The 55,919-nt window shown below is 59.8% G+C and carries 56 protein-coding genes and 1 tRNA gene (1 of these 57 running past the window's edge); 36 read left to right on the forward strand and 21 right to left on the reverse strand.

The genetic code is table 11. The annotated features are described in order from the left end of the window. Positions 1-87 precede the first annotated feature (87 nt). From D7241_RS02370 to D7241_RS02385, 4 genes are all read left to right on the forward strand, one after another. Entirely contained in the window at positions 88-1,302 is a 1,215-nt protein-coding gene (locus tag D7241_RS02370; protein WP_272887349.1) for an MFS transporter, read from the forward strand. Continuing rightward, positions 1,299-1,424: a hypothetical protein gene (locus tag D7241_RS02375; protein WP_408101217.1), complete on the forward strand. Its 126-nt coding sequence runs from the start codon at positions 1,299-1,301 to the stop codon at positions 1,422-1,424. Before D7241_RS02370 ends, D7241_RS02375 begins: the two co-directional genes overlap by 4 nt. 147 nt (positions 1,425-1,571) lie before the next feature. Continuing rightward, positions 1,572-1,763 (forward strand): hypothetical protein, encoded by a 192-nt coding sequence (locus tag D7241_RS02380; protein ID WP_045163170.1) that lies wholly within the window; start codon positions 1,572-1,574, stop codon positions 1,761-1,763. Positions 1,764-1,775: 12 nt separating this feature from the next. Beyond that, entirely contained in the window at positions 1,776-2,198 is a 423-nt protein-coding gene (locus D7241_RS02385) for a GNAT family N-acetyltransferase (protein ID WP_408100152.1), read from the forward strand. On the opposite strand, the gene rlmF is transcribed toward D7241_RS02385, so the two are convergent. The 8 genes from rlmF to D7241_RS02425 all read right to left on the reverse strand — a co-directional run bounded on the left by rlmF (position 2,199) and on the right by D7241_RS02425 (position 12,199). Further along, entirely contained in the window at positions 2,199-3,203 is a 1,005-nt protein-coding gene (rlmF, locus tag D7241_RS02390; protein WP_408100153.1) for a 23S rRNA (adenine(1618)-N(6))-methyltransferase RlmF, read from the reverse strand. Between the two features lie 45 nt (positions 3,204-3,248). Then, entirely contained in the window at positions 3,249-4,415 is a 1,167-nt protein-coding gene (locus tag D7241_RS02395) for a YbfB/YjiJ family MFS transporter (RefSeq protein WP_408100154.1), read from the reverse strand. Positions 4,416-4,636: 221 nt separating this feature from the next. Continuing rightward, positions 4,637-4,933, reverse strand: coding sequence for a helix-turn-helix domain-containing protein (locus D7241_RS02400; protein ID WP_408100155.1), 297 nt, complete (start codon positions 4,931-4,933; stop codon positions 4,637-4,639). Between the two features lie 80 nt (positions 4,934-5,013). Continuing rightward, entirely contained in the window at positions 5,014-6,393 is a 1,380-nt protein-coding gene (gene nhaD, locus D7241_RS02405) for a sodium:proton antiporter NhaD (RefSeq protein WP_408100156.1), read from the reverse strand. 352 nt (positions 6,394-6,745) lie between these two features. After that, positions 6,746-9,595, reverse strand: coding sequence for a valine--tRNA ligase (locus D7241_RS02410; RefSeq protein ID WP_408100157.1), 2,850 nt, complete (start codon positions 9,593-9,595; stop codon positions 6,746-6,748). A gap of 173 nt (positions 9,596-9,768) precedes the next feature. Further along, complete coding sequence (locus D7241_RS02415) at positions 9,769-10,137, reverse strand: DNA polymerase III subunit chi (protein ID WP_408100158.1); 369 nt, start codon at positions 10,135-10,137, stop codon at positions 9,769-9,771. Between the two features lie 126 nt (positions 10,138-10,263). Further along, positions 10,264-10,683, reverse strand: coding sequence for a DNA polymerase III subunit chi (locus tag D7241_RS02420; protein WP_408100159.1), 420 nt, complete (start codon positions 10,681-10,683; stop codon positions 10,264-10,266). A 22-nt stretch (positions 10,684-10,705) separates the two neighbouring features. Beyond that, a complete protein-coding gene (locus D7241_RS02425; RefSeq protein ID WP_408100160.1) occupies positions 10,706-12,199 on the reverse strand; it encodes a leucyl aminopeptidase in 1,494 nt (497 codons plus the stop codon). A 188-nt stretch (positions 12,200-12,387) separates the two neighbouring features. Here D7241_RS02425 and lptF point away from each other — a divergent pair, with 188 nt between their 5' ends. Together lptF and lptG are read left to right on the forward strand one after the other, a co-directional pair. Next, complete coding sequence (gene lptF, locus D7241_RS02430) at positions 12,388-13,509, forward strand: LPS export ABC transporter permease LptF (protein WP_408100161.1); 1,122 nt, start codon at positions 12,388-12,390, stop codon at positions 13,507-13,509. Beyond that, on the forward strand, positions 13,502-14,563 hold the full coding sequence (lptG, locus tag D7241_RS02435; protein ID WP_408100162.1) for an LPS export ABC transporter permease LptG: 1,062 nt from the start codon (positions 13,502-13,504) through the stop codon (positions 14,561-14,563). The genes lptF and lptG overlap by 8 nt, the downstream gene beginning before the upstream one ends. A gap of 105 nt (positions 14,564-14,668) precedes the next feature. Here the strand turns inward: lptG and D7241_RS02440 are convergent, their stop codons facing one another. The 3 genes from D7241_RS02440 to D7241_RS02450 all read right to left on the reverse strand — a co-directional run bounded on the left by D7241_RS02440 (position 14,669) and on the right by D7241_RS02450 (position 16,004). Beyond that, positions 14,669-15,166, reverse strand: coding sequence for an RDD family protein (locus D7241_RS02440; protein WP_408100163.1), 498 nt, complete (start codon positions 15,164-15,166; stop codon positions 14,669-14,671). Positions 15,167-15,261: 95 nt separating this feature from the next. Continuing rightward, the gene (locus D7241_RS02445) at positions 15,262-15,474 is read right to left on the reverse strand and encodes a cold-shock protein (RefSeq protein WP_255980942.1); all 213 of its coding nucleotides are present in this window, start codon (positions 15,472-15,474) and stop codon (positions 15,262-15,264) included. Positions 15,475-15,917: 443 nt separating this feature from the next. Beyond that, a tRNA-Leu gene (locus D7241_RS02450) sits at positions 15,918-16,004 on the reverse strand. 117 nt (positions 16,005-16,121) lie between these two features. On the opposite strand from D7241_RS02450, the gene queA reads away from it, so the two are divergent. The 6 genes from queA to D7241_RS02480 all read left to right on the forward strand — a co-directional run bounded on the left by queA (position 16,122) and on the right by D7241_RS02480 (position 22,143). Beyond that, positions 16,122-17,171, forward strand: coding sequence for a tRNA preQ1(34) S-adenosylmethionine ribosyltransferase-isomerase QueA (queA, locus tag D7241_RS02455; RefSeq protein WP_408100164.1), 1,050 nt, complete (start codon positions 16,122-16,124; stop codon positions 17,169-17,171). Between the two features lie 14 nt (positions 17,172-17,185). Next, complete coding sequence (gene tgt, locus D7241_RS02460; RefSeq protein ID WP_408101177.1) at positions 17,186-18,301, forward strand: tRNA guanosine(34) transglycosylase Tgt; 1,116 nt, start codon at positions 17,186-17,188, stop codon at positions 18,299-18,301. A gap of 40 nt (positions 18,302-18,341) precedes the next feature. Then, the gene (gene yajC, locus D7241_RS02465) at positions 18,342-18,671 is read left to right on the forward strand and encodes a preprotein translocase subunit YajC (protein ID WP_021209500.1); all 330 of its coding nucleotides are present in this window, start codon (positions 18,342-18,344) and stop codon (positions 18,669-18,671) included. 67 nt (positions 18,672-18,738) lie between these two features. Beyond that, the gene (gene secD / locus D7241_RS02470) at positions 18,739-20,607 is read left to right on the forward strand and encodes a protein translocase subunit SecD (RefSeq protein WP_408100165.1); all 1,869 of its coding nucleotides are present in this window, start codon (positions 18,739-18,741) and stop codon (positions 20,605-20,607) included. Between the two features lie 13 nt (positions 20,608-20,620). Further along, positions 20,621-21,529, forward strand: a complete 909-nt coding sequence (gene secF, locus D7241_RS02475) for a protein translocase subunit SecF (protein WP_255981067.1) — start codon at positions 20,621-20,623, stop codon at positions 21,527-21,529. Between the two features lie 80 nt (positions 21,530-21,609). Further along, positions 21,610-22,143, forward strand: a complete 534-nt coding sequence (locus tag D7241_RS02480; protein WP_408100166.1) for a glycine zipper 2TM domain-containing protein — start codon at positions 21,610-21,612, stop codon at positions 22,141-22,143. Positions 22,144-22,184: 41 nt separating this feature from the next. Here D7241_RS02480 and suhB read toward each other — a convergent pair whose 3' ends face one another. Then, positions 22,185-23,000 carry an inositol-phosphate phosphatase gene (suhB, locus tag D7241_RS02485; RefSeq protein WP_255980934.1) on the reverse strand — a complete coding sequence of 272 codons (816 nt, stop codon included), beginning with the start codon at positions 22,998-23,000 and terminating at the stop codon, positions 22,185-22,187. A gap of 145 nt (positions 23,001-23,145) precedes the next feature. Between suhB and trmJ the strand changes: the two genes are divergently transcribed. The 21 genes from trmJ (at position 23,146) to D7241_RS02590 (ending at position 41,815) form a co-directional block, all read left to right on the forward strand. Next, entirely contained in the window at positions 23,146-23,922 is a 777-nt protein-coding gene (trmJ, locus tag D7241_RS02490; protein WP_255981065.1) for a tRNA (cytosine(32)/uridine(32)-2'-O)-methyltransferase TrmJ, read from the forward strand. After that, the gene (gene cysE, locus D7241_RS02495) at positions 23,922-24,698 is read left to right on the forward strand and encodes a serine O-acetyltransferase (protein WP_408100167.1); all 777 of its coding nucleotides are present in this window, start codon (positions 23,922-23,924) and stop codon (positions 24,696-24,698) included. Before trmJ ends, cysE begins: the two co-directional genes overlap by 1 nt. Before the next feature lie 165 nt (positions 24,699-24,863). Then, the gene (gene iscR / locus D7241_RS02500; protein ID WP_255980930.1) at positions 24,864-25,355 is read left to right on the forward strand and encodes a Fe-S cluster assembly transcriptional regulator IscR; all 492 of its coding nucleotides are present in this window, start codon (positions 24,864-24,866) and stop codon (positions 25,353-25,355) included. A 30-nt stretch (positions 25,356-25,385) separates the two neighbouring features. Continuing rightward, the gene (locus D7241_RS02505; protein ID WP_255980928.1) at positions 25,386-26,600 is read left to right on the forward strand and encodes an IscS subfamily cysteine desulfurase; all 1,215 of its coding nucleotides are present in this window, start codon (positions 25,386-25,388) and stop codon (positions 26,598-26,600) included. Positions 26,601-26,642: 42 nt separating this feature from the next. After that, the gene (gene iscU, locus D7241_RS02510; RefSeq protein WP_408100168.1) at positions 26,643-27,035 is read left to right on the forward strand and encodes a Fe-S cluster assembly scaffold IscU; all 393 of its coding nucleotides are present in this window, start codon (positions 26,643-26,645) and stop codon (positions 27,033-27,035) included. Positions 27,036-27,046: 11 nt separating this feature from the next. Beyond that, complete coding sequence (iscA, locus tag D7241_RS02515) at positions 27,047-27,370, forward strand: iron-sulfur cluster assembly protein IscA (protein WP_408100169.1); 324 nt, start codon at positions 27,047-27,049, stop codon at positions 27,368-27,370. A 7-nt stretch (positions 27,371-27,377) separates the two neighbouring features. Further along, on the forward strand, positions 27,378-27,899 hold the full coding sequence (gene hscB, locus D7241_RS02520) for a co-chaperone HscB (RefSeq protein WP_408100170.1): 522 nt from the start codon (positions 27,378-27,380) through the stop codon (positions 27,897-27,899). 41 nt (positions 27,900-27,940) lie between these two features. After that, a complete protein-coding gene (gene hscA / locus D7241_RS02525; RefSeq protein WP_408100171.1) occupies positions 27,941-29,803 on the forward strand; it encodes a Fe-S protein assembly chaperone HscA in 1,863 nt (620 codons plus the stop codon). 5 nt (positions 29,804-29,808) lie between these two features. Further along, complete coding sequence (fdx, locus tag D7241_RS02530; RefSeq protein WP_255980918.1) at positions 29,809-30,147, forward strand: ISC system 2Fe-2S type ferredoxin; 339 nt, start codon at positions 29,809-29,811, stop codon at positions 30,145-30,147. Positions 30,148-30,161: 14 nt separating this feature from the next. Further along, positions 30,162-30,359, forward strand: coding sequence for a Fe-S cluster assembly protein IscX (iscX, locus tag D7241_RS02535; protein WP_255980916.1), 198 nt, complete (start codon positions 30,162-30,164; stop codon positions 30,357-30,359). A 236-nt stretch (positions 30,360-30,595) separates the two neighbouring features. After that, positions 30,596-31,027, forward strand: a complete 432-nt coding sequence (gene ndk / locus D7241_RS02540) for a nucleoside-diphosphate kinase (RefSeq protein WP_021209485.1) — start codon at positions 30,596-30,598, stop codon at positions 31,025-31,027. A gap of 19 nt (positions 31,028-31,046) precedes the next feature. Then, entirely contained in the window at positions 31,047-32,195 is a 1,149-nt protein-coding gene (gene rlmN / locus D7241_RS02545) for a 23S rRNA (adenine(2503)-C(2))-methyltransferase RlmN (protein WP_408100172.1), read from the forward strand. A gap of 14 nt (positions 32,196-32,209) precedes the next feature. Further along, a complete protein-coding gene (gene pilW, locus D7241_RS02550; RefSeq protein ID WP_408100173.1) occupies positions 32,210-32,968 on the forward strand; it encodes a type IV pilus biogenesis/stability protein PilW in 759 nt (252 codons plus the stop codon). Continuing rightward, complete coding sequence (locus tag D7241_RS02555; protein WP_408100174.1) at positions 32,965-33,957, forward strand: RodZ domain-containing protein; 993 nt, start codon at positions 32,965-32,967, stop codon at positions 33,955-33,957. Before pilW ends, D7241_RS02555 begins: the two co-directional genes overlap by 4 nt. Positions 33,958-33,959: 2 nt before the next feature. Beyond that, positions 33,960-35,072, forward strand: coding sequence for a flavodoxin-dependent (E)-4-hydroxy-3-methylbut-2-enyl-diphosphate synthase (ispG, locus tag D7241_RS02560; RefSeq protein WP_255980906.1), 1,113 nt, complete (start codon positions 33,960-33,962; stop codon positions 35,070-35,072). A 12-nt stretch (positions 35,073-35,084) separates the two neighbouring features. Then, positions 35,085-36,368 (forward strand): histidine--tRNA ligase, encoded by a 1,284-nt coding sequence (gene hisS / locus D7241_RS02565; RefSeq protein WP_408100175.1) that lies wholly within the window; start codon positions 35,085-35,087, stop codon positions 36,366-36,368. Positions 36,369-36,407: 39 nt separating this feature from the next. After that, the gene (locus D7241_RS02570; protein ID WP_408100176.1) at positions 36,408-37,049 is read left to right on the forward strand and encodes a YfgM family protein; all 642 of its coding nucleotides are present in this window, start codon (positions 36,408-36,410) and stop codon (positions 37,047-37,049) included. A gap of 4 nt (positions 37,050-37,053) precedes the next feature. Further along, a complete protein-coding gene (gene bamB / locus D7241_RS02575) occupies positions 37,054-38,202 on the forward strand; it encodes an outer membrane protein assembly factor BamB (RefSeq protein ID WP_408100177.1) in 1,149 nt (382 codons plus the stop codon). 111 nt (positions 38,203-38,313) lie between these two features. Next, positions 38,314-39,798: a ribosome biogenesis GTPase Der gene (gene der, locus D7241_RS02580; protein WP_408100178.1), complete on the forward strand. Its 1,485-nt coding sequence runs from the start codon at positions 38,314-38,316 to the stop codon at positions 39,796-39,798. A gap of 86 nt (positions 39,799-39,884) precedes the next feature. Further along, entirely contained in the window at positions 39,885-41,033 is a 1,149-nt protein-coding gene (locus tag D7241_RS02585; protein ID WP_408100179.1) for a pyridoxal phosphate-dependent aminotransferase, read from the forward strand. Beyond that, positions 41,021-41,815, forward strand: coding sequence for an amidohydrolase (locus D7241_RS02590; RefSeq protein ID WP_408100180.1), 795 nt, complete (start codon positions 41,021-41,023; stop codon positions 41,813-41,815). The genes D7241_RS02585 and D7241_RS02590 overlap by 13 nt, the downstream gene beginning before the upstream one ends. 12 nt (positions 41,816-41,827) lie before the next feature. On the opposite strand, the gene D7241_RS02595 is transcribed toward D7241_RS02590, so the two are convergent. From D7241_RS02595 to D7241_RS02630, 8 genes are all read right to left on the reverse strand, one after another. Next, complete coding sequence (locus D7241_RS02595; protein ID WP_408100181.1) at positions 41,828-42,208, reverse strand: DUF2784 domain-containing protein; 381 nt, start codon at positions 42,206-42,208, stop codon at positions 41,828-41,830. 5 nt (positions 42,209-42,213) lie between these two features. Then, on the reverse strand, positions 42,214-42,840 hold the full coding sequence (locus D7241_RS02600; RefSeq protein ID WP_408100182.1) for a DUF2238 domain-containing protein: 627 nt from the start codon (positions 42,838-42,840) through the stop codon (positions 42,214-42,216). A 100-nt stretch (positions 42,841-42,940) separates the two neighbouring features. Continuing rightward, on the reverse strand, positions 42,941-43,669 hold the full coding sequence (locus D7241_RS02605) for an endonuclease (protein ID WP_408100183.1): 729 nt from the start codon (positions 43,667-43,669) through the stop codon (positions 42,941-42,943). A gap of 373 nt (positions 43,670-44,042) precedes the next feature. Next, entirely contained in the window at positions 44,043-45,098 is a 1,056-nt protein-coding gene (locus D7241_RS02610) for an NAD(P)-dependent alcohol dehydrogenase (RefSeq protein ID WP_408100184.1), read from the reverse strand. 412 nt (positions 45,099-45,510) lie between these two features. Then, entirely contained in the window at positions 45,511-47,181 is a 1,671-nt protein-coding gene (gene leuA / locus D7241_RS02615) for a 2-isopropylmalate synthase (RefSeq protein WP_408100185.1), read from the reverse strand. Positions 47,182-47,570: 389 nt separating this feature from the next. Next, a complete protein-coding gene (locus tag D7241_RS02620; RefSeq protein WP_255980884.1) occupies positions 47,571-48,875 on the reverse strand; it encodes a mechanosensitive ion channel family protein in 1,305 nt (434 codons plus the stop codon). A 56-nt stretch (positions 48,876-48,931) separates the two neighbouring features. Next, positions 48,932-49,474 carry a hydrolase gene (locus D7241_RS02625; protein WP_408100186.1) on the reverse strand — a complete coding sequence of 181 codons (543 nt, stop codon included), beginning with the start codon at positions 49,472-49,474 and terminating at the stop codon, positions 48,932-48,934. A gap of 23 nt (positions 49,475-49,497) precedes the next feature. Then, a complete protein-coding gene (locus D7241_RS02630) occupies positions 49,498-50,322 on the reverse strand; it encodes a peptidoglycan DD-metalloendopeptidase family protein (RefSeq protein ID WP_408100187.1) in 825 nt (274 codons plus the stop codon). A gap of 335 nt (positions 50,323-50,657) precedes the next feature. Between D7241_RS02630 and D7241_RS02635 the strand changes: the two genes are divergently transcribed. After that, entirely contained in the window at positions 50,658-52,232 is a 1,575-nt protein-coding gene (locus tag D7241_RS02635) for a TerC family protein (protein ID WP_408100188.1), read from the forward strand. 50 nt (positions 52,233-52,282) lie between these two features. Here the strand turns inward: D7241_RS02635 and xseA are convergent, their stop codons facing one another. Further along, positions 52,283-53,659 (reverse strand): exodeoxyribonuclease VII large subunit, encoded by a 1,377-nt coding sequence (xseA, locus tag D7241_RS02640; RefSeq protein WP_408100189.1) that lies wholly within the window; start codon positions 53,657-53,659, stop codon positions 52,283-52,285. Positions 53,660-53,798: 139 nt separating this feature from the next. On the opposite strand from xseA, the gene D7241_RS02645 reads away from it, so the two are divergent. Continuing rightward, positions 53,799-54,344, forward strand: a complete 546-nt coding sequence (locus D7241_RS02645) for a sugar ABC transporter ATPase (RefSeq protein WP_255980874.1) — start codon at positions 53,799-53,801, stop codon at positions 54,342-54,344. Positions 54,345-54,476: 132 nt separating this feature from the next. Further along, on the forward strand, positions 54,477-55,919 hold the 5' portion of the coding sequence (guaB, locus tag D7241_RS02650) for an IMP dehydrogenase (RefSeq protein WP_408100190.1). 27 nt of this gene lie beyond the right edge of the window; the window shows 1,443 of its 1,470 coding nt (coding positions 1-1,443); it begins with the start codon at positions 54,477-54,479; its stop codon lies beyond the right edge, outside the window.

Genomic DNA, 55,919 nt, shown 5'->3' on the forward strand with positions numbered 1-55,919 from the left:
CCTGCCGCTGGGCAAAAAAAGTGGATGCGGTCGGGTGGCCTTATGCGAGTAAGATGGATCCTTCCGTTTTTGCTAAGTGTGTCGACGATGAACTCGATATGGCGCAACAGTACGTGGATCCTGCTGGGTGGTTCGTTGATCTTGGCCGTCTCGCTCGGCACGCGGCATGGTTTTGGTCTGTTTTTACCGCCAATGAGCGCGGAGTTCGGCTGGGGGCGTGAGGTCTTTGCCTTCGCCATTGCCTTGCAAAACCTGATCTGGGGGCTGGCGCAGCCGGTCACCGGCGCGCTGGCCGATCGCTTCGGCGTTGCCCGCGCGGTACTGCTCGGCGGAGTGCTCTACGCTGCGGGTCTGTTGCTGATGGCTGGTGCGGACTCGCCAGCGTCGCTCTCGCTGAGCGCCGGGCTGTTGATTGGCCTTGGCCTTTCCGGTACCTCGTTTTCGGTGATTCTCGGTGCGGTCGGCCGCGCGGTGCCTGCCGAGAAGCGCAGCATGGCGATGGGTATCGCCAGTGCTGCGGGATCCTTTGGTCAGTTTGCGATGCTTCCCGGCACGCTCGGCCTGATCGGCTGGCTGGGTTGGTCGTCGGCGTTGCTGGCGCTGGGGCTGCTGGTGGCGCTGATCATGCCGTTGGCGCTCATGCTGCGCAGCGGGCCGCCCGCACCGGTGACTGGTCCGCAGCAATCGCTGGGTGAGGCGTTGCGCGAGGCCGTCAGTCATCCCGGTTTCCGCCTGCTGGCGCTGGGTTTCTTCGTCTGCGGTTTTCAGGTGGTGTTCATCGGCATACATCTGCCAGCCTATCTGGTGGATCAGCGTTTGCCGGCGGCGGCGGGCACCACGGTGCTGGCGCTGGTCGGGCTGTTCAATGTGGTCGGCACGTACACGGCGGGCTGGTTGGGTGGCTGCTACTCGAAGCCCAAGTTGTTGACGGCGCTCTATCTGCTCCGGGCCGTGGTCATCAGCGCGTTCTTCTTCGCCCCGCTGACGCTCTGGACCGCCTATGCCTTCGGCATCGCGATGGGCCTGCTGTGGCTGTCCACGGTGCCGCTGACCAACGGTACGGTGGCGACGCTGTTCGGCGTGCGCAACCTGTCGATGCTTGGCGGACTCGTTTTCCTTTTCCATCAGATCGGCTCGTTCTTCGGCGGCTGGCTGGGTGGCTGGGTGTATGACCAGACCGGCAGCTACGATCTGGTCTGGCAAATTTCGATTGCGCTCAGTCTGATGGCCGCCGCGCTGAACTGGCCGATTCGCGAGCAGCCCGTCGAGCGCGTGCGTCTGGCGGCCGGAGCGCCGGCGTGATGCGTGCCGGATGGCTGTGGACAGGCGGTGCCGTGTTGGCGTCGCTGCTGCTGTTGGTAGCTTGGTGGGGCTGGCAGCAGGGTGGGCTGGCGTTGCTCCAGTTGGGCGTGGGAATCTGTTGATCGACCGATCTGGTAGTTTTTGCGGGCTTTATGGAATCAATTCGTCGCAGATGGCTCCAACAAGCGAGACGAATAAAAGCTGTCGCAGAATCGTAATCAAAGCCCTGTAAAAAGCTGCGGCATGCAGTTATCTGGAGCTACCGAACCATGTCCACTCTTACCGAACTCGCCCAACAGATCGCCCAGCTCTACCCGTTGCAGGACAAGCGTGTCGGCAAGCGCTACCGCGTGGTCGGAGAGCTCGCCGGCATGACCGAGCTGGAGGAGATCAACGGCGAACCGCGTTATATCCAGACCATGGCGCTGAAAAACAAGCAACTCTGGGACGTGGCTGTCTGAGCTATGCCCAGCGTGCGCGACGCGAACCATGGTGATGCTGCAGCGATAACCCGCTTGCTTGCCGACCTTGGCTATCCCGCAGCCGATGCCTTCATTGACCGTCGCATACTGCAGCAAATGAGTCACGACGATGCCTGCCTGTTGGTGGCCGAGGGCGATGGCGGCGACGTGCTCGGGTTCATCTCTCTGCATTTCATCTTGCAACTGGCACTTGCCGGCGACTTCTGCCGAATCAGTTACCTCTGTGTCGATTCGGCGGCACGTGGCCTGGGTATCGGTGCGCTGCTGGAGCGGGCGGCAGAAGATCGTGCCCGAGTCCGCGGCTGTGATCGTATGGAGCTCCATTGCGATACACGCCGCGAAGGTGCCCATCGTTTCTATGCGCGACTGGGTTACGAGGATGCGCCAAAGTACTTTCGTCGCTCGCTGAACTGATCAGCCCGGTTGGCGATTCCAGTGCGTTGTGCGCCATTCGCTTTGCTGTTCTTCGCTTAAAAAAGTCCAGGCGACAAAACGGCTGCGTTTCTGCCCTTGCGCCATCTCGATGACGCGAATCGCTGAGGCCCCCAGCTTCTTCAGCTTTGCCTGCAAAGGTGCGACGTTGCTCGCTTTCGAAACGAGCGTGCTGAACCAATAGACCTGCTGCGCCACGGCTCTGCTCTCATCCGCCAGCCGAGCAACAAATGCCGCCTCACCCCCTTCGCACCAGAGTTCTGCCGCCTGACCGCCGAAGTTGAGTGCTGGCAGCTTGCGCTTTGGGTCGAGCTTGCCGAGATTCCGCCATTTGCGCTGGCTGCCGCTGTTGGCCTCGGCCTGCGACGCATGGAACGGCGGGTTGCACAGGGTGATGTCGAAGCGATCGCCAGCCTGTAACAGACCCTCAAATATATGCCGTGGATCAGGCTGTTGGCGTAGCGCGATGCTTTTGTCGAGTTTGTTTGCGGTGACGATGGTGCGTGCTGAGGCCAGCGCTATGGGGTCGATGTCCGAGCCGGTAAAGCACCAGCCATATTCGTGCAAACCGATCAGCGGATAGATGCAGTTGGCGCCAGTACCGACATCTAAGGCATGGATAGCTGAACCGCGTGGAATCTTGTCGGCATTACCGTCGGCGAGCAGGTCAGCCAGTCCATGCAGATAGTCGGCCCGGCCAGGTATCGGTGGGCACAGATAACCCGGCGGGATATCCCAGTGAGCGATGCCGTAGAACCGCTTGAGCAGTGCACGGTTGAACACGCGCACCGCATTTGGGTTGGCGAAATCGATGCTCTGTTTGCCATAGGGATTGAGTATCACGAATTCCGACAGCTCCGGGCTGCCGGCAAGCAGTGCGGGAAAGTCGTAGCGCCCCGTATGGCGATTGCGAGGGTGCAGTATGGCCTTGTCGTTGGCGGGCTTGGCGGCGCGTGAGGCGGCGTTGGTTGATTTCGGGGCGGGCATGATCGGGCGCTGGTATCGATGAAGAACGGCATTGTCCCACAGCTTTCAGTCGCGGCGTGGCACCAGCAGCATCCAGATCAATCCCCAAAGCAGCGCGCCGGCACCGAGCCAGAAGGCGCTGTGCAGCGTGCCACCCATGTTCAGCCAGACCCCGGTGAGCCAAGGGCCGGCCAGCTGGGTCAGGCTGTAGAGCGCAATCAGCGCTGCGGAAAGTCGCGGCCCCTGGTGCGGGTGCAGCGCGCGGGCCAGACGCTGGGTTAGCAATACCGTGCCGAGAAAGGTGCCGCCGACCAACACGGCGCACAGCAGGATGCCCGGCGCACCCGGTAGCAATAGCGCCGCCAGGACGCCGGCCAACTGGGTGACATAGCTTAAACGCAGGGCCCGGATATCGCCGAGCAGGGCGCCGAGACGATTCCACAGCCAGGGTGAGGGGAGCGTCGCGACTGCGACCACCAGCCAGCTGCTTTCGATAAGCGAGCTGCCGGGTTCGACCTGGAGGCGCGCCACCATGGGTAGGAAGGTCATCGGCAGGATGTAACCCATCCCGGCGCCGGCATAGGACAAAAACAGCGGTGTGCTGGCGCGATCCAGCAGGCGGCCGCTGAGTTGTTCCGGTTTTTCGGCAGGTATTTCCTCGGGCATATCCAGTCGCGCCAGTTGCCGCCAACCCCACCATGCCAGAGGAATCGAAAGCAGCGCCGCGGGCCACCAGCGTTCGGCCCCCTCCAGTAAGCCATTGCTAACGCTTACCAACAGGCTGGAAAGAATCAGCCCCACGCAGACGCCCAGATAGACAAGCCCACTGGAAGAAACGCGACGATGGCGCGCCAGCCATTCGAGGATCAACGACGGCGCCTGGACGAAAACCAGCCCGTTGCTGATGCCGTTGAGCAGGCGTAGTGCAGAAAGAGCTTCCGCCGATTCGGCCTGAGTTTGCGCCAGCGTACTAAGCACATGCAGCGCCAGTGCCCAGGGTAGGCTCCTACGAATCTGCGTGACCCGGTGCCAGCGCAAGGCGAGCAACGCGCCGATGAGATAGCCCAGATAGTTCCAGCTGGCGATGTTCGCCCCTTGTTGCACCGTTAGTACGCCGTCTTCCACCAGCCAAGGCAGCAGCGGGGTATAGACGAAACGGCCTAACCCATGGACTACCAGTAGCAGCGTAGCTCCGGCCAGCAGAACCGGGAATAGAGCGGGGCGTTCGGACATCGAGGCGGACCATGCTCGCGAAAAGGACCACAGCTTAGCGGTCGCCGCGACAACCAGCCACCCTACCGATGGCTAGTGCTGGCGGCGTTGACTGTTCAGCAGGGCGGCGCCGCGGCTAGCATCAGCGGTACGGTGAATAGGCGCGCCGAATACCCGAACTCGGTGAAACGATGGGCTTAGCGGGCGCCAAATGTCGGCTTCTGTCCGCAAGCTGGCATCATTCAGGGATAGTCGAGAACGGATTTGAGCTGGGACAGATTGCGCTCAATCCAATGCCGGTCGATGGCGCCCCAGCTGTAAATACAGTAATGGCCGGCATTGTGTCGCTCGCCGTCTTCCTGGACGAAACGGCAATCGATATCGAGATCGGCCAGCGCAGCCAGGGTGTCTTGGGCCGTACGCCTGGGCATTCCGGTCGCCTCCACAAGCGCTGGCACGCTGATAGCTGCGCCACTGTCGATCAGCCAGGCGACGTAGAGTCGACGATAGAAACTGCTTTTTGTCTTGCTGACGGTCATCGCGATTCCATGATTATAAAAAGCCCACCCGTTGAGTCTGCTTTACGCGACATCAACGGGTCAGGGCCAGCGGCGTGTCGTTAACGCAGAGCAAGAATACCGACATAGGTGGCGGCGCCGGCAGTGTAGCCGAGGAAAGCCAGCAGGCTGACGCGCTTGATGTACCAGGTGAAGCTGATCCTCTCCATGCCCATTGCCGCAACACCTGCAGCCGAGCCGATGATCAGCGTGCTACCGCCTGTGCCGGCGCAGTAGGCGAGCATTTCCCAGAAGTTGCCATCGACTACGAACTGCGACAACCAGCCGGTCTCCTCAGGGGAGGCCGCGGCTAGCATGGCTGGGCTAACCAGCGGGTACATTTTCATCGAGCCGGCCACCAGCGGCACGTTATCCACCACTGCCGAAAGCAGGCCGATGGAATAGCTGATCGGATAGATATGGCCCAGCGATTCACGTAGCGCGGTGGCGACTTGGGTCAGGTGGCCAGCGGTGGCAAGTGCGGCGACCGCCAGCAGGATGCCGAGGAAGAACAATACGCTAGGGGTGTCGACCTTGCGCAAAACGCCGACCACGGAAAGCGGATGCTTGTCTTCGTCATTTTTGTGGCGATGGATGAACTCAGTAGTGATCCAAAGCACGCCGAGGCCGAAGAGGATGCCCATGTAGGGCGGTAGGTGTGTCACGGTCTTGAAGATCGGCACGAATAGTAGGGCGCCGAGGCCGAGCACCAGCACCAGGTTGCGTTCGAACGGCGTAGTGCTAGGCGGAACCTCCTCGCCCAGGTGGATGCGGGCACGGGGCCGAGGTGCCTCGCCACGCAAACGGAAACTGAGAATGAATAGTGGCACCAACAGGCATACCAGGCTCGGCAGGAACAGACCGGTGATGATGCCGGGCGCTGTGATCTGACCGCCGATCCAGAGCATGGTGGTGGTCACGTCGCCAATCGGCGACCAGGCACCGCCTGCGTTAGCGGCGATGACCACGACGCCCACGTAGAGCCAGCGCTCCGGGCGGCCGCGAATCAGTTTGCGCAGCAGCGAGACCATGACGATTGTGGTGGTCAGGTTGTCCAGCGCGGCAGACAGGAAGAAGGTTAGGATGCCGATGATCCATAGCAAATGGACGCGCTTGCGGGTCTGGATGCGGTCGGTGATGACCTTGAAACCTTCGTGAGAGTCGATCAGCTCGACGATTGTCATCGCGCCAAGCAGGAAGAACAGGATTTCAGAAATTTCACCCAGATGATGCCGCAGTGACTCGACCACCGCCGACGAGTCGGCTGGATCGTGGCTGCCTGATTGCAACATCGGGACGATCGAGTCTGCGCCCAGTACCAGCACGGTCCAGCACAGCACGGCTGTAAGAAGTGCAGCCGCTGCCTTGTCGATTCTCAACGGGTGTTCGAAGGCTATGCATAGATAGCCAATGAAAAACACGACAGCCATGAGTATGTACATCGGGGGGCTCCATATTGAGAACCAGACTGGGCTCGACGGACGCGTCGTCAGCTCGGTAATGACAGGCTCAAGATGGGCAGTTGGCTGTTCGAATATGAAGTCTGAAAAACCGCAATACGAAAGGGTGACGCCCGCATGCGAACGGCTGCGCGCTCAGCGGGACTGTTAGGGCCACTTCCGGGGAGTGCTTACTTCATGTCGTAGAGCTTTGTGCGTCGGTTCGAGCCTGCCGGTTTTTATTTGATATTTTCGTGGTGCTACACAAAGAAGTAGCGGTACCGGTAGCCCTTACTCAACCAAGAGGGCGCCCAAACAAAAAGGCCAGCACATCAAGTACTGGCCTTCAGCTTCATTACAAGCTGGCGATGCGCTCGCGCTGCTCTTCCAGGCGGGCTTTGGCCTGTTCGGCTTCGGCCAGTTTAGCGCGCTCCTTGTCAATTACGTCCGCTGGCGCCTTGTCGACGAAGCCGGCATTGCTGAGCTTGCCGCCAACACGCTTCACCTCGCCATCCAGCTTGCCGATCTCCTTGTCGAGACGGGCGAGTTCGGCGTCCTTGTCGATCAGTCCGGCCATCGGTACCAGTACTTGCATATCGCCGACCAGAGCCGTGGCGGACAGTGGCGGCTCCTCACCCGCCCCAAGCACGCGGATGCTTTCGAGCTTTGCCAGCTTTTTCAACAGCGGCTCGTTGTCGGCGAGGCGACGCTGGTCCGATTCGGACGTGTTGCCCAGCACCACATCGATACGCTTGGCCATGGAAATATTCATTTCACCGCGGATCTGCCGAACACCGAGCATGAACGCCTTGACCCACTCGATATCACCTTCGGCAGCCTCGTCGAGACGCTCCGGATTGAATTCCGGCCAGGGTTGCAGCATCAGGGTAGGGCCGGATTTGCCGGCCAGCGGTGCGACGCGCTGCCAGATTTCTTCAGTGATGAAGGGCATGAACGGGTGAGCCAGGCGCAGCGCCGTCTCCAGTACGCGCACCAGCGTACGGCGGGTGCCGCGCTGGCGCTCGATGCTGGCGTTTTCGTCCCAGAGCACGGGCTTGACCAGCTCTAGATACCAGGCGCAGTACTCGTCCCAGATGAATTCGTACAGCGCCTGGGCAGCAAGATCGAAACGGAAGGCCTCAAGCTGCCGCGTGACTTCGGCCTCGGTGCGTTGCAGCGCCGAAATGATCCAGCGATCGACCGATGAAAGCTCGACCGAAGCGCCGGCCGCCGGCTCGCCGTTCACTCCGGTGTCCTTGTCTTCGGTGTTCTCGAAGACGAAATTGGCGGCGTTCCAGATCTTGTTGCAGAAGTTGCGATAACCCTCGACTCGACCCATGTCGAACTTCACGTCGCGGCCGGTGGAGGCCAACGAGCAAAAGGTGAAGCGCAGGGCGTCGGTACCGTAGCTGGCGATGCCTTCGGGGAATTCGGCGCGGGTCTGCTTGGCGATCTTCTCGGCGAGCTTGGGCTGCATCATGCCGCTGGTGCGCTTTTGCAGCAGCTCATCGAGGGTAATCCCATCGACGATGTCCAGCGGGTCGAGCACGTTACCCTTGGACTTGGACATCTTCTGACCCTGACCATCGCGAACCAGGCCGTGCACATAGACCGTCTTGAACGGAATCTGCCCGGTCAGGTGGGTCGAGAGCATGATCATCCGGGCGACCCAGAAGAAAATGATGTCGAAGCCTGTGACCAGCACATCGGTCGGGTGAAAGGTCTTGAGGAAGTCAGTTTGCTCAGGCCAGCCGAGGGTCGAGAAGGTCCAGAGGCCGGAGCTGAACCAGGTGTCCAGCACATCTTCGTCCTGACGCAGCTCGACCTCGTTGCCGAGGTTGTAGCGTGTGCGTGCTTCCATCTCGTCGCGGCCGACGTAGACATTGCCCGCTTCGTCGTACCAGGCCGGAATACGATGGCCCCACCAGAGCTGGCGGCTGATGCACCAGTCCTGAATGTCGCGCATCCAGCTGAAATACATGTTCTCGTACTGTTTGGGCACAAACTGGATTTCGCCGCTTTCGACGGCGCGGATAGCCTTATCCGCCAAAGGCTTGGTCGAGACGTACCACTGATCGGTCAGCCAGGGCTCAATGATGGTGCCGGAGCGATCGCCACGCGGGACCTTCAGTGCGTGGTCGTCGATTTTCTCCAGCAGGCTCATGGCCTCGAACTCAGCGACGATGGCCTTGCGCGCATCGAAGCGATCCATGTGCGCGTAGCCGTCGGGCAGGTTGGCATCGACCTTGTTGTTCGGCGTGCCGTCGATATTGAACACTTGCGCCTGGGCGAGTATCGCGGCGTTGCGGTCGAAGATATTGATCAGTGGCAGATGGTGACGCTTGCCGACTTCGTAGTCGTTGAAGTCGTGCGCCGGGGTGATTTTCACGCAACCGGTACCGAATTCGAGGTCGACATAGTCGTCGGCGATGATCGGAATCAGACGGTTCACCAGCGGCAGCATGATGTGGCGGCCGATCAGGTTCTTGTAGCGCTCGTCCTCGGGATGCACTGCAACGGCAGCGTCGCCAAGCATGGTTTCCGGACGGGTAGTGGCCACGACGAGGTAATCCTGGCCGCCTGCTGTCTTGCAGCCATCGGCCAGTGGGTAGCGCATGTGCCAGAGGTGGCCCTTCTCATCGTGGTTTTCAACTTCAAGATCGGAGATTGCCGTGTGCAGCTTGGTATCCCAGTTGACCAAGCGCTTGCCACGGTAGATCAGGCCATCTTCATGCAGCCGGACAAAGGCTTCCTTCACAGCATTGGACAGGCCCGCGTCCATGGTAAAGCGTTCACGCGACCAGTCGACAGAGGAGCCCAGACGGCGGATCTGCCGGGTGATGTTGCCGCCGGACTCTTCCTTCCATTCCCACACTTTGTCGAGAAACTTCTCTCGTCCCAGATCGTGACGGCTGACGCCCTGCGCACCCAGCTGACGTTCGACTACCATCTGGGTGGCGATCCCCGCATGGTCGGTGCCTGGCTGCCAAAGCGTGTTGCGACCTTGCATGCGACGGAAACGGATCAGCGCGTCCATAATCGCGTTATTGAAGCCATGGCCCATGTGCAGGCTGCCGGTGACGTTCGGCGGCGGGATCATGATGGTGTAGGACTCGCCTGAACCCTGGGGCGCGAAATAATTGTTCGACTCCCAGGTCTGGTACCAGGAAGTTTCGATGGCGTGCGGCTGGTAGGTCTTGTCCATGCGGCGGGACCCTTAGAACGGCTAATCGGAAAAGCGGGCAAGTATAAAGGCAAAGTGTGCCAGCGGCAGAACCGCAATGCCGCTTTTGTCTTGCCGCCGTGGATAACTCGGTTGGGTCTGGGGCGGCGCGCAGGGGCGCTGTCAGTGGTGGTGCGCTTTGCGGTATCGACGCATCAGGGGCGGTGAGACTTGATCAGTTTTTCGGCGCGCGACTCCAGCCGGCGGCGCAGTTCGGCTTCCATCTGCGGCACGAAATCATCGATTACTTCCTGCAAGATCAGCTGTGCAGCGGTGCGCAATTCATGATCGAGATGGCGTTCGGCAAGGGTGCGAAAGGCCGTGCGTACGGCTGGCTCTCGGGACTCTACGTCACTCTGTGTCGCTATGGAGGGCTCGCTTTCAACAACCTCGGACAGCACGGGAATGCTGTCCGGATCCAGCTTCTCGCTCAGCATCGGTGGGTCCTGATCGCCGAGCAGGGCGCGAATTGACTCCAGATCATCGAGCAGGTGGGTGGGCTTACGAGGTGGCGTTGGCGTCATGTACGGTTGGTTCCGGGGAGTTGAGCATCCAGGCGGTAAGTGAGCTCCTGAACGGGCTTGTGGCCCGATAATCTTTGTTGACCCGTCACTGAGGCGAGGAGTTCGCTGCGCCCGCCGTTGCTGGCGCTACAGTTCGACTCTCTTCGGATCATAGCCGCGTTGGCGATAGAGGCGAAAATTGTCGCGGCAAACGGTCAGCATCTCCGGCTGCTGATTGACGATCTCGATCACGCGGCTGAACTGATCGGTATGCAGTGACAGCGTCGGCGAAAGATTGATCAACAGGCCCTGCGCTGCCGTCGGTGGCTGCTCCATACCTATCACCACTGGGGCATGCGGATCGTCTTCGTGTAAATCATGCGGAACGAAGCGTTCGGCACGGAAGCTCCAGAGTAGCTCATCAAGTTCGGCGCACTGGTTGGCGTCCTGGCAGCGGATGAATACCGCCATGCCGTGCTGCCAGCCTTTGCTTGCCAGCTGGCAGGCTGCTCTGGCGCGGCCTGCCGGTTCGCTATCAGGCAATACGTAGAACTCGATACGTGTCATGCCAAGGTTCCGTCCGCGTGCCTCATGCCTGCTCCGCTCGATCCAGTAAGTACTGAGTCAGCAGCGGTACGGGACGACCGGTCGCGCCTTTCTCCTTGCCACCGCTTATCCAGGCGGTGCCGGCGACGTCCAGGTGCGCCCAAGGATAGGCCTTGGTGAAGCGCGACAAGAAGCAGGCCGCGGTAATGGTGCCGGCCTTGGGGCCGCCGATATTGGCGATGTCGGCGAAGGGGCTGTCCAGTTGCTCCTGATATTCGTCGAACAGCGGCAGCTGCCAAGTTCGGTCGTCTGCTTTCTGGCCTGCGCCCAGCACTTGTTGCAGCAGCTCGTCATTATTGCCGAGCAGGCCCGACGTGTTACTGCCCAGCGCAACGATGCAGGCGCCGGTAAGGGTGGCCACATCGATTACAGCGCGCGGCTTGAAGCGTTCGGCGTAGGTCAGGGTATCGCAGAGCACCAGACGACCTTCGGCGTCTGTGTTGAGAATCTCGACAGTCTGGCCGCTCATGGTGGTGACGATATCGCCCGGTCGCGTGGCGTTGCCGCTGGGCATGTTCTCAGCGCAGGCGAGCAAGCCAACAAGGTTGATCGGCAGCTGCAGCTCCAGTGCGGCGCGAAAGGTGCCGAGCACGCTGGCGGCGCCACACATGTCGTACTTCATCTCGTCCATGCCCAGGCCCGGCTTGAGGCTGATGCCACCGGTATCAAAGGTGATGCCCTTGCCGACGAGCGCGTAAGGTTGGTCACCTTTCTTGCCGCCGTTGTACTGCATGACCACGATGCAGCCTGGCTGCTCGCTGCCCTGGGATACCGCGAGAAAAGAGCCGGCGCCGAGTTCGCGCAGCTTCTTCTCGTCCAGCACCTCGACTTTAAGGCCCTTGAAAGCCTTGCCAAGCTGTTTGGCCTGCTCGGCCATATAGCTCGGATGGCAGATGTTCGGCGGCAGATTGCCAAGGTCGCGGGCGAAGCTCATGCCCGCAGTGATCGCGGCGGCGTGACGTGAGGCCTGTTCGACCTGGGCTTGCTCGGCCTTATCGGCAAGCAGGGTTATCTTGCGCAACGCCGGAGCATCGCTCTTCTTGCTCTTGAACTGATCGAACACGTACTGACCATCGGCCAGCACTTCGACGAGCATGCGGGTACGTGCGTAGGTGTCGCGGTCTTTGACCTGGACGCCTTGCACGGCGAAGGTCGCATCTGTACCGCCCAAGTCTTTGAGAACACCGAGCGCCGCACGGACGGCCTTGCGCCACTGGCGGGCATCCAGCTCACCACTCTTACCGGTGCCCACCAGCAGAACGCGCTCGGCCTTCAGGTTCGGCAGGTTATGCAGCAGCAGCGTCTGTCCCGGCTTGCCTTGTAGGTCGCCGCGCTCGAGTACGGCGGAAAGGGCGCCGCCACTGGCCTGATCCACGCTTTGTGTGGTGACGTCGAGTACACGATCTTCACCGACGGCCAGAACCAGAGTGGCTGTTTTTGCCGCAGCTGCTTTTGTATTTTTTACAACAAATTCCATAGCGTCGAGTCCCCAAGACAAAGAGTCGGGTTTACAGGATAATGCCGGGCTTATTTTTCCGGTGGTTCGTCCACCGGGGCGTTGGGAAATGCTGCGTGATTCTCCAACGTCCTGTTGCGGGCGGACCGGCTACTTGGCAGCTAGTTTGAGCGTAGCCGCCGGAGCCTGACAACCCTGGAGTGTCCGGTTTGATCGTCTTTCGTTACCTATCCCGTGAGCTTCTGGTCACCCTGAGTGCCGTTAGTGCCGTGTTGCTGGTGATCATCATGAGCGGGCGCTTTATCAAATACTTGGCGCAGGCCGCGCAGGGGCTGCTCGATCCGGGCGTGCTGCTGATGATCATGGGTTTTCGCCTGCCGGGCTTTCTCCAGCTGATCCTCCCGCTGGGCCTGTTTCTCGGCATTCTGTTGGCTTACGGTCGGCTCTACCTGGATAGCGAGATGACTGTTCTCTCCGCAACGGGTATGAGCCAGCGCCGCCTGCTGGTTTACAGCCTGGCCCCGGCCGCGCTGATTGCCGCGCTGGTTGGCTGGCTGAGTCTTGGGTTGGCACCGCAGGGTGTTGGTGAGGTCGATCGCATCCTCAATGAGCAGGATTCCCTGACCGAGTTCGATACGTTGGTGCCGGGCCGTTTCCAGACCCTGCGCGACGGCACCCGTGTGACCTATACGCGTGAGCTCACTACCGATCGCACCGAGCTGGCCGGCGTTTTCATATCCGAGACCAATCTCTCCAGCGCCACAGGCGAAAAACGCGGGCTATCCGTGCTGGTGGCAGAAAGTGGTCGCCAGGAAATCCAGCCTGACGGAAGCCGCTACCTGATTCTGGAAAATGGCTATCGCTACGATGGCAACCCCGGGCAGGCCAATTACCGGGCGATTCAGTACGATACTTATGGCGTGCTGCTACCCAAGCCAGAAGTCAGCATCGAGCTGAGCGAGCGCGAAGCACTGCCTACCAGCGAACTGCTTGGCAGTGAGGACATTCGGCTGCAGTCCGAGCTGCAATGGCGGCTGTCGCTGCCGCTGCTGGTATTCATTGTCACACTGCTAGCGGTGCCGCTTTCAAAAGTGAATCCGCGTCAGGGGCGCTTTCTCAAGCTGCTACCTGCCATTCTCCTGTACATGACGTACCTGGCGCTGCTGATCGCTGCTCGTGGCTGGCTGGACAAAGGGCGGATTCCTGCGACCCTGGGGCTTTGGTGGGTGCATGGACTCTTCTTCGCGATCGGGATGTTGATGCTCTACTGGGAGCCGCTGAGACTCGCCATCAGCAAGCGTCGCGCGATGTCGGGGGTTGCACATGCGTAAGCTCGATCGCTATATCGGCAGTCATGTGCTGCTGGCAATTCTGACCGTGCTCGGCATTATCGTCGGCCTGGCGTTGCTGTTCGCGTTCATCGACGAGTTGGGCGATGTAAAGGGCAGCTACGGCACGCTGAATGCAGCCGTCTACGTGCTGCTCACGACGCCTGCGCGAATCTACGAAATGTTGCCGATGGCGGCTTTGATTGGTTGTCTCATCGGCCTCGGCACGCTTGCCAGCAGCAGCGAATTGACCATCATGCGTGCCGCCGGCGTGTCCCTCGGGCGCATCGTGCTGGCCGTGATGAAGCCGATGCTGTTGCTGATGCTTATAGGCGTGCTGATCGGTGAGTATATGGCGCCTTGGAGTGAAAACATCGCTCAGGCCAGTCGTTCTTCGGCGCAGGGTGCAGGTGAGGCGCAAAGCAGCAAGCGCGGCCTCTGGCATCGGCAAGGCGACGAATTCGTACATATCAACGCGGTACAGCCGAGCGGTCTGCTACTCGGCATTACCCGCTACCGCTTCGATGATCAACGGCAGCTGTTATCGGCCAGCTTCGCTCGCCGGGCGCGCTACGACGAGGACCACTGGCAGCTCAGTGATGTCGCCACAACACATTTTCGCGGCGATCACACTGAGGTGACCAAGGCTGCTAACGAGCGCTGGGATGTGCAACTGACACCGCAGCTGGTTGGCACGGTAGTGATGGAGCCTGACGCCTTGTCCATCACTGGGCTGTGGAGCTATATCCATTATCTGGGCGACCAGGGCCTGAATAACGGGCGCTATTGGCTGGCGTTCTGGAGCAAGGTGTTGCAGCCGGCAGTAACGGTGGCCTTGGTGTTGCTGGCAATCTCGTTCATCTTCGGTCCGTTGCGCTCGGTCACCCTTGGGCAGCGCATCTTTACCGGGGTCATCGTCGGCTTCGTGTTCCGCATTCTGCAGGATTTGCTAGGCCCCGCCAGCCAGGTGTTCGGCTTCTCGCCGTTGCTGGCGGTGGCGGTCCCGGCCGGTATCTGTGCGCTGGCGGGTGTCTGGTTGTTGCGGCGGGCGGGTTAAGCGAGGCAGATGACAAGCGTGCTGGAGGCTGAAGCTGGGGCGAAAGCAGCTGTGAAGAAAAGCATGGCGGATCTGGCGTGAAACCGAACGCTTTCCAGCCCCAGCCTATTTCTTGTGGATGTTCTTCGGTAACTGAACGACCTGGCTCTCCGAGTAAATGTCGTGCCAGGTGCGGTGCTGCTTATCCCAAAGCATCCACCAGTAGCCCAGGCCGAAGGCAAGCCAGGAGATGATGGCGATCAGGAAACGCAGCAGTGCCTGCCAGAGGTCGATGGCGCTGCCATCGGCATTCTGGATGCGCACCCCCCAGACCTGCATGCCGAGCGTTTGACCGTTATGCGTCCAGAACTTGGCAAAGAAGCCAAACAGGCTGAACAGCAGCAGGGTAGACAGGATTGGGTCAATATCCAGCCCGCCGGTTTCTGCCAGCGCCTTGAGCCCTTCGCTGCCATAGAACAGGCGCAGTAGGACCTGCTGGTAGAACAGCGTAACCACCATCATCAGCGCGATCGAAAGAAACGAATCGTAGAAGAATGCGGCGAGTCGACGGATCAGGCCGGCGGCTGGGAACTGACCTTGTGGGTTAAGGAGGTGGTTGCGCATGGGCGTCTCGCTGAAAATGGCAGTCGCGCATTCTACGGAATCGCGCGCATAAAAAAGCCCCTGATGCTGCCATCAGGGGCTTTTCGGAGCGGGGCTTATTCCTGGACTTGAACCTGGTCAGCCTGCATGCCTTTTTGACCTTGCACAGCGATGAAGCTAACTTTCTGGCCTTCTTTCAGGCTCTTGAAGCCGTTGCCTTCGATCGCGCGGAAGTGCACGAACAGATCCGGACCGCTTTCGGGAGTGATGAAACCAAAACCTTTCTCGTCGTTAAACCACTTGACGGTACCGTTCTGACGATTCGACATAGCTTTGTGTCCTTGAAACTCAATAGTAGAAACGCCTCTGCATAGCGCAGAAAGCGGAGACTGGTTGCAAGGAGTAAAGAGTCGAGCGGGATGTAGCGGATCTGAAGATCTACTGCACCAGGTCACGATTCAACGGCGACCCATGCAAACACAGTGGGCACACTCTACGATAACTCGCCGGCCGATGCCAAGCCCTTGGAGTCATAGAATTTGCCCGCTGCAAGCGGCGCTTTTTCAGCGGATTGAAGTGTTGCGGTGTACTTTACCGATTCGCCCGGACCACTTTCGATGGTGTCAGTTGAATCGCGACGATGCCGTTTGTAGCGAACGGCTTTGAGTGTCCCACCGCTACGTCGACCCGATGAAGCGTGCTGCGAGGGAGGTGCCGCTACTGCTGTGCGGCTCCCCATACCAAAGGCTTCGACTGCCTGTGGTGCTGATTATGGTGCCTCGAGAGAGACTCGAACTCTCACGTTGTTACCAACGGCGGATTTTGAATCCGCTGCGTCTACCGATTCCGCCATCGAGGCACAGTGGCGGCGCAGTATAGGGATGCGATACGAGGCGGTCAATCGTCTGGCGTGGTCAGATTGAGGTGTTTCCGCTAAGATTTGCGCCCCCAAAGCCCTGTGCTGATCAAATTTTCAATGCAAGTCTCCGATTTCTCTTTCCAGCTTCCCGATTCGCTGATCGCTCGTCATCCGCTGGCAGAGCGTCGCGCCAGCCGATTGCTGGTGCTCGATGGTCCGACTGGCCAGTTGGCCCATCATGGCTTCTCCGAGCTGCTCGACTATCTGCGCCCCGGCGATTTGATGGTCTTCAACGATACGCGGGTCATTCCGGCGCGCCTGTTTGGACAGAAGGACACCGGTGGCAAGGTCGAGGTGCTTGTCGAGCGGGTGCTTGATGGTCGACGGGTGCTGGCGCATGTCCGTTCGAGCAAGTCGCCGAAGCCGGGAACGAGAATTCACATTGATGGTGGTGGCGAAGCGCTGATGCTGGCTCGGCATGAGGCGTTGTTCGAACTTGAGTTCGGCGAAGACGTGTTGCCGTTGCTGGATCGCGTCGGCCATATGCCGTTGCCCCCATATATTGATCGCCCGGACGAAACTGCGGATCGCGAGCGTTACCAGACGGTTTATGCGCAGCGGGCGGGTGCCGTTGCTGCGCCGACTGCGGGGCTGCATTTCGACACGGCGTTGCTGGCGGCGCTGCAGGAAAAAGGTGTGGAGCGTGCATTCGTCACGTTGCACGTGGGTGCAGGCACTTTCCAGCCGGTACGTGTCGAGCGCATCGAGGAGCACCACATGCATCGTGAATGGCTCGAGGTCAGTCAGGATGTAGTCGATGCGGTCGCGGCCTGTCGGGCCAGAGGCGGCAGGGTGGTCGCGGTAGGTACCACTAGTGTGCGGTCGCTGGAAAGCGCGGCTCGCGACGGCGTGCTCAAAGCCTTCACCGGCGATACCGACATCTTTCTTTACCCGGGCAAGCCCTTTCATGTCGTCGATGCTCTGGTCACCAATTTTCATCTGCCCGAATCGACGCTGTTAATGCTGGTTTCCGCGTTCGCGGGTTATTCGCAAACGATGGCTGCCTATGCCGAGGCTATCGCCAGGGGTTACCGATTCTTCAGCTATGGCGATGCCATGTTTATTACGCGCAATCCGGCCCCGAGCGGCCCCGAGGATTCCCAATGAGTCGTACTTGCCACATGTCCTTCGAACTGCTCGCGACCGAGGGGCGGGCGCGCCGTGGACGCCTGACCTTTCCGCGCGGCACGGTGGAAACTCCGGCATTCATGCCGGTGGGCACCTACGGCACGGTAAAAGGCATGTTGCCTCGCGATATCGAAGCGATCGGGGCGCAGATCATCCTGGGCAACACCTTCCACCTATGGCTGCGGCCCGGGACCGAGGTGATCAAGGCACACGGTGACCTGCATGATTTCATGCAGTGGCAAGGCCCGATCTTGACCGACTCCGGCGGTTTCCAGGTGTTCAGTCTGGGTCCGATGCGCAAGATCAAGGAGGAGGGCGTCTACTTTTCCTCGCCGGTCGATGGCGCGAAGGTCTTCATGGGGCCGGAAGAGTCGATGCAGGTGCAGTGCGAGCTCGGTTCGGACATCGTGATGATCTTCGACGAGTGCACGCCTTATCCGGCCGACGAAGACGTTGCGCGACGCTCGATGGAGCTTTCGTTGCGCTGGGCGCGTCGTTCCAAGGTTGCCCATGGCGACAGCCCGGCGGCGCTGTTCGGTATCGTCCAGGGTGGTATGCATGAGTCGCTGCGCATGCGCTCGCTTGAAGGTCTCTGCGATATCGGTTTCGATGGTCTGGCGATCGGCGGACTTTCAGTCGGCGAGCCGAAGGAGGAAATGATTCGTGTGCTCGATTTTCTTCCGCCACAAATGCCGGCCGATAAACCGCGCTATCTGATGGGTGTAGGCAAACCAGAAGACCTCGTTGAAGGTGTACGCCGCGGTGTGGACATGTTCGATTGCGTGATGCCGACCCGCAACGCACGCAATGGTCATTTGTTCACTGACGGTGGGGTAGTCAAGATTCGCAACGCCATGCATCGGCATGACGATTCGCCGCTGGATGCTGGTTGTGACTGTTACACCTGTAAACACTTCTCCCGCGCATATCTTCATCACTTGGACAAATGCGGCGAAATGCTGGGTAGCATGTTAAATACAATCCATAACCTGCGGCATTACCAGCGGCTGATGGCTGGTTTACGCGACGCTATCCAACAGGGTACATTGGCGGCCTTTGTCGACGCCTTCTATGCCAAGCGCGGCCTGCCAACCCCGCCGCTTGCGTGACGAATCCATAACTAACTGATCTCTGCAACAGGAGTGCTACATGAGCTTTCTGATTCCCGCCGCCTACGCTCAAGAGGCTGCCGCTGGTCCCGCTGGTAGTGGTTTCGAGTGGCTGTTTCTGGTCGGCTTTCTGGTCATCTTCTATCTGATGATCTGGCGTCCGCAGGCCAAGCGCGCCAAAGAGCACAAGAACCTCATCGGCGGCCTGCAGAAGGGCGACGAAGTGGTTACCTCTGGCGGCATCGCGGGCAAGGTCACCAAGGTATCCGACGACTTCGTCGTGATCGAAGTTTCCGATTCGGTGGAGCTGAAGTTCCAGAAAGTGGCGATTGCCGCAACGCTGCCCAAGGGCACGCTGAAAGCCATCTGAGCTGACTTCTACTTAATACCAACGACGGGGCGCGCAAGGCGCCCCGCGTCATTAGACGGGCTGCGTCATGCTCAATAGATTTCCCCTTTGGAAGTACCTGCTGATATTGATCGTGCTAGGCATTGCGGTCATCTACTCGGCACCCAACCTGTACCCGGACGATCCGGCAGTTCAGATAACCGGCGCCACGACTTCGCTCGACGTCACCGAAGCCGATCTCGATCGCGCTAGCAAGGCGCTTGTCGAGGCCGGTATTGACGTCAAGGCGACGAGTCTGGACGAGCAGGGCCGCGGTGGCCTGTTGAGACTGATCGATCAGGACGACCAGCTGCCGGCCAAAGACGTGGTTCGTCGTGCGCTGGGCGATGCTTACGTGGTTGCGCTCAATCTGGCGCCCACTACGCCCGATTGGTTGCGCAATTTGGGCGCGAGCCCGATGAAGCTGGGGTTGGACCTGTCCGGCGGTGTGCACTTTTTGCTTGAAGTCGACATGGACAAGGCCATCGAGACGCGCCTCAACGTCTATGAAGGCGAGGTCAAGAGTCTGCTGCGCAAAGAGCGAGTGCGTTATCGCAGTCTTCCCCAGGCACCCAACGCGGTGCAGCTCGGTTTCGCCGATGAGGCGACCCTGTCGGCGGCTCAGTCGCTGATCCGTAAGAATTTCAACGATTTCGACCTAACCTCCACCGAGCGTAATGGCCAGCAAGTGCTACGCTTGGCTATCACCGAAGCCAAGCTGGCAGAGATTCGTGAGTACTCGATCAAGCAGAACCTGACGACCGTCCGTAATCGGGTCAATGAATTGGGTGTCTCCGAGCCCCTGGTTCAGCGTCAAGGTGCTAACCGCATCGTTGTCGAACTGCCGGGCGTACAGGACACTGCGGAAGCCAAGCGTATTCTAGGCAAGACCGCGAATCTGGAGTTCCGCCTCGCTGCCGAGGCTGATGCGCCCCGCGCGACGACCGAAACCTTCGAGTTCCGTCAGGAGGGCCGTCCGCCTGTTCAATTGGAGCGCAGTCTGATCATCACTGGTGATCAAGTCACCGACGCTCAGGCCAGCTACGACGAGAATGGTCGCCCGCAGGTTAACATCCGCCTGGATGGTCATGGCGGCGACCTGATGAATCGCGCCACGCGCAACAACGTCGGCCGCAGCATGGCGGTAATCTTTATCGAGCAGCGTCCGACCACGCGTTACGTCAAGCAGATGGTCGACGGCGTCGAGCAAGAAGTGCGCGTCGAGACCTTCCAGGAAGAGAAGAAGATCATCAGCCTGGCGACCATTCAATCACCGCTGGGCAGTCAGTTCCGTATCACCGGTCTCGATGGCCAAGGCGAGTCCTCCGAGCTGGCGCTGCTGCTTCGTGCTGGTGGGCTTGCAGCGCCTATGTACTTTGCCGAAGAGCGCACCATCGGACCAAGCCTTGGTGCGGAGAACATCAAGCTCGGCGTTGAAGCTGCAATGTGGGGCTTTCTCTTCGTCGCGGTTTTCATGGTGCTGATCTACAAGTTCTTCGGTGTTCTGGCGACCGTTGCGCTGATGTTCAACATGGTTGTGCTGACCGCGTTGATGTCACTGCTGGGTGCGACTCTGACATTGCCGGGTATCGCCGGTATCGTGCTCACCATGGGTATGGCGGTGGACGCCAACGTGCTTATCTTCTCTCGTATAAGGGAGGAGATAGCCAACGGCATGTCGATCCAGCGAGCTATTCACGAAGGTTTCGATCGGGCGTTCTCGGCGATTGTCGACGGAAACCTGACCACATTGCTGGTTGGGGGCATTCTGTTTGCCATGGGCACCGGTCCGATCAAAGGTTTTGCTGTCACGCTTTCACTCGGGATTCTGACTTCCATGTTCACTGCAATCATCGTGACCCGTGCCATGGTCAATCTGATCTACGGTGGCCGCGATCTCAAGAAATTGTGGATTTAAGGGGCTTAGCACGATGAAACGCGTAATCAACTTCATGGGCGTTCGCCATGTGGCGTTTGCTCTGACTGTGCTGCTCACGCTTGCTTCGCTCGGTAGCCTAGCGGTAAAGGGACTGAACTTTGGCCTGGATTTCACCGGTGGAACGTTGATCGAGCTCTCGTACGAGCAGCCGGTGGCCTTGGAAGAGGTGCGGACGCAGCTTTCCCGTTCCGGCTACGAGGACGCTGTAGTGCAGAGCTTCGGTGCTACGACCGACGTACTGGTGCGGATGCCGGGCGACGATCCATTGTTGGGCGAACGTATCGCTGAGGCGTTGCGTGGTGATGAGGCCGCCGGCGCAATTACGGTCAAGCGCGCCGAGTTTGTCGGTCCGGCTGTGGGCGAGGAGTTACGCGATCAGGGCGGGCTGGGCATGTTGCTCGCCCTTGGCGGTATTCTCGTCTATGTCGCCTTTCGCTTTCAATGGAAGTTTGGCTTCGGAGCCGTGCTGTCGCTGTTTCACGATGTGATCGTAGTGCTGGGGGTTTTTTCGTTTTTCGAGATTTCTTTCGATCTGACGGTACTCGCCGCAGTGCTCGCGGTCATCGGATACTCGCTCAACGACACCATCGTGATCTTTGACCGCATACGGGAAAACTTCCGGCTGCTGCGCAAGGCCGAGTTGATCGAAAACATCAACATCTCCACCACTCAGACCTTGCTTCGAACGTTAGCGACGTCGGTCTCCACCTTGTTGGCGGTTTTGGCGTTGATGGTGTTCGGTGGCGAAAACCTGTGGGGCTTCTCGCTGGCGCTGATCATTGGAGTTGGGGCGGGAACTTATTCGTCTGTTTATGTCGCCAGCATCTTCCTCATCTGGCTCAAGCTTAGTCGCGATGATCTGATTCCGCCTGTTGTCGAAGAGGTCGACGAGCGTCCCTGAGTGGTTTTTGAACTTCTGATGGGCTGATTAGTCGAATTGCGCCGCAGCGGGCTTTTGTCCGTCAGAAGAAGGAAGACTCAGTGAATAAGTCAATGCTGGTTGGTGCCGTTCTTGGGGCCGTAATAGTCACCGCGGGTGGTGCATTCGCTACCTATATGATGGTTGGTCGAGGACCGCAGTTCGCCGAAGTGCTGGCGGTCGAGCCAATCAAGGAAACCATCAAGACGCCTCGTGAGGTCTGCAAAGAGGTGACAGTTACACGGCAGAAGCCCGTGCAGGATACCAATCGAATTGCCGGTACGGCGGTAGGCGCGGTCGTAGGTGGCTTGCTCGGTAACCAGATCGGTGGCGGTAATGGCAAGAAAATCGCCACGGTTGCCGGTGCGGTAGGTGGCGGTTATGCCGGTAATCAGGTGCAGGGCCGGATGCAGGCGAATGATACCTACACCACCACCGAAACTCGCTGCAATACCGTGACAGACAGCCACGACAATATCGTCGGCTATGAGGTCAAGTACGATCTGGATGGCGAAATCGGTCGCGTTCGGATGGATCGGGATCCGGGTGACAGGATTCCGTTTCGCGATGGACAGCTGGTGCTGACGCAGCAGTGAGCTGGTATAAAAAAACGCCCATCTGGGCGTTTTTTTGCTTCCTAGCGCTTCAGTGAAGGTGTCAAGTGCGGCTGGATTGCAGTCAGCACAGCCTTGAAGCATTTGGTGTTGCCAGCGACGATCTGGCCTTTTTCAAGGAAGTCGTGGCTACCGCTGAAGTCGCTGACCAGGCCGCCCGCCTCCTGAATCAGTAGCGCACCGGCGGCCATGTCCCATTCGGAAAGTCCGAACTCCCAGAAGGCGTCGTAACGACCAGCGGCGACATAGGCAAGATCCAGGCTTGCCGCGCCAGCGCGACGCAAGCCTGCGGTCTGGCCAACCAGGCTACGGAACATGCTGAGGTAGCTGTCCAGGTTGTCCATCTGTCCATCACGGAACGGAAAGCCGGTGCCGAGCAGGGCGCCTTCAAGGCTTTTACGCGTGCCTACACGCAGGCGGCGACCGTTGAGTGCGGCACCGCGGCCGCGGCTCGCAGTGAATTCTTCCTGGCGCACCGGGTCGAGGACCACGGCATGCTCGAGACGGCCGCGATATTTGCAGGCGATGCTCACTGCATAATGCGGGACGCCACGCAGAAAGTTGGTGGTGCCATCCAGCGGGTCGATTACCCATAGATAGTCTGCACCGTCTCCGCTGCCCTCCAATAGGCCGCCTTCCTCACCAAGAATGCCGTGGTTCGGATAGGCCTTGCGCAGCGCCGCAATGATCAATTGCTCCGCGGTGCGATCGATTTCGGAGACATAATCACGTGCGTCCTTTTCGCTAACCGAGATCACGTCCAGGCGCTCGGTGGAACGAACAATCATTTCGCCGGCGCTACGGGCGGCGCGCAGCGCGATATTCAGCATGGGCTGCATCGATCAAATACCTGGTCGTTTAAAGAAAGCCGGCAATTCTACCAGAAAGCTTGTCGGATGTTGCGGTGGAGTCATCGGGACGGCCAATAGCGAAGGCGCGGGCGCTTCCTGTAAGCTTTCGTTTTGTTTTCCTGCGAGAACGACAGTGTCGCTTCAGAACATTCGTGTGGTATTGGTCAATACCAGTCACGCCGGCAACATCGGTGGCGCGGCCAGGGCTATGAAAAATATGGGATTGTCCCGATTGGTTCTGGTGGACCCAGAGGATTTCCCCAGCCCGAATGCCATTGCGCGCGCATCTGGCGCGACGGATATTCTCGATTCGGCGCAGGTAGTGGCGACGCTTGAAGAGGCCTTGGTGGGTTGCAATCTAGTATTGGGCACCAGTGCCCGTGATCGGCGCATACCCTGGCCGCTGTTGGATCCGCGTGAAACCGGTTCGGTCTGCTTGGAGCAGGTCGAGCGGGGCGGCGAGGTCGCATTGGTGTTCGGGCGCGAGTATGCCGGGCTGACCAATGAGGAGCTTCAGCGTTGTCAGTATCATGTGCACATTCCGTCCGATCCGAATTTCAGTTCGCTGAATCTGGCTGCAGCGGTTCAGGTGCTTGCCTACGAGGTGCGTATGGCATGGTTGGCGGCGAGCGGCCAGCCGAGCAAGATAGAGAGGCTTGAAACCACCTCAATGCTCAATGCGCAGCCGGTAACTGCGGACGAGCTCGAGCATTACTATGGGCATCTGGAGCAGACGCTAATCGATATAGGTTTTCTCGACCCTGAGAAACCTCGACACCTGATGCCGCGACTGCGCAGGCTCTACGGTCGCAGCGGTATAAGCAGGCTGGAGATGAACATCCTGCGAGGAATTCTTACCGAAACCCAGAAAGCCGTCCGCGGCGAACCCCATAAGCGGAGATCAGATTGATGTTCGAACGCATGCGCGAAGATATCCAGAGCGTCTTTCATCGCGATCCGGCAGCGCGTAATGCGTTCGAGGTAATCACCTGCTATCCAGGTCTGCACGCTGTCTGGTTTCACCGGGTTTCCCATTGGTTGTGGGTAAGCGATTGCAAATGGCTGGCGCGGATGACGTCGAATCTGGCGCGCTGGCTAACCGGGATAGAGATCCATCCGGGGGCGCAGATCGGTCGGCGTTTCTTTATCGATCACGGGATGGGCATCGTCATCGGTGAGACTGCCCAAATCGGTGACGACGTGACGCTTTATCATGGGGTGACACTGGGCGGCACCAGCTGGAACAAGGGTAAGCGCCACCCTACGCTCGAAGATGGTGTGATAGTTGGTGCGGGGGCGAAGATTCTTGGCCCGTTCACGGTCGGCGCAGGGGCTAAGGTCGGCTCCAATGCGGTCGTTACCCGGGCGATTCCGGCTGGCGCTACTGCTGTCGGGATTCCAGGTCGCGTTATCGTCAAGTCGGACGATGTTCAGGAAGCCAAGCGCAAGGCTATCGCCGAAAAGATCGGCTTCGATGCCTACGGCGTGACCGAAGACATGCCCGACCCGGTGGCGCGGGCCATTGGTCAGCTGCTCGATCACGTCCAGGCTGTCGAGGAGCGTATGGAAGGTATGTGCAAGGCATTGACGGCGCTAGGCAGCGACTACTGTGCGAAGAAAATGCCTGAGTTGCGCGAAGAGGATTTTGCCGAGATTAAGGACGGCGGTGACGAGGCGCGTCCCTGAGTGCGGCCGGCCAACCGGGCTGCTATTATGCGTGCCGCCCGCTGATCGCCGCTGCGTCTTTCCCTCTTATGCTGCTATGTCCGAGTGCGTTAATAGGTCTTATAGTTGATCTAAATACTCGGGTATTGCATACTTGCATCAAACCATGATGCTTGGTGCAAACCGATGCGATTGACTACTAAAGGCCGTTACGCCGTCACTGCGATGCTTGACCTTGCGCTGCATGCGCAACACGGGCCGGTATCCCTTGCGGATATTTCCGAGCGGCAAGGCATCTCGCTTTCCTATCTCGAACAGCTATTCGCCAAACTGCGCCGTGGCAGTCTGGTGACAAGCGTTCGCGGGCCGGGCGGGGGCTACCAGCTCTCTCGAGAGATGGCTGGTATTCAAGTGGCCCAAGTCATTGATGCGGTCAACGAGTCAGTCGATGCCACTCGCTGTCAGGGATTGGGCGACTGTCATTCGGGTGATACCTGTCTGACCCATCATTTATGGTGCGATTTGAGCCAGCAGATTCACGAATTTCTAAGCGGTATCAGTCTGGCGGATCTGGTGATGCGCCGCGAGGTTCAGGAGGTTGCACTGCGCCAGGATATGCGCCGCGCCAATGGCCAGACTCCGCGACTGGATAAGATCGAAGCGTCCGCCGTTGAATGAGCGGGACGACTGCCTGATAGGAGATACCTGATGAAGTTGCCGATTTACCTGGACTACTCTGCTACCACACCGGTCGATCCTCGCGTTGCCGAGAAAATGGTCGAGTGCCTTACCGCCGAAGGTAACTTCGGTAATCCGGCTTCGCGCTCTCACGCATTTGGTTGGAAGGCGGAAGAAGCCGTTGAGAATGCCCGTCGCCAGGTTGCAGAGCTGGTCAATGCAGATCCTCGCGAAATCGTCTGGACCTCTGGTGCGACCGAGTCGGACAACTTGGCGATCAAAGGGGTCGCGCATTTCTATGCGTCGAAGGGTAAACACATCATCACCAGCAAGATCGAGCATAAAGCCGTTCTTGATACGACCCGTCAGCTCGAGCGTGAAGGGTTCGAAGTTACGTACATTGAGCCGGGCGAAGACGGCGTAATCACTCCGGCAATGGTCGAAGCGGCCATGCGCGATGACACTGTGCTGGTCTCCATCATGCATGTGAATAACGAGATCGGAACGATCAACGATATCGCCGCCATCGGTGAGCTCACTCGCTCCCGTGGCGTGCTGTTCCATGTCGACGCCGCTCAGTCCACCGGCAAAGTCGAGATCGATCTGGAGGCGATGAAGGTCGATCTGATGTCGTTCTCGGCACACAAGACTTACGGCCCCAAAGGCGTCGGCGCGCTCTATGTCCGCCGCAAGCCGCGGGTGCGTCTGGAAGCGCAGATGCACGGTGGTGGCCATGAGCGCGGTATGCGTTCGGGTACGCTGGCAGCGCATCAGTCGGTAGGCATGGGTGAAGCGTTCCGTATCGCCAAGGAAGAAATGGCGGCAGAGAACGAGCGAATCCGCTCGCTGCGCGATCGCTTCTTCAAGCAGGTCGAGCATCTCGAAGAGCTCTACGTGAACGGCAGCATGACGTCCCGCGTTCCGCACAACCTGAACTTGAGCTTCAACTACGTGGAAGGCGAGTCGCTGATCATGGCGCTCAAGGACTTGGCGGTTTCTTCGGGTTCGGCCTGCACCTCCGCTTCGCTGGAGCCGTCCTACGTACTCCGTGCGCTTGGCCGCAACGACGAGCTTGCGCATAGCTCGATCCGTTTCACATTCGGCCGTTTCACGACCGAAGAAGAAGTCGACTACGCCGCGCAGAAAGTCAGCGAGGCGGTCACCAAGTTGCGTGAGCTTTCACCCTTGTGGGACATGTTCAAGGACGGCGTCGACATTTCGCAGGTCGAGTGGGCTGCCCACTGATCCGTCGAGTTCCGCATAGCCTGATTCAGAGAGGATTGCACCATGGCATACAGTGATAAGGTCATCGACCATTACGAAAATCCCCGCAACGTCGGCAAGTTCGACGCTGAGGATCCATCCATTGGCACCGGCATGGTCGGTGCCCCTGCCTGCGGCGATGTGATGCGCCTGCAGATTAAGGTCAACGAGCAGGGCATTATCGAAGATGCCAAGTTCAAGACATACGGTTGCGGTTCGGCCATTGCCTCCAGCTCCCTCGCTACTGAGTGGATGAAGGGCAAGACGCTGGAAGAGGCTGAAACCATCAAGAACACGCAGTTGGCCGAAGAATTGGCCCTGCCACCCGTGAAGATTCACTGCTCGGTATTGGCAGAGGATGCCATCAAGGCAGCCGTTCGCGATTACCGCGAGAAGAAAGGGTTGTCACAGGTCTGAAGGAGGTATCGATGGCTATCAGCATGACGACCGCCGCCGCCGATCACGTGCGCCGCTCCCTTGATGGGCGCGGCAAAGGCCTTGGCGTTCGGTTGGGCGTACGCACCACAGGCTGTTCCGGTTTGGCGTACGTGCTCGAGTTCGTTGATGAGGCGGCCGCAGAGGATTCGGTCTTCGACAATCACGGCGTCAAGATCATCATCGATCCGAAGAGCCTGGTTTACCTCGACGGAACCGAGCTCGACTTCGTGCGTGAGGGGCTGAACGAAGGCTTCAAGTTCAACAACCCCAACGTGCGTGGCGAGTGCGGCTGCGGCGAAAGCTTCAACATCTGAGGACGCTGTGGGAACTCCCTGTCATTACGCGCTGTTCGAGCTTCAGCCTGCCTTCGATATCGATCTCGATATGCTGTCGGGCCGTTATCGCGAACTGGCGCGCAAAGTCCATCCCGATCGGTTTGCCGACGCGGGCGAAACCGAGCAGCGCCATGCAATCGAGCGTTCGGCCAATCTGAACGAGGCCTATCAGACTCTGAAGAGCCCGCCGCGTCGAGCCCGGTATCTGCTGACGCTGCAGGGGCGAGAGATGCCGCTGGAGGCGACTGTTCAGGATTCTGCGTTCCTCATGCAACAGATGCACTGGCGAGAAGAGCTGGAAGAGCTGCATGACGAGGTGGATATCGCTGGCGTCGCGGTCTTCAAGGCTCGCCTTAAAGCTGCGCAGCAGGATCTCAACGATTCGTTCTCCAGCGTATGGCAGGACGAAGCTCAGCGAGAGCAGGCGGAGCGACTGGTGCGCCGGATGCAGTTCCTCGACAAGCTGTCCCAGGAAGTGCGCCAATTGGAAGAGCGCCTCGACGATTAACCCCGCGTAGCGCCTGGCGCTGCGCCCGACATCAGACAGACATGGCCTTACTTCAGATAGCTGAGCCCGGACAAAGCCCGCAACCTCACCAGCGCCGTCTGGCGGTTGGTATCGATCTGGGCACCACCAATTCACTTGTGGCGGCGTTGCGTAGCGGTATCACGGCACCGCTGGCTGACAGCAATGGTGAAGTGATTCTGCCTTCTGCGGTGCGCTATCACGCTGACCGCGTCGAGGTTGGCGGCGGCGCCAAGCGGGCTGCCGCTATCGATCCGCTGAATACAGTCATCTCGGTAAAGCGCCTCATGGGGCGTGGTGTCGGTGACGTGAAGCAACTGGGCGGACAACTGCCTTATCGGTTCAGCGAAGGGCAGTCGCAAATGCCATTCATCGAGACGGTACAGGGCGCCAAGAGTCCGGTGGAGATTTCCGCCGAAATCCTTCGTGCGTTGCGCGAGCGTGCCGAAGCGGTACTGGGTGGCGAGCTGGTCGGCGCTGTGATTACGGTACCGGCATACTTCGACGATGCCCAGCGACAGGCAACAAAGGATGCTGCACGACTGGCGAACCTCAACGTGCTGCGTCTGCTCAATGAGCCCACTGCCGCTGCCGTCGCCTATGGTCTGGACCGTCAGGCCGAAGGTGTTGTAGCGATCTACGACCTGGGTGGCGGAACCTTTGATATCTCTATCCTGCGCTTGACGAAGGGCGTGTTCGAGGTGCTGGCCACGGGTGGTGACACGGCTCTCGGTGGCGATGATTTCGATCACGCGATTGCGGGCTGGGTGTTGGCTCAGGCAGGGGCTTGCGCTGACCTCGATCCGGGTGCCCAGCGCGAGGTGCTGAAGATTGCCTGCGACGCCAAGGAACAGCTTAGTAATGCAGAGTCCGTCGAGGTGCGCTATGCCGGTTGGCAGGGCGTTCTGACACGCACTGCATTCAACGAGCTCATTGATCCGATGATCGCTCGCAGCCTCAAGTCCTGCCGACGGGCATTGCGTGATTCGGCTGTTGAGCTGGAAGAAGTTCATGCCGTGGTGATGGTTGGTGGCTCCACGCGGGTGCCGCGGGTCCGAGAGTTGGTTGGTGAGATGTTCGGAAGGCAGCCGCTTACGGATATCGACCCCGACCAGGTCGTCGCCATTGGTGCGGCCATTCAAGCCGAGACCCTTGCTGGCAACAATCGCGATGGCGAAGAGCTGCTGCTGCTCGATGTGATTCCGCTGTCGCTGGGGCTGGAAACCATGGGCGGTTTGATGGAGAAAATCATTCCGCGCAACACCACCATCCCGGTCGCGCGCGCGCAGGATTTCACCACCTACAAGGATGGTCAGTCGGCCATGATGATCCACGTGCTGCAAGGCGAACGCGAGCTCATCACCGACTGTCGATCACTGGCTCGCTTCGAGTTGCGTGGCATTCCGTCTATGGTCGCCGGTGCGGCGAAGATTCGCGTCACCTTTCAGGTCGATGCTGACGGCCTTCTTAGCGTCTCTGCCCGTGAGCTCGCATCCGGCGTCGAATCGAGCATTCAAGTGAAGCCGTCCTACGGCCTGACTGATGGCGAGATAGCTCGCATGCTCGAAGATTCGTTCCATAAGGCTAGCGAAGACAAGGCAGCCCGTGCGTTGCGCGAACAGCTGGTCGATGGGCAGCGCTTGCTCGAGGCGGTGGAGGCTGCTCTGGAGGCGGATGGCGAGCGTTTGCTTAGCACAGAAGAGCGCATAGCTATCGAGTCGCAGATGCAGGCGCTGCGTGAGCTACTCGGCGGTCAGGATGGTGTTGCCGTCGAGCGTCAGGTCAAGCGCCTGAGCCAGATTACCGACGCCTTTGCTGCGCGCCGACTAGATTCCACTGTCAAGGCCGCACTGGCCGGACGGCGGCTTAATGATATTGAGGAATGACCCAGATGCCGCAGATTGTTTTCCTGCCTCACGTCGACCACTGCCCGGAGGGAGCGGTCGTCGAAGCGCAGCCCGGTGAAACGGTGCTTGATGCCGCGCTGCGTAACGGTATCGATATCGAGCATGCGTGTGAAAAATCTTGTGCCTGTACTACTTGTCACATCGTGGTTCGAGAGGGTTTCGCTTCGCTGGAAGCGTCTGATGAGTTGGAAGATGACATGCTGGATAAAGCGTGGGGGCTCGAGCCTACGTCACGACTTTCCTGCCAGGCTGCGGTTGCGGATGTCGATCTAGTGGTCGAGATTCCCAAGTACACGATCAATCAAGTTTCTGAAGGCCATTGAAGGCGAGGTTATGCATGACGCTTAAATGGGCTGATGTGCTGGACATCGCGATCGAACTTGCCGAGCGCAAGCCGGACGTTGATCCCCGCTACGTGAACTTTGTCGAATTACACCGCTGGGTAGTGGAGCTGCCAGAATTCTCCGACGATCCGACGCGCGGTGGTGAAAAGGTTCTGGAGGCCATTCAGGCGGCCTGGATCGAAGAGGTCTAGAGAGCAGCGGCAGTGTAAGCCTTGGGTAGGGTGGGCTTCAGTGCACCTGCATCGACACCGGCAGGGCTCTGGTGGGCTGAAGCCCACCCTGCGGTACTTGAGGTTTGGCCGTCCAGCCTTCATCGCTTCTATCGTCTGCCGGCCCCTCAGGCTGCTCTTATATTTTTCTTCCCGACCCGCGTATAATTCGCGGGTTTACTTGTTTGCTTTAACTTATCGATTTTCTGGAGTTTCAAATGGCCCTGCAACGCACTTTCTCCATCATCAAGCCTGACGCTGTCGCCAAGAATGTTATCGGCGAAATCACTTCTCGTTTCGAGAAAGCCGGACTGCGTGTCGTCGCTTCGAAGATGGTCCAGCTGTCCGAGCGTGAGGCTGGCGGTTTCTATGCTGAGCACAGCGAGCGCGGCTTCTTCAAGGATCTGGTCGCTTTCATGGTTTCCGGTCCGGTCATCGTTCAGGTTCTGGAGGGCGAAGACGCCATCGCCAAGAACCGTGAGCTGATGGGCGCTACCAATCCGAAGGAAGCTGCTCCAGGCACCATCCGTGCCGATTTCGCCGTCTCCATCGACGAGAACGCTGTTCACGGTTCCGACTCCGAAGCGTCCGCTGCTCGCGAAATCGCTTACTTCTTCTCTGCCACCGAAGTGTGCGCCCGCATTCGCTGATCAGGCGAAGGTGAATCCGATGACTGCTACGACCGGTAAAGTGAATCTGCTGGGGCTGACCCAGCCTCAGTTGGAAAGCTTCTTCGATTCAATAGGGGAGAAGCGCTTTCGTGCCGGCCAGGTCATGAAGTGGATTCACCATTTTGGCGTTGATGATTTCGATGCCATGAGCAATATCGGTAAGGCCTTGCGCGAAAAGCTCAAGGCCTCCGCCGAGATCCGCGGTCCCGAGATCGTCAGTGAGGACATTTCCACCGACGGCACCCGCAAATGGGTGGTGCGCGTGGCTTCGAGCAGCTGCGTGGAAACCGTATATATCCCTCAGGGGGGACGCGGCACGCTTTGTGTGTCTTCCCAGGCCGGCTGTGCGCTGGATTGCAGTTTCTGCTCCACTGGCAAACAAGGCTTCAACAGCAATCTCACCGCCGCCGAAGTAATCGGCCAAGTGTGGATTGCCAATAAGTCGTTCGGCTCCATCCCGGCCAAAGTTGATCGTGCCATCACCAACGTGGTCATGATGGGCATGGGTGAGCCGTTGCTGAATTTCGATAACGTCGTCGCTGCCATGCAGATCATGATGGACGACCTCGGATACGGCATCTCCAAGCGCAAGGTGACGCTGTCGACCTCGGGCGTCGTGCCGATGATCGACGAGCTGTCGAAGGTTATCGATGTATCGCTCGCGCTGTCGCTGCACGCGCCGAACGATGCGCTGCGTGATCAGCTGGTGCCGATTAACAAGAAGTATCCGCTGGAGATGCTGCTCGCTGCATGTCAGCGCTATATCTCCAATCTGGGTGAAAAGCGGGTTCTTACCATCGAATACACGCTCTTGCAGGGCATAAACGATCAACCCGAGCACGCCGAGCAGATGATCGCGCTGCTGGCGAAAATTCCTTGCAAGATCAATCTGATTCCCTTTAACCCGTTCCCGCATTCCGGATATGAGCGGCCGAGCAACAATGCCATCCGCCGTTTTCAGGACATCCTGCACAAAGCCGGGCACAATGTGACGGTGCGTACCACTCGCGGCGAGGATATCGATGCAGCCTGCGGCCAATTGGTTGGACAGGTTATGGATCGCACACGCCGAAGCGAGCGTTACATCGCAGTGCGTGAACTGCAATCCGAGCCAGGTACGGCATCCATTGCTACGAACCGTTCCTGAGGGGGATGCGACTGATGATCTTGCGCGTTGCGCTGCTGTTTCTATTGACCGGCCTTATGGCCGGTTGTGTTTCTACCGGGACCGGGAATCCCATGCGCACCCCGGAAGGCCGTGATGAGGCACGAGACGCTTATATCCAACTTGGTATCGGCTATCTGCAACAAGGCGATGCTTCTCGGGCCAAGACGCCCTTGCGCAAGGCACTCGAGCTAGACCCTGGCAGCGCGGACGCGCACGCGGCGCTGGCCCTGGTGTTCCAGAACGAGATGGAAAATCGGTTGGCTGACGAGCATTTCCAAAAAGCCCTGTCCAGCCGCAAAGACGCCCGCATTCTGAACAACTACGGCAGTTTCCTATTCGAGCAGAAGCGCTACCAGGAAGCCATGGATCGGTTCGCCGCGGCATCCGAAGACAATCTGTATCCCGAGCGCTCTCGGGTATTCCAGAATATGGGGATGACAGCCCTCCAGCTTGGACAGCGTGAGCAGGCTGAAACCTATTTTACCCGCGCGTTGCGCCTCGATAGCCGCCAACCCCTTGCTTTGCTTGAGCTGGCACTGCTGGCCTACGATGCCAAGCAATATGTCCCAGCGAAACGTTATTACGAGAATTTCAGCAGCCTTTCCGAACAAAATGCCCGCAGTCTGCTGCTGGGCATTCGTCTGGCGAATATTCACCAGGACCGAGATCAGGCCGCGAGCCTTGGCCTGCAGCTCAAGCGTCTGTATCCAGGTACGTCTGAATTTCAACAGTTTCTTTCGGAGCAACGATGATAGCGCCACATTCTGAAGCCGTTGCCCCAGCCTTCGCCAATCCAGGTGAAACGCTTCGCGCGGCGCGTGAGAGCAAGAATTGGTCCCTTTCTTCAGTGGCTCAGCAACTCAATCTGTCGGAGCGTTCGCTGATGCAGATTGAGGCCGGTGACTTCAGTCAGTTGCCTGGTCATACATTTTCCCGAGGCTACGTTCGCGCCTATGCCAAGCTGCTGGGGCTGGATCAGAATCGTCTGGTGCAGCAGTTCGACCATCATACCGGCACGGATGCTACCGGCAGCAGCGTAAACAGCCTTGGACACATCGACGAACCTGTGCGCCTTTCACGCAGCATGGTGCGCTTCTTTGCCTTCGTATTGACGCTGGTGGTTGGCGCCGCTGCGTTTTTCTGGTGGCAGGACCAATCTGCACGCAACCAGTCGGGCCCTTCGGTCACGGCGTTGGAGCGAATCGAGGTCGAGGCGGCGGACGGCACCACCGAGATTCATCTGCTGGATCGCGCCGAGGAGCCCGTTGAGCCTGTCGTCGATGAGTCGAACGATTCGACGTCGCCAGCGGGCGCCGAAGAGCCACCCGCGGCAGCGGCTGAATCGTTACCGCTGGCCGAGCCGTCTGCAGCCGAGGAAGCGGTGGACGCCCCCGAACAGCAGAGCGACGCGGCGGCTCCTGCCGAAGTGCCGATTGCGGTCACAGAGGCACCGGCCACGGCTGCACCTCCGGCCGCTGAAATGGCTTCGGTTGCGCCTGATGAAGGCCGATTAACGCTGGACTACACCGCCGACTGTTGGACGCGCGTAACTGATGCCGATGGCGAAGTTCTTTACAGCGCACTGGCCAGAGCGGGCACCAGCCGTACCCTGGTCGGCAAGACCCCACTGGATCTGCATCTTGGTTTCGCCGCCGGAGTACAAGTCAGCTTTAACGGCGAAGCCGTCAGTCTTTCTGGCAAAACGCGTGGCGAGACCGCACGCCTCAAGCTCGGACAGTAATCATGCATAGTGAGTCTCCTATCAAGCGTCGCCACTCTCGCAAGATCTGGGTGGGCAATGTGCCGGTCGGCGGCGATGCGCCTATCGCCGTACAGAGCATGACCAATACCGAAACCTGTGACGTCGACGCGACTGTCGCGCAGATCCAGCGACTGCAAGATGCCGGTGCCGATATCGTACGGGTGTCGGTGCCCTCGATGGAGGCAGCCGAGGCATTTGGCAAGATCAAGCAGCGTGTCGGTCTGCCGCTGGTGGCCGACATCCACTTCGACTATCAGATCGCGCTACGCGTAGCCGAGCTTGGCGTTGATTGCCTGCGTATCAATCCAGGCAATATCGGCCGTGAGGATCGTGTTCGTGCGGTGGTCGAAGCTGCGCGTGACCGCGGTATTCCGATCCGCATTGGGGTGAATGCAGGCTCGTTGGAAAAGGATCTGCAAAAAAAGTACGGCGAACCGACGCCCGAGGCGCTGGTGGAATCCGCTTTGCGTCATGTCGAGCATCTCGATCGGCTGAATTTTCCAGATTTCAAGGTCAGCGTGAAGGCGTCCGATGTGTTCATGGCTGTGGCCGCGTATCGGCTGCTGGCGGACAAGATCGAGCAGCCGTTGCATCTGGGTATCACCGAGGCCGGTGGTTTGCGTTCGGGCACAGTGAAATCGGCGGTGGGGCTGGGCATGTTGCTTGCCGAGGGCATCGGCGACACCATTCGCATTTCTCTGGCCGCCGACCCGGTGGAAGAGATCAAGGTCGGTTTCGATATCCTCAAGTCCCTTCGCCTGCGTTCGCGCGGGATCAATTTCATCGCCTGCCCAAGCTGCTCGCGACAAAACTTCGATGTGGTGAAAACCATGAACGAGCTCGAGGGGCGACTCGAAGACCTGCTAGTGCCTTTGGACGTTGCCGTGATCGGCTGTGTCGTCAACGGACCGGGCGAGGCCAAGGAAGCACATGTTGGCTTGACCGGCGGCACCCCGAACAACCTGATCTACATCGACGGCAAGCCTGCGCAGAAGCTGAACAATGAAAATCTGGTAAACGAATTGGAGCAGCTGATTCGTCGCAAGGCCGCCGAGAAAGCCGAGACCGATGCCGCGCTCATCGTGCGTAGCTGATAAGGAACCGAATTGAGCAAGTCCCTGCAAGCCATTCGTGGCATGAACGACATTCTGCCGGCACAGACGCCGGTCTGGCGCTATCTAGAAACCACTTTCGCTCAGTTGCTCGATAGCTACGGCTACAGCGAGATCCGCCTGCCAATCCTTGAGCTCACTGATCTGTTCTCCCGTGGTATCGGCGAGGGCACCGATGTGGTCGACAAGGAGATGTACACCTTTCTCGACCGTAACGAGGAGTCATTGACGCTGCGCCCCGAAGGTACGGCCGGTTGTGTCCGCGCCGTGTTGGAGCATGGAATGACCGGAGGCGGCCAAGTGCAGAAGCTCTGGTATAGCGGGCCAATGTTCCGCTACGAGAAGCCTCAAAAAGGTCGCTATCGTCAGTTTCACCAGATCGGTGTGGAAGTCTTCAACCAGCCGGGGCCGGATGTCGATGCCGAGCTGATCGTTCTGACGGCCCGTCTTTGGAAGAAGCTCGGCATGTCCGATGCGGTCACGCTGCAGTTGAACAGCCTGGGCTCCAGCGAGGCGCGCGCGACCTATCGGGACGCGTTGGTGGCGTATCTGCAACAGCATTTCGAACAACTTGACGAAGACAGCCAGCGCCGACTGACCAGCAACCCCCTGCGCATCCTCGATAGCAAGAATGCCCAGACCCAGGCGCTGCTGGTCGATGCGCCGACATTGCATGACTATCTGGACGATGAATCGCGCGCGCATTTCGAAGGCCTCAAGGCCCGTCTCGAAGCGGCCGGGATCGCCTATCAGATCAATCCGAAGCTCGTTCGTGGCCTGGATTACTACGGACGCACCGTGTTCGAGTGGGTGACCGATAAGCTGGGCTCGCAAGGCACGGTATGCGCCGGTGGTCGCTACGACGGGTTGGTCAGCCAGTTCGGAGGCAAGCCGACGCCGGGCGTCGGTTTCGCGATGGGCATCGAGCGTCTGGTACTGCTGCTGGAAACGCTCGAACTCATTCCCGAGGCGCTTAATCAACCTGCCCATGCGTTCATTTGTGCCTTCGGCGAAGAGGCTGAGCTGGCGGCGCTAGCACTGGCCGAACGACTTCGTGATGAATTACCGGGCCTGCGCCTGTTGCTCAATGCAGGTGGCGGCAGCTTCAAAAGCCAATTCAAGAAGGCTGATAAGAGCGGTGCGCGCTTCGCACTGATTCTGGGTGACGACGAACTGGCCGGGCGCGTGGTAGGTTGCAAGCCGCTGCGAGACGACAGCGAACAACAAAGCATTGCCTGGGATGCTCTGCCCGAGCGTCTGGCTGCCTGTCTGGCTTGATCGACGGGTCTGAATTCAGCGAATGAAAGGAGTGACAGTGTGACCTCGGGTACCGAAGAAGAACAACTGGCGCAAATTAAAGAGTGGTGGCAGCGCAACGGCAAGCCGCTGCTGCTGGGAGGCGCACTCGCTCTGGTATTGGTGTTTGGCTGGCAGTTCTGGCAGAAGCATCAGCTCAATCAGGCTCAGAGCGCCTCGGCGGTTTATCAGCAGTTACTGAATGCTGCCTTGGCTGAAGGCGGGGTGGATAACGCTGAGGTTTCGCGCCTGGGCAATTTGTTGCAAACGGAATTCGCGGGGTCGCACTACGCGCAGTACGGCAACCTTTTCGTAGCCAAGGTGGCGGTGGAATCCGGGCGCCTCGATGACGCGGCTGCCGAACTGCAGGCGGTGCTGGACAAGCCCGCCGACAAGACGCTCGAAGAGCTTGCCCGTCAGCGTCTTGCCCGTGTACTGGCCGCACAGGATAAGGCCGATGCTGCGCTTGCGCTGCTTGATGGCGAGGCCGCGGAGGCATTTGCCGCCAGTCGTGAAGAGCTGCGTGGCGATCTGTTGGTCAAGTTAGGGCGCAATGACGAGGCCCACACAGCCTATTCCAAGGCAAAAGAGTCGCTGTCACAGGATGCCGCCATCGGCGGTCTGCAGCTGAAACTGGACGATCTGGCTCGTGGAGAGGCGTGAATTGATGCGTTGGAAAATTGCCGCGCTGCTGGCCCTGGCCGTCCTGGCTGCAGGGTGCAGCAGCAACGATAAGAAAGAACCCGAGCCGGCCGAACTGGTCAAGTTCGACGCGGAAATCGAACTGAACAAGGAGTGGAGTCGCTCTATCGGCGAAGGCCAGGGCGAGACCTACAACCTCCTGGCGCCAGTCGTCTACGGCAACGAGATATTCGCTGCCGACGTCGAAGGGCTGGTGGTTGCCATGGATCGTCTCACCGGCGACGTTAACTGGAAGACAGACCTGGACGTGGCAATTTCCGGTGCCGTTGGCGCTGGCTACGGTCTGGTCCTCGTCGGCACCCTGGGCGGCGAAGTACTGGCGCTGGACGTCTCGACCGGTGAAGAGCGGTGGCGCACTCAGGTTAGCAGCGAGGTTCTCGCCGCTCCTGCCGTCAATGGTGACGTAGTGGTTGTTCAGACCCAGGATGACCGGGTTATCGCGCTGGAGATCGATACTGGCGAGCAGCGCTGGAGCTATGAAAGCTCTCCTGCCGTGCTCACCCTGCGTGGTACCGGGGCGCCGTTACTGACCAATCAACTGGCAGTTGCCGGGCTCTCCAGTGGCAAGGTGGTTGCGCTGGACACCAGCCGCGGCTTGCCGGTGTGGGAACAACGTGTAGCTATCCCACAAGGCCGTTCCGAGCTTGAGCGCGTCGTTGATATCGATGGTGGTCTGCTACTGTCGGGCGGGACCTTGTATGTCGCCTCTTTCCAGGGACGTGCCGCCGCGCTGGACCTGGAAAGCGGCCGGATTCTCTGGCAACGCGACGCCTCGACTTCATCTGGCGTAGCCCTGGGTTATGGCAGCGTTTACGTTAGCCAGGCTGATGGCACGGTTACTGGAATTGATGAGCGGTCGACGACCGTTCTGTGGAGCAACGACGCGCTGGCTCGTCGCGAACTTTCCGCGCCGGCAGTATTTTCCAGCTACGTAGCGGTTGGAGACAAAGAGGGCTATTTGCATCTGCTGAGCCAGGTCGATGGCCGTTTCGTCGCTCGGACCCGCATCGACAGCGCCGGGTTGCGTGCCCGCCCTGTAGTCGAGGGTGACTGGCTGTACGCCTACGGCAACGATGGCAAGTTGGTCGCGTTGACCATTCGTCAGGCGGACTGAGCGCTTCAGGCTATCCCTCTACTGTTCCGCTTCGGCGGAACACTTAATAATAGTTGGCCGCTGCCCTGCAGCGGCCTTCGTGTTTTCTGAAATATCGCAGTGGAGAGCCGTATGGTTCCCGTAATCGCCCTGGTGGGCCGCCCGAACGTCGGTAAATCGACCCTGTTCAACCGTCTGACCAAGAGCCGTGATGCCATCGTTGCGGAATACGCTGGTCTGACCCGCGACCGCCAGTATGGCGAGGCCAAATGGCAAGGCCGTACCTACATCGTCATTGACACCGGCGGTCTGACAGGTGACGAGCAGGGTATCGACGCCAAAATGGCTGAACAATCCCTGCAAGCCATGCAGGAAGCCGATGCAGTGATGTTCATGGTCGACGCGCGTGCCGGTATGACTCCGGGCGATCAGATGATCGCTGAGCATCTTCGCAAGATGAACAAGCGCCATTTTCTGGTGGTGAACAAGGTCGACAGCATAGATCCGGACATCGCCCGCGCCGAGTTCAGCCCGCTGGGGCTTGGCGACGCACTGCCAATCGCCGCTGCCCATGGTCGCGGCATCAGCTACATGCTGGAGCAGGCGCTCGGAACCTTTCCCAAAGACAACGCCGACGAGCCCGAGGCTGGCGGCGAAGGTGAAGAGGGCGAGGCGGTTGCCGAAGGCCAGGAGCTCAAGCGCATTCCCGGCCCGAGCGAGAAGGATGGCATCAAGATCGCCATCATCGGACGCCCCAACGTGGGCAAGTCGACTCTGGTTAACCGCATGCTGGGTGAAGAGCGGGTCATCGTTTACGATCAGGCCGGCACGACGCGCGACAGCATCTATATCCCCTTCGAGCGCGATGACGAGAAGTACACCCTGATCGACACTGCAGGTGTTCGCCGTCGCGGCAAGATCTTCGAAGCGGTAGAAAAGTTTTCGGTGGTCAAGACACTGCAGGCGATCCAGGACTCCAACGTGGTCATCTTCGTCATGGATGCTCGTGAAGGTGTGGTGGAGCACGACCTGAACCTGCTTGGCTTCGTGCTTGAGAGTGGCCGAGCGCTGGTGATTGCGCTGAACAAGTGGGACGGCATGGAGCCGAGCGAGCGCGATTATGTGAAGACCGAGCTGGAGCGCCGGCTATTCTTCGTCGAGTTTGCTGACATCCATTTCATCTCCGCCAAGCACGGCACCGGCGTTGGCAACCTCTACAAGTCGGTACAGGCATCGTTCACCTCGGCCGTCACTCGCTGGCCAACCAGCCGCCTGACCCAGATCCTTGAGGACGCTGTTCGCGAGCACGCGCCACCGATGGTTGCCAGCCGCCGTATCAAACTGCGTTATGCACACCTGGGGGGCGCCAACCCACCGCTGATCGTGATCCACGGTAACCAGGTCGACTCGATACCCAAGTCCTATACACGTTACCTGGAAAACACTTACCGGCGTGTCCTGAAGCTAGTCGGTACCCCAATTCGCATTGAGTACAAGGGCGGGGAAAACCCCTACGAGGGCAAGAAGAACACCCTCACCGATCGCCAAGTGAACAAGAAACGTCGCCTCATGTCGCACCACAAGAAGGCCGAGAAGAAGCGCAGGGACAAACGATAGCCCGAAGTTTGAAGCCATAAGCTGGAAATCGTCTTGCGTGAGCTTCCAGCTTTCAACTCCAAGCTTCCAGCTTTGAGCGAGACTAAATGATCACCAGCAAACTCCCCAATGTCGGCACCACCATTTTCACCACCATGTCGCAGCTGGCGGCCCAGACCGGCGCGCTGAACCTGTCCCAGGGTTTTCCTGACTTCGATGGCCCCGATGCGTTGCGTGAAGCGGTCGCTCGTCACGTCATGGCCGGGCACAACCAGTACGCGCCAATGACCGGCTTGCCGGCGCTACGCGAGCAAGTGGCGATTAAGGTAGCGGCACTTTATGGTCGCCAGACCAGTGCCGACACTGAGATCACCATTACCCCTGGCGCGACTCAAGCCATCTTCTGTGCTATCCACGCGGTCATTTGCCCGGGTGACGAGGTCATCGTTTTCGATCCCTGTTATGACAGCTACGAGCCAGCCGTGGAGCTGGCCGGTGGGGTCTGCATACATCAGCCGCTGAGCCTCCCAGATTTTTCCATCGACTGGCAAAAGCTGGCTGAAGCGATCACGCCTCGCACCCGGATGATCGTGCTGAACACGCCGCACAACCCCAGCGGTGCGCTGATCGACATGGCCGACCTGGATCGTCTGGCGAGCCTGATTCGCGATCGAGACATCTATCTGCTCAGCGACGAAGTCTACGAACATCTTGTGTTCGACGGTCGCGAGCACGCCAGCGTGTTGCGGCACGAGGAGCTATATCAGCGCGCCTTCGTCGTCAGCTCGTTCGGCAAGACCTACCACGTCACCGGCTGGAAAACCGGGTATGTGATAGCGCCGCCCGCGCTCAGCAGCGAACTGCGCAAGGTTCATCAGTACGTCAGCTTCACCGGCGTCACGCCGCTGCAGTGGGCGCTGGCCGACTTCATGGCGGCGCATCCCGAGCATCTCAGCGAGTTGCCGGCGTTCTATCAGACCAAGCGCGATCTGTTCTGCGACCTGCTGGTCGACTCGCGTTTCCGCTTTACCCGCGCGGCGGGGACTTATTTTCAACTGGCCGATTATTCGGCGATTCGCCCGGATCTCGACGATGTCGCTATGGCTGAATGGCTGACTCGCGAGCACGGTGTGGCGAGCATACCGATATCGGTGTTCTACCAAACGCCTCCTGCAGAGCTGCGGCTGGTCCGTTTCTGCTTCGCCAAACGAGAGGAGACGCTGCGCCAGGCAGCAGAACGACTATGCGCGATCTGAACGATTTGCCTGATCTCGAACTGGCGCTGATCCAGACCAGCCTCGTCTGGCAGGACGCCACCGCCAATCGCGACCGCTTCGTCGACCTGTTAGAGCAGGCCCGCGGTGCCGACCTGATCGTGCTCCCGGAAATGTTCACCACAGCGTTTTCGATGAACTCCGAGGATCTCGCGGAACCCGAGGAAGGCCCGACCTATGTCTGGCTGCGAGAGCAGGCGGCACGTATGGACGCAGTAATCACCGGCAGCGTAATCATCGAGGCCGCAGACGGCACTCACCGCAACCGCTTGCTCTGGGCGCGTCCGAACGGAAAGATTTCGCATTACGACAAGCGTCACCTGTTCCGTATGGCTGGCGAGCACAAGCATTACACCGCTGGCGACCAACAGGCGCTATTCGAGCTCAAGGGCTGGCACGTGCGGCCATTGATCTGCTACGACCTGCGCTTTCCGGTGTGGAGCCGCGATGCGCACGATACCGATCTGCTGCTCTATACCGCCAACTGGCCCGCAGCGCGCCGCAACGCCTGGAACCGCCTGTTGCCGGCCCGCGCCATCGAAAATATCTGCTATGTCGCGGCGGTGAACCGCGTCGGCGAGGATGGCAAGGGCTACCCCTATAGCGGCGACAGCCAGGTTTTGGATTTTATGGGTGATCCGCTGCTGGAGGCGGGCGATGCCGACGGCGTATTCCGCACCACGCTTCGCGCCCGGGACCTGGCCGCGTTCCGCAGCAAATTCCCCGCATATCACGATGGTGACGCCTTCGAGCTGAAGATCTAGCCTCGTTGCGTATCAGCTCGGCGGCGCTGCCTTGCGCCGCCAGCGCGATACCAGCCAGCCATAGATCAGCAGGTTGACGAGCACCACGATAGCCGCAAGCAGGTACTGCACCGGTACGCTCAGCCAGGCCGGATAGATCAGCGGCAGCAGATACTGCTCGACGAAGCTGGTTTCATAACCGGCGCCGCCGGCCAGACGCCGCAGCTGATTTTCCCAATGAGTGAGCGGACACAGACGCCCCGTCAGTTCGACGAAAATGCCCCACGCCACAGCCAGTAGGTGCAGCCACAGTAGGCGGCGCTTCCAGGCTACCAGCAGTCCACCCAGCAGCACGAAGACGATGAAGCCAAGATGCAGAAGCAACACTGCATCTGCGCCGAGTCGATACAGCATGACGGTTATCCAGCCGTGTCCGAGTGTTTGAGGCGTGCAGCCTGACGGTCTTGTAGACGTGTCAAACAGGTGACCGACAGCAGCGCACCGAGGAGCGCCATAAACATGTCCGACTGAGTGTCCCAAGGGTCGCCCTGGGTACCAAGAAAATCTTCTGCTCCTTGCCCGGCAATTAGCGCCACCCACCACTCAATTAGCTCGTAGAAAGCGCTGAACGCAAGGGCGACGCAGAGCGATAGAAAGCCCAGCATTTTGCCGTGCCGAAGAATGCCCAGACGCAGCAGAATTTCGCGAGCCAACAAGGCTGGCGTGACGCCCTGCATGAAATGACCAAGCTTGTCGTAGGGGTTGCGGCTAAGTTCGAACCAGTCCTGTATCCAGAAGCCCACTGGCACGCGAGCGTAGGTATAGGCGCCGCCAAGAATGAGTACCAGCGCATGGGCGGCGATCAATACATAAAGCAGCCGTGTGAGCGGGAAAGGCCGATAGCTGTACAGCAGGACGGGTGCTGCGATCAGCACCGGCGCGACTTCCAGCAGCCAGGTCGAGCGGTCATACGGCGCGATGCCGGAGGCGACCAGCGCCAGCAGAACCGTCACACCGAGAGTCGCATAGAGCGTCTTGTCCTGCATCGGGAGTCGCCATGGTCGTCTGATGAGGCGTCAGCATGCAGTGCTCGCGTAGCGACACGCAATATCGAGCAAGGCCGGGGTGCGCTGTTGTACGGCACGCTCAGCTTCGTCTGGCGCGAGCCATGGGCGAACGAGCGACCGATTTGGGGCAGCGGCTCGGATCCACCGCGCCCACGAAGCGGTTGGCATTGCGTTGCACGCAGGCTATGGCTTGGTTGCGCCAATGCTCCCATTCATTGACGGGATACTGGCGATTCCAGATATCGAAGAGGCGTCGGTCCTGCTTCGACAGGCGCAGCCCATAGCGTTCGCTCATGTACAGATAGGTGCGTGCAATGGCGCCCCGGCTATAGTCCGGCGGCATCGCGGTGCGCTGTTTGAAATTAACCACGAACGGGCAGGCACCATACTGGCTGGGTTTCTCGCTGAGCATGCCGAAGCCGTAATTGCTGCGGTCCCCGTTGACCTCGCCGACTACCGGGACCAGGTTATGCAGATCGGCCTCGGCCTTGCTGAAAACTGGGTCGATGGATGTACAGCGCTTACGACCACCTTGTTGCCAGCACTGACGCTGATGACCGATCACCCAAGCTGGCACGATGTGTTCCCATTCGACGCGTGCGGCCCGTTTGGGTTGTTTGCGCGGGATGTAACCGCAGCTGGCCAGATCAATCCGGTTTCCCTTGAAGGCGCAGCCGCAATAAAAATCCACCGGCCGCTCGGCGTAGATCTTCCAGGCGACCTTCTTTGCTTCGCGAAAATTACGGGGCCCCTCGGCAAGGGCAGCGAATGGCAAAAGCAGCGCGAATAACAGTGCAAGGCGGTACATGGACAACTCGACGGCAAACTGAGAAGCGCGTCCATGCGAGGGAGCCGGAGATTACTTGCACCGCTTGATAATTTCATTTTAAAACAGTTAGTTGCATGATTCTTCTGCCGAAAAGCAGACGGGCGGTCGACGGTTGAGCAGTAGTGCGTACGAGACGGGGTGGCGTAAGCAAACCCTGGCTCGCTCGCCCTGCGTGGGGGCGAGCGAGAGAGCTGGTCGGACAGTCCGGGCTAGTTGGAGTTGTAGGGCGTCGATAGGCTACCAGCGCGGTCCGGCCCACCCTGCGGGCGAAGCTACGCGCTCAGTAGGCCAAGGCAGCACGCCAAAAAGAACGGATCGACAGCTGACCTCGCCAGCTGTCGTTACGCCTGGATCAGGCGGACTTGAGTGAAGCCATATCAATCACGAAGCGGTATTTCACGTCACTCTTGAGCATGCGTTCGTAGGCATCGTTGATGTTCTGGATATTGATCATCTCGATGTCCGATACGATGTTGTGCTTGGCACAGAAATCCAGCATCTCCTGAGTTTCGGCGATCCCGCCGATCAGGGAGCCGGCCAGGCGGCGGCGTTTGAAAATCAGGCCGAAGACGCTGGGAGACGGATGCGGCGATGCCGGCGCGCCCACCAGCGTCATGGTTGCGTCGCGCTTCAATAGCGCCAGGAAGGGATTGAGATCATGCGGCGCTGCGACGGTGTTGAGGATGAAATCGAAGCTGTTCAGATGAGCGGCCATCTCGTCCTTGTTTTTCGATACCACGACTTCGCTGGCGCCGAGGCGCAACGCGTCCTCCTTCTTGTCTGGTGAAGTGGTGAAGAGCACTACATGGGCACCCATGGCGTTGGCGATCTTAACCGCCATGTGGCCGAGGCCGCCGAGACCGACCACGCCGACTTTCTGGCCGGGGCCGACCTGCCACTGGCGTAGCGGCGAATACGTTGTGATGCCGGCACACAGCAGCGGCGCCACGGCTGCGAGGTTGTTTTCGGCATGGGAGACGCGCAGGACGAATTTTTCGTCCACCACGATGTTGTCCGAGTAACCACCGTAGGTGTTCTCGCCACCGAACACGGGGCCGTTGTAGGTCCCGGTGAAGCCGTTCTCGCAGTATTGCTCCAGCCCATCGCTGCACGACGGGCAGCTGCGGCAGCTGTCAACCATACAGCCGACGCCTGCGATATCGCCGATCTTGAAACCTTTGACCGAAGCGCCAACAGCGGTCACGCGACCGACGATTTCGTGGCCCGGGACGGAGGGATACAGCGTGTTATTCCATTCATTGCGAGCGGTGTGCAAGTCCGAATGGCAGACGCCGCAATAGAGGATGTCGATCTGCACGTCGTTCGGCCCGACGGCGCGGCGCGAAAACGCATAGGGTGCGAGCGGCGTGCTCGGGTCGACGGCGGCGTAACCGATGGCTTTGCTCATGGTGGTTCCTTTGGGTTGAACGTCTGGTTTGAGGGATCAAGCCTAGTACCGATATCGACAGGACCGGTTGCACAATTCTGTCGATGACTGACGCGTTTCTGCTGGATCTGCTCAGGAGCAGACATGCGGTGGCGAAAGTTCGCTAATTGCCGCTACGAGATGACCCGAGTGCTGGGGGCAAAGAGACCGAATGGCCGACACTGGTGCCCATGAACTCGAGGCACCATCCACCCTGCCAGTCAGCAGGGTGAAACGTTCGAGTGTGCAGTGGAGAAGGTTGCCGCGGCATGTGAACGCTGACATGCAGATCAGCTGGTTCGACTGATGGTTCTGTTGAGCCGTTTGACGGCCGAGCCCGCCTGAATACTGGCCCAGTCGCGGCGAGCCCGCTAGCGGAGCTCGCCGGTCAGGTTCAGGCCGCTTTCACCTCGGCCTCTCGCCGGGCCCGGTTCAACGCGCTGAACAGCGCACGGATGCTGGCCGTGGTGATGTTCTCGTCGATGCCAATTCCGTGCAGCGGACGCTCGCCGTCCAGACGCACTTCGATATAAGCCGCCGCCTTGGCATTGCTGCCGGCACCGATCGAGTGCTCGTGGTAATCCATGATCTCCAGCTTGACTGGCAACCCGGCGACCAAGGCTTCCAACGGGCCCTTGCCGATGCCGCGCCAATGCATGGTTTCACCATTGCTTGCGACTTCCACCTCCACGGCGCTGGTGCCGTTCTCTTCCTGGAGGCGATGGCTCTTCAGCGTATACGGCGTGGTGGCCTGCAGATATTCGGCTTCGAGCAGCGCATAGATTTGCTTGGCGCTCATCTCCAGACCGAGGCGATCCGTCTCCTTCTGCACCACCTGACTGAATTCGATCTGCATACGCCGCGGCAGGCTGATGCCGTATTCCTGCTCAAGCAGATAGGAGATACCACCTTTGCCGGACTGGCTGTTGACACGAATCACCGCTTCGTAACTGCGACCGATGTCAGCCGGGTCGATCGGCAGGTAGGGAACTTCCCAGACGCCGTTCGGATCCTGCTGGGCGAAGCCCTTGCGGATCGCATCCTGGTGCGAGCCGGAGAAGGCGGTATGTACCAGATCGCCGACATAAGGATGGCGTGGATGCACCGGCAGCTGGTTGCACTCCTCGACCACCTTGCGCACGGCGTCGATGTCGGAGAAGTCCAGCTGCGGATCGACACCCTGGCTGTACATGTTCAGCGCCACGGTGACCAGGTCGACATTGCCGGTGCGCTCGCCGTTGCCGAACAAGCAGCCTTCGACGCGGTCGGCGCCAGCCATCAGGCCCAGCTCAGTGGCGGCCACGCCAGTGCCGCGGTCATTATGAGTGTGCAGGCTGATCAGCACGCTGTCGCGCTTGTCGATATGGCGACCGAAGTACTCGATCTGGTCGGCATAAATGTTCGGGGTAGCCGCTTCTATGGTGGCCGGCAGATTGAGGATCAGCTTCTGCGCTGGTGTCGGTTGGAACACTTCGATAACCGCGTTGCATACCTCGATGGCGAAATCGGTTTCGGTGGAGCTGAACACCTCGGGGGAATATTCGAAGCGCCAGTTTGTTTCAGGTGCAGCAGCGGCCAGACGCTTGACGATCTGCGCAGCGCTAACCGCGATATTCACCACGCCGGCTTTGTCCTGATTGAAGACGATGCGGCGGAAGCTGGGCGCGGTGGCGTTGTAATAATGAACGATGGCCTGCTTGGCGCCCTTGAGGGACTCGAAGGTACGGGTGATCAGGTCCTCACGCGCCTGGGTCAGGACTTGAATCGTGACGTCATCCGGAATGTGGTCGCCTTCGATGAGCTCGCGAACAAAATCGAAATCGGTTTGCGAGGCGGAGGGGAAACCTACCTCGATTTCTTTCACGCCAACCTGCACCAATGTCTTGAAGAAACGCATCTTCTTTTCGGCGTCCATCGGCTCGATCAGCGACTGGTTGCCATCGCGCAAATCGGAGCTCAGCCAGATCGGTGCCTGCGTAATGGTCTGCGATGGCCAAGTACGGTCAGGCAGATTGATCACCGGAAACGGGCGGTATTTCTTCGACGGATCTTTGAGCATGGTCATGGCGATTTTCCTTTGAGCAGCTCCCAGAAGCGCGACGCGTCAAGGGAGGACGGAGCAGATCGATACGGGATTGATGAAACCAATGTAGAACTTGCTTGCAGTGTGTTGCAACAACCAAAGATAAATTGGTGATTTTCTCTAAAAATGTTTTTTTCTGAGAAAACAATGCTCATGAAAAGCGCTGAAATAGAGTTTTGATTGCTCTGCTGTTGCAGCTTGTATCGGTCACGTTCGATGCGAGTGAAAGTGCAGAAGCTGCGTTCACCGTGAGCCGAGCAGAGATTGCGTCCAGGACGCTGGCTCAAAGCCTGCTGAAGCGGCTGGAGGCTCGAACGTCCAGTCGCTGGGGAAGAACTCGCCATACACTGACGCGTCTCATCTGACTTCGCTCAGCCTTCCAGCTTTCGATCCTCGCTGTGCTTTGACTGTTCGGACCACTCGGGCTTCGAACGGCTCAGCAATTGGCTGACCGACCCGTATCCGTCGCGCATGTCGGCACCGCTCGGGTGCTGGAATACGCGCAGGCCGAATTCGGGCAGGATCGCCAGCAGGTGGTCAAAGATGTCCGACTGGATCGCTTCGTACTGCGTCCAGGCCACGGTGTTGGTGAAGCAGTAGATCTCTAGCGGTAATCCGTCTGCCGTCGGGCTGAGCTGGCGCACCATCAGCGTCATGGACTGGTGGATGCCGCTATGGCTGCGCAGGTAGCGCTCCACATACGCACGAAAGCTGCCGATGTTGGTGATGCGCCGGGTGTTCACCGGCTCCTTGCCTCGCTTCTCGAGCTTGGCGTTCCACTCGTCGATCTCTCGGCGCTTGTCGGTAAGGTAGTCGTCCAGCAGGTTGAAGCGGTGCAGACGCTCACATTCATCGCTGCCAAGAAAGTGCACGCTCTGCTGATCCAGATACAGGCTGCGCTTGATCCGCCGCCCGCCGCTTTCCTGCATGCCCCGCCAGTTCTTGAACGAATCGCTGATGAAGCGCTTGGTCGGGATATTCGAGATGGTCTTGTCCCAGTTCTGCACTTTCACCGTATGCAAGGCGATATCGATGACATCGCCGTCGGCGTTGAGTTGCGGCATTTCAATCCAGTCGCCGACGCGGATGATGTCGTTGGAAGATATCTGCACGCTGGCCACCAGCGAGAGGATGGTGTCCTGAAAGATCAGCATCAGCACCGCGGCCATGGCGCCGAGGCCGGACAGCAGGATCAGCGGCGAGCGGTCGATCAGCGTTGCAATGATCAGAATGGTCGCTATCGCGTAGAGGACGATCTTGACCACTTGCACGTAGCCTTTGATCGGGTGCACATGAGCGTCGGCGCGGCGCTGGTAGAGCAGATTGACGATGTCCAGCAGCGCGCCTATGGCCAGCGCAATGGTCAGCACGATAAAGCCGCCGCAGACGTTGCGCACCACCGTGACGGCTGCTTCCGGCAAGCCCGGTACCGCGTTGACGCCAACGGACAGTACCAGCGCCGGCACGATGTTAGACAGCCGGCGAATGATGCCGTAGTCCTGCAGTTCGGTCTCGCGCGCATGACGCAGCGCCTTATACAGGCCGCGCACGAGGATGCGTTTGACGACCCAGTTGGCCAGCCAGGCGGCGAAGATCAGCGCGGCGCTGGCGACCAGAGTCTGCAGCTCAGGATGAGTTCTGAGCCATTCCAGCCAAACGTTTAGCTCTTCCTGCATTTGGGTGCCCTCCATAAGTTGGCTATCTCAGGCGCCACTGGGGCCGTGGCGTTGGTCTAGCGGATGAACTCGCGGCTGATCGAGCGGAAAAGGTCGGTCCCAGCCTGTTCCATCCATTCGAACGCGACCATCTCCCGCGACACGATGCTGGCTCCGGCCTGCTGCATGCGTGCCAGGCCTAGCGCCTTGTCGCTGGCACGGCGCGAGCCGACGGCTTCATCTACGACGAAGACCTGGTTGCCGCGGCCTATCAGGTCAAGAACCGTCTGAAGCACGCAGATGTGGGTTTCGGTGCCGCAGATCACGAACTGCCGGCGCTCGCCGCCGGGGCGCTTGAACAGCTCGCCATCGCGGGCGGCGGAAAAATGCAGCTTCTCGACGATCGAATCCGCGCCTATGCCGTCGCGTAGCGTGGCGATGGTCGCGCCCAGGCCCTTGCTGTATTGCTCGGTGAGCAGCACCGGCACGCCGGCGCGCTGGGCAATCTGCATCAGCCAGGCGCTGTGTTCGGCCAGCGCGGTGTTGCCCTCAATCACGGGGAACAGCCGCTCTTGGATGTCGATGATGAGGAGTGTGGACTCCTGCGCATTGATGAGCATTGTGGTTTTCCTTGCAGAGCGAATCAGGGTTTGAACGCCCCGATGAAAATGGACGGATCGACGCGCGCATCGTTGAGGCTAACGTTCCAGTGCAGGTGCGGCCCGGTGGCTCTGCCAGTGGAACCGACCTTGCCGAGCACGGCGCCGCGGTCCAGCTCATCGCCGACTTTCACGCCGATCTGCGAGAGATGACAGAACATGCTGATGAGGCCCTGGCCGTGGTCGACGAACACCGTATTGCCATTGAAGAAATAGTTTCCGGTAAGAATCACTTTGCCTGCAGCCGGGGACTTGATTGGCGTGCCGGCCGGAACGGCGAAGTCGAGCCCCGAATGCGGATTGCGCTCTTCGCCGTTGAAGAAGCGGCGTAGGCCGAAAGGCGAAGAGAGCGGGCCGTCGACTGGCTTATCGAAGAGCAGGTTGCTTGGCTGTTGCGGGGAAAATTGGCGGTAGGCGCGGGTCTGCTCGTTCAATTCATGCTCGATGCGCTTGAGGTCGGTGGGGTTGGGATTGACCTGGCGTTTGTTCTTCAGCGTGATGTGCTGCGCGCGGTATTCGCGGTGCTCGACCTGGAAGCTGCGTGGGCTGCCATCGACCTCCACCTGTTGAGCACCGGGCTTGACCGTGAGCGGAATGCCGACAATGGCGATCCAGCGCTGGCCGTCCTCCCGGATCACCAATGCCGGCTTGCTCTGGTAGCGGACCTGCGGCGGTGTGGCACCGCCGCCCAGTGCGACCACTGCCACACCGCCTGGCACGGGCTTGTTCAACAAGCGGGTGATGAAGCCCTCGGCATGGGCGGGCAGGGTGAGGACGAGTGAAAACAGGAGAACGGTGACGCGTGGCATGGGCAGTTCCGTTTGTAAGGACGGGCCCATCCTCGCGTAAACGGCTGGCAGGGGGAAGGGCACGCGGCGCAGCGCGCTTCGGCGCGGCTGGCTGAAAAGACTCGTAACCAATCGACTGTGACGCGCACCTCGCTGCTGATTATCCTCTCGGCTCCATATCCACTCCAAAGGTTCCATGAACATCCACTGTACCCAGCCGTGCTCGTCAACCGTGACGATCACGGCATTGTCCAGCTATTGTCTCCAGATCATTCCCTCCTCCGGCGTCGCGTTATGCCGCCGATGCTTTCCTTGCGATGCACGCCGTCACCTGTCCACCACACGAGACCGCAAACATGGAATGGATCGCTGATCCTACGGCCTGGCTGGGCCTTCTCACGCTTATCGTCCTGGAAATCGTCCTGGGCATCGACAATCTGGTATTCATCGCCATCCTCGCGGACAAGCTGCCGCCCGAGCAGCGCGACCGTGCGCGGGTCATCGGCTTGAGCCTGGCGCTGGTGATGCGCCTGGGCCTGTTGGCGAGCATCGCCTGGCTGGTGACGCTCACCGAGCCGTTGGTCGAACTCTTCGGTAAAAGTTTCTCCGGGCGCGACCTGATCATGCTCGGCGGTGGCCTGTTCCTATTGTTCAAGGCAACCATGGAACTGCACGAGCGGCTGGAAGGCCGCATGCACCAGCACACCGGCAGCAAGGCCTATGCCCGCTTCTGGCCTGTGGTGGCGCAGATCATCGTGCTCGACGCGGTGTTCTCCCTCGATGCGGTGATCACCGCCGTTGGCATGGTCGAGCATCTGCAGGTGATGATGATCGCCGTGGTCATTTCCATGACGCTGATGCTGCTGGCGAGCAAGCCGCTGACCGCCTTCGTCAATGCGCGGCCGACGGTGATCATGCTCTGCCTGGGCTTTTTGATGATGATCGGCTTCAGCCTCACTGCCGAAGGCCTGGGCTATCACATTCCGAAGGGCTACCTGTACGCGGCCATCGGCTTCTCCATCGCCATCGAGTTCTTCAACCAGCTGGCCCGTTCGCGACGCAAGCGCAGCCTGCAGGGCGCCCGCCCACTGCGCGAGCGCACCGCCCACGCCGTGCTGCGTATGCTCGGCGGCAAGCTGGAAGCCGACGAAGTGGATGACGAGATCGCCGACATGGTGGACCGCAGCGGTCAGCCGGAAACGGGCTCGCTGTTCAACCGACGCGAGCGGGTGATGATCAGCAGCGTGCTTAATCTTGCCGAGCAATCCATCCGCACGGTGATGACCGATCGCATGGAAGTGGACCGCATCAACCTCGACGGCGAGCCCGCGACCATCCAGGCGGCGCTGCTCAACTCGCCGCACTCGCGTCTGGTGGTGGCCCGTGGCGATTCGCCGGACGAGCCGCTGGGCTATGTGCACAAGAAGGAACTGCTCAAGACGCTGCTCAATGGCGAGGCGCCAGAGATCGAGCCGCTGGTGCGTGCGCCCATCAACCTGCCCGACAGCTGTACCGTGCTTAGCGCTCTGGAGCAGATGCGCCACGCCTCGACCCACATCGCTTTCGTGGTCAACGAATTTGGCGGCTTCGAAGGCCTGCTGACCCTGACCGATATTCTCGAAGCGATCGCCGGTGAGTTGCCGGATGCCAGTGAGGTGGAGGGGCCGGATATCGAGCCGGTGGACGGTGGCTATCGCATCAACGGCGCGGTCAATCTCGCCGTGCTGCGCGAGCGCCTCGGCTTTCGCGCGGTGGCGACCGACGACTACCAGACCCTGTCTGGGCTGGTGATGAGTCTGCTCGATCGTCTGCCGGTGATCGGCGACCAGGTGGAGCACTCCGATTGGCGATTGCACGTCACCGAGGTCAAGGACCGGCGCGTCACGGGCCTATTGCTCAAGCGGATCGAGGAGCAAGGCGCGGCGAGGTAAGGTCTAGGCAAAACACAATCCCGGCAGGGTTTCCTGTCGGGATTGCTCTTTCAAAGCAGAGGCAGTGTCACTGGTTCGAGGTGGTTGTCCTCCACTCGCACATCCAGCTCGCCATCACCCAGGCGCGCCTTTAACCGCTGCCCGGGCTCGGTCTGGCTGGCGCTGCGAATCGCCTGGCCGCGCTCGTCGAGCAGAATGCTGTAGCCGCGTGACAGTGTCGCCAACGGACTCACGACATTCAGCGTCTGCGTCAGCCCCAGCAGCTGTTGCCGATGGCCTTTCAGGGTGTCCTGCATGGCGCGCGGTAGCCGACTGGACAGATGGTCGAGTCGTTGACGCAGCATGTTCAGGGTTCGCCCTGGATGCTGCCCGGCGAGGCGGGTATCGAGACGGGCAAAACGTTCCTGGCCGGCACAGAGCCGACGGTCGATACCGCGCAGCAGGCGCTGTTCCAGGTCGTCGATGCGCTGGGCCTGCTGTTGCAGGCGTTCGCCGGGATGGCGCAGGCGGCGGGTCAGACCTTCCAGGCGTGAACCCTCGCGATGCAGGCGGTCGCGCATACGCAGCAGCAGTCGCTGGCGCAAGCCATCCAGGCGCTGGCGCACGTCAGCACTGCTGGGCGCCAGGAGCTCGGCGGCGGCGGAAGGCGTCGGCGCACGCACGTCGGCGACGAAGTCGGCGATGGAGACATCGGTCTCGTGGCCGACGGCGCTGACGATCGGCGTCTCGCAGGCGGCCACGGCCCGCGCTACTAGCTCTTCGTTGAAGCACCAGAGATCTTCCAGCGAGCCGCCGCCGCGCGCCAGAATCAACGCATCGAAGCCGCCGCGATCAGCCAGTTCGAGTGCCCGCACGATCTGCGCGGTTGCATCGCGTCCTTGAACCGGCGTCGGTACTAGCGTCAGCACAACATGCGGAGCGCGTCGGCGGAATACAGAAATGATGTCGCGGATCACCGCGCCGGTCGGCGAGCTGACGATGCCGATGCGCTGTGGATGGACGGGTAGGGCGCGTTTGCCGGCGGCGTCGAACAGGCCCTCGGCTCCGAGTTTTTCCTTGAGCGCTTCGAAGGCCAGGCGCAACGAGCCGTCGCCCGCTGGCTCGACGTTGTCGAGGATCAGCTGATAGTCGCCACGACCTTCGAACAGTGACACCCGTCCGCGTACCTTTACCGCCAGACCGTCGCGCAACGCCTGGCGCACGCGCAAGGCGTTTTGCCGGAACAGTGCGCAGCGGACCTGGGCGTTCTTGTCCTTAAGAGTGAAATAGACGTGTCCGGAGGCGGGTTTGGACAGGTTGGAGATCTCGCCTTCGACCCAGACCTGGGCAAATACGTCTTCGAGCAGCAGCCGCGCGCGACCGTTGAGCTGGCTGACGGTCAGCACTTCGCGGTCGAGATTCAGGCGTTGGAAAGGATCTTTGAGCATGCCGGCGATGATAAGGCAAAAGCGCGAGAAGAGCGCTGAGGGCCGAAGTCTAAACGGACAACAGGCGACCGGGCATCATTGACCTATGCGCAGAGCACATTAAGCTGCGCGGCTTTCTTCATCCCTGTTCGAGCCAGCCATGAGCCACAGCCAAGCCATCGTCGTGCCGCGTATTTCCACGTTTCCCGGCCATGAAGCCAAGGCGCGAATGATCCTGCGCTGGCTGGCCGAGCGACGCATCGTAGAGGCGCTGCCAACCACCTGCGGCCGCGGTGCCGGCGGCATGGGTTATGCGATAGCAGCGGGTGCGCGCAGCGTCGTATTGCACCCGGAGCGGTTACCTTTCGGCGAGGCGATCAATGGGCTGGAAGTGGTGACCAAACGTTGCATCTACACGCCGACTCAGGATTTTGCTGAGGAGGCGGGCTGTCCCGAGTGTCGCCGCGAGATTGGTGAGGCACTGTTTGAAAGTCTCGACGAGTGGATGCCTGCGCAGACCGACACGTTCACCTGCCCGGAATGCGGATTCGAGGACGACATCAATGGCTTTCTATTCATCCCGGCCTGCGGGTTCTCCAATCTGGGGTTCATCTTCAATGGCTGGGGCGAGGCCGGATTCCGTCAGACATTTCTCGATGAGTTCGCCGCTCGTCTGGGGTTCGGAGTGGCGCTAGTAATCGAGTAGTGGTGACCAATTGGTCATTTTGTCGATGCAGCGAAGCTGAGTGCGCGCGACGGACCTCACGACCGCATTGAGCGGGATGGCGTGCATGGGTATAATGCCGCGCTTCCTTTTTCCCGCCTGGGAGCCCCCGCCATGCTGCGTATCAGCCAAGAAGCCCTGACTTTCGATGACGTTCTCCTGATTCCGGGATATTCCGAAGTATTGCCGAAGGATGTCAGCCTCAAGACTCGCCTGACCCGCGAAATCGAGCTGAATATTCCCCTTGTTTCGGCCGCAATGGACACCGTCACCGAAGCCCGCCTGGCCATCGCCATGGCACAGGAAGGCGGCATCGGCATCATCCACAAGAACATGAACGTCGAGCAGCAGGCTGCCGAAGTGCGCAAGGTCAAGCGTCACGAAACGGCGATCGTTCACGATCCGGCTACCGTGACTCCTGAGACGAAAATCAGTGAGCTGCTGCGTAAGGCGCGTGAGCTGGGCTTCTCCGGTTTTCCCGTAGTCTCCGGTAAGGAGCTGGTCGGTATCGTCACTGGCCGTGACCTGCGCTTCACGCCGAATACCGGTGATTCTGTCGCCGCGATCATGACGCCGAAGGAAGAGCTGATTACCGTTCAGGAAGGCACCGGGCTGGAAGAAATCAAAACCAAACTCTACGAACATCGCATCGAGAAGATGCTGGTGGTCGACGGCAATTTCCATCTGCGCGGGCTGGTCACCTTTCGCGACATCGAGAAGGCCAAGACTTATCCGCTGGCGTCCAAGGATGACCAGGGTCGTCTACGTGTCGGTGCTGCCGTTGGCACTGGCGCCGACACGGCCGAACGTGTCGAAGCGCTGGCCGCAGCTGGCGTTGACGTGATCGTGGTCGACACCGCGCATGGGCATTCGCGCGGCGTGCTCGATCGCGTGCGCTGGGTAAAGGACAACTTCCCGCAAGTACAGGTAATCGGTGGCAACATCGCCACCGCCGAAGCTGCGCTGGACCTGGTCAAGGCTGGCGCTGATGCGGTCAAGGTTGGTATCGGCCCAGGCTCGATCTGCACCACCCGCATTGTCGCCGGTGTCGGCGTGCCGCAGATTTCCGCCATCGCCAACGTCTCTGCCGCGCTGGAAGGCACCGGGGTGCCGATGATCGCAGATGGCGGTATACGCTTTTCAGGCGACCTGTCCAAGGCCATCGTCGCCGGCGCCAACGCCGTGATGATGGGCTCGATGTTCGCCGGTACCGAAGAAGCTCCGGGCGAAATCGAATTGTTTCAGGGCCGCTCCTACAAGGCTTATCGCGGCATGGGCTCGCTGGGTGCAATGTCCCAGGCGCAGGGGTCCTCGGATCGTTACTTCCAGGATTCGTCCGCAGGCGCCGAGAAGCTGGTACCCGAGGGCATCGAAGGCCGGGTGCCGTACAAAGGCTCGCTGGCAGCGATCATCCATCAGTTGATGGGCGGCCTGCGTGCCTCCATGGGCTACACCGGCAGCGCGACCATCGATCACATGCGTACCCATCCGCAATTCGTGCGCATCACCGGTGCCGGCATGGCCGAGTCGCACGTTCATGATGTTCAGATCACCAAA

The organism is Stutzerimonas sp. VN223-3 (genome assembly GCF_045999685.1).
GTDB classification, from domain to species: domain Bacteria; phylum Pseudomonadota; class Gammaproteobacteria; order Pseudomonadales; family Pseudomonadaceae; genus Stutzerimonas; species Stutzerimonas stutzeri_AR.

What these genes read in the sequence shown, in the direction of transcription:
- D7241_RS02370 (WP_272887349.1), top strand. Translation starts at nt 88, where the DNA reads ATGAACTCGATATGGCGCAACAGTACGTGGATCCTGCTGGGTGGTTCG.
- D7241_RS02380 (WP_045163170.1), top strand. Translation starts at nt 1,572, where the DNA reads ATGTCCACTCTTACCGAACTCGCCCAACAGATCGCCCAGCTCTACCCG.
- rlmF (WP_408100153.1), bottom strand. Translation starts at nt 3,203, where the DNA reads ATGCCCGCCCCGAAATCAACCAACGCCGCCTCACGCGCCGCCAAGCCC.
- D7241_RS02395 (WP_408100154.1), bottom strand. Translation starts at nt 4,415, where the DNA reads ATGTCCGAACGCCCCGCTCTATTCCCGGTTCTGCTGGCCGGAGCTACG.
- D7241_RS02400 (WP_408100155.1), bottom strand. Translation starts at nt 4,933, where the DNA reads ATGACCGTCAGCAAGACAAAAAGCAGTTTCTATCGTCGACTCTACGTC.
- nhaD (WP_408100156.1), bottom strand. Translation starts at nt 6,393, where the DNA reads ATGTACATACTCATGGCTGTCGTGTTTTTCATTGGCTATCTATGCATA.
- D7241_RS02410 (WP_408100157.1), bottom strand. Translation starts at nt 9,595, where the DNA reads ATGGACAAGACCTACCAGCCGCACGCCATCGAAACTTCCTGGTACCAG.
- D7241_RS02415 (WP_408100158.1), bottom strand. Translation starts at nt 10,137, where the DNA reads ATGACGCCAACGCCACCTCGTAAGCCCACCCACCTGCTCGATGATCTG.
- D7241_RS02420 (WP_408100159.1), bottom strand. Translation starts at nt 10,683, where the DNA reads ATGACACGTATCGAGTTCTACGTATTGCCTGATAGCGAACCGGCAGGC.
- D7241_RS02425 (WP_408100160.1), bottom strand. Translation starts at nt 12,199, where the DNA reads ATGGAATTTGTTGTAAAAAATACAAAAGCAGCTGCGGCAAAAACAGCC.
- lptG (WP_408100162.1), top strand. Translation starts at nt 13,502, where the DNA reads ATGCGTAAGCTCGATCGCTATATCGGCAGTCATGTGCTGCTGGCAATT.
- D7241_RS02440 (WP_408100163.1), bottom strand. Translation starts at nt 15,166, where the DNA reads ATGCGCAACCACCTCCTTAACCCACAAGGTCAGTTCCCAGCCGCCGGC.
- D7241_RS02445 (WP_255980942.1), bottom strand. Translation starts at nt 15,474, where the DNA reads ATGTCGAATCGTCAGAACGGTACCGTCAAGTGGTTTAACGACGAGAAA.
- queA (WP_408100164.1), top strand. Translation starts at nt 16,122, where the DNA reads ATGCAAGTCTCCGATTTCTCTTTCCAGCTTCCCGATTCGCTGATCGCT.
- tgt (WP_408101177.1), top strand. Translation starts at nt 17,186, where the DNA reads ATGTCCTTCGAACTGCTCGCGACCGAGGGGCGGGCGCGCCGTGGACGC.
- yajC (WP_021209500.1), top strand. Translation starts at nt 18,342, where the DNA reads ATGAGCTTTCTGATTCCCGCCGCCTACGCTCAAGAGGCTGCCGCTGGT.
- secD (WP_408100165.1), top strand. Translation starts at nt 18,739, where the DNA reads ATGCTCAATAGATTTCCCCTTTGGAAGTACCTGCTGATATTGATCGTG.
- secF (WP_255981067.1), top strand. Translation starts at nt 20,621, where the DNA reads ATGAAACGCGTAATCAACTTCATGGGCGTTCGCCATGTGGCGTTTGCT.
- suhB (WP_255980934.1), bottom strand. Translation starts at nt 23,000, where the DNA reads ATGCAGCCCATGCTGAATATCGCGCTGCGCGCCGCCCGTAGCGCCGGC.
- cysE (WP_408100167.1), top strand. Translation starts at nt 23,922, where the DNA reads ATGTTCGAACGCATGCGCGAAGATATCCAGAGCGTCTTTCATCGCGAT.
- iscR (WP_255980930.1), top strand. Translation starts at nt 24,864, where the DNA reads ATGCGATTGACTACTAAAGGCCGTTACGCCGTCACTGCGATGCTTGAC.
- D7241_RS02505 (WP_255980928.1), top strand. Translation starts at nt 25,386, where the DNA reads ATGAAGTTGCCGATTTACCTGGACTACTCTGCTACCACACCGGTCGAT.
- iscU (WP_408100168.1), top strand. Translation starts at nt 26,643, where the DNA reads ATGGCATACAGTGATAAGGTCATCGACCATTACGAAAATCCCCGCAAC.
- iscA (WP_408100169.1), top strand. Translation starts at nt 27,047, where the DNA reads ATGGCTATCAGCATGACGACCGCCGCCGCCGATCACGTGCGCCGCTCC.
- hscA (WP_408100171.1), top strand. Translation starts at nt 27,941, where the DNA reads ATGGCCTTACTTCAGATAGCTGAGCCCGGACAAAGCCCGCAACCTCAC.
- fdx (WP_255980918.1), top strand. Translation starts at nt 29,809, where the DNA reads ATGCCGCAGATTGTTTTCCTGCCTCACGTCGACCACTGCCCGGAGGGA.
- iscX (WP_255980916.1), top strand. Translation starts at nt 30,162, where the DNA reads ATGACGCTTAAATGGGCTGATGTGCTGGACATCGCGATCGAACTTGCC.
- ndk (WP_021209485.1), top strand. Translation starts at nt 30,596, where the DNA reads ATGGCCCTGCAACGCACTTTCTCCATCATCAAGCCTGACGCTGTCGCC.
- rlmN (WP_408100172.1), top strand. Translation starts at nt 31,047, where the DNA reads ATGACTGCTACGACCGGTAAAGTGAATCTGCTGGGGCTGACCCAGCCT.
- pilW (WP_408100173.1), top strand. Translation starts at nt 32,210, where the DNA reads ATGATCTTGCGCGTTGCGCTGCTGTTTCTATTGACCGGCCTTATGGCC.
- D7241_RS02555 (WP_408100174.1), top strand. Translation starts at nt 32,965, where the DNA reads ATGATAGCGCCACATTCTGAAGCCGTTGCCCCAGCCTTCGCCAATCCA.
- ispG (WP_255980906.1), top strand. Translation starts at nt 33,960, where the DNA reads ATGCATAGTGAGTCTCCTATCAAGCGTCGCCACTCTCGCAAGATCTGG.
- bamB (WP_408100177.1), top strand. Translation starts at nt 37,054, where the DNA reads ATGCGTTGGAAAATTGCCGCGCTGCTGGCCCTGGCCGTCCTGGCTGCA.
- der (WP_408100178.1), top strand. Translation starts at nt 38,314, where the DNA reads ATGGTTCCCGTAATCGCCCTGGTGGGCCGCCCGAACGTCGGTAAATCG.
- D7241_RS02585 (WP_408100179.1), top strand. Translation starts at nt 39,885, where the DNA reads ATGATCACCAGCAAACTCCCCAATGTCGGCACCACCATTTTCACCACC.
- D7241_RS02590 (WP_408100180.1), top strand. Translation starts at nt 41,021, where the DNA reads ATGCGCGATCTGAACGATTTGCCTGATCTCGAACTGGCGCTGATCCAG.
- D7241_RS02595 (WP_408100181.1), bottom strand. Translation starts at nt 42,208, where the DNA reads ATGCTGTATCGACTCGGCGCAGATGCAGTGTTGCTTCTGCATCTTGGC.
- D7241_RS02600 (WP_408100182.1), bottom strand. Translation starts at nt 42,840, where the DNA reads ATGCAGGACAAGACGCTCTATGCGACTCTCGGTGTGACGGTTCTGCTG.
- D7241_RS02605 (WP_408100183.1), bottom strand. Translation starts at nt 43,669, where the DNA reads ATGTACCGCCTTGCACTGTTATTCGCGCTGCTTTTGCCATTCGCTGCC.
- D7241_RS02610 (WP_408100184.1), bottom strand. Translation starts at nt 45,098, where the DNA reads ATGAGCAAAGCCATCGGTTACGCCGCCGTCGACCCGAGCACGCCGCTC.
- leuA (WP_408100185.1), bottom strand. Translation starts at nt 47,181, where the DNA reads ATGACCATGCTCAAAGATCCGTCGAAGAAATACCGCCCGTTTCCGGTG.
- D7241_RS02620 (WP_255980884.1), bottom strand. Translation starts at nt 48,875, where the DNA reads ATGCAGGAAGAGCTAAACGTTTGGCTGGAATGGCTCAGAACTCATCCT.
- D7241_RS02625 (WP_408100186.1), bottom strand. Translation starts at nt 49,474, where the DNA reads ATGCTCATCAATGCGCAGGAGTCCACACTCCTCATCATCGACATCCAA.
- D7241_RS02630 (WP_408100187.1), bottom strand. Translation starts at nt 50,322, where the DNA reads ATGCCACGCGTCACCGTTCTCCTGTTTTCACTCGTCCTCACCCTGCCC.
- D7241_RS02635 (WP_408100188.1), top strand. Translation starts at nt 50,658, where the DNA reads ATGGAATGGATCGCTGATCCTACGGCCTGGCTGGGCCTTCTCACGCTT.
- xseA (WP_408100189.1), bottom strand. Translation starts at nt 53,659, where the DNA reads ATGCTCAAAGATCCTTTCCAACGCCTGAATCTCGACCGCGAAGTGCTG.
- D7241_RS02645 (WP_255980874.1), top strand. Translation starts at nt 53,799, where the DNA reads ATGAGCCACAGCCAAGCCATCGTCGTGCCGCGTATTTCCACGTTTCCC.